Origin of the sequence: Paraburkholderia sp. Ac-20336 (assembly GCF_017105025.1) — a bacterium.
Classification (GTDB): domain Bacteria; phylum Pseudomonadota; class Gammaproteobacteria; order Burkholderiales; family Burkholderiaceae; genus Paraburkholderia.
The window spans coordinates 230,685-287,978 of the sequence record NZ_JAAGPS010000001.1; the positions used below are offsets into that span (position 1 = coordinate 230,685).

The window sequence follows — 57,294 nt, forward strand, 5'->3', positions numbered from 1 at the left end:
GTTTTCGCGAAAGAGAATGCCAACAAGGTGCCGGCCAACGCGCTGTGGCTGACCAACATCGTGGTGCAGCTTCTTGTCATCAGCACGTACTTCTCGCGGGATGCGTTCGCGCTGATGCTCAACCTCACCAGTGCGATGTCGCTGATTCCCTATCTGTTCGTGGCCGCGTACGGGTTCATGATTTCGAATCGCGGCGAAGGCTACGACGTGCGCCCCGAAGAGCGCAAGCGCGACCTCGTGATGGCGGCCATCGCCGTGATCTATACGGTCTTCATGATTTACGCGGGCGGGCTGAAATTCATTCTGCTGTCCGCCGTGCTGTATGCGCCGGGAACGGCGCTCTATATTTGGGCGAGGCGCGAGCAGAGCAAGGCCGTCTTCATTACTTCCGACTGGATCATCTTTATCGTCGTAGTCCTTGGCGCGCTCGTCGGCATCTATGGTCTTGCGAGCGGAACGATCACGATCTGACGGCATTCGATCGAACATGGCGGATCAACACTGGAATTCAGGAGAGCATCATGGCGAATACAGGTGAGTTGGGTGTTCATTCCGAGGTCGGGCAATTGCGCAAGGTGATGGTGTGCGCGCCAGGGCTCGCGCATTCGAGGCTCACGCCGAGCAATTGCGATGAATTGCTGTTCGACGACGTGCTGTGGGTCGAGAACGCGAAACGCGATCACTTCGACTTCGTGACGAAGATGCGCGACCGTGGTGTCGAAGTCGTGGAGATGCACAACCTGCTCGCGGAAACGGTGGCGGTGCCCGAAGGCAAGAAGTGGATTCTCGATAACCAGGTCGTGCCGAATCAGGTCGGCCTCGGCTTTATCGACGAATTGAGAAGCTATCTGGAAGGGCTCGACAATCGCAAGCTCGCCGAAACGCTGATTGGCGGTTTGTCGACGCACGACTTTCCGGAAGCGCACGGCGGCAAGGCACTCGAAGTCGCGAAGGAAGCGGCGGGTGGCACCGAATATCTGTTGCCACCGTTGCCGAACACGCTTTACACGCGCGACACGACCTGCTGGATCTATGGCGGTGTGACGTTGAATCCGCTGTACTGGCCCGCGCGGCATGAAGAGACGATCCTCACGACGTCGATCTACAGGTTCCACCCGGACTTCGCGGGCAAGGTCAACGTGTGGTGGGGCGATCCGACCGAGGACCACGGTCTCGCGACGCTCGAAGGCGGCGACGTGATGCCGATCGGCAAGGGCGTGGTGCTTATCGGCATGAGCGAGCGCACCTCGCGTCAGGCCATCAGCCAACTGGCCGCCACGCTCTTCAAAAAGGGCGCGGCCGAACGCGTGATTGTTGCGGCCATGCCGAAGATTCGCGCGGCCATGCACCTCGACACGGTATTCACGTTCGCCGATCGCGACTGCGTGCTGGTTGCGCCGGACTTCATGGCGAAGACGCGCACATTCTCGTATCGCCCGAGCAGCCATCCGAGCAGCGTCGAACTGCACGCGGAGAACCAGCCGTTCACCGACGTGGTGGCCGAAGCACTGGGTTTGAGGAGGCTGCGCGTTGTCGAGGCGGGCGGCAGCGATTATCAGCGCGAGCGCACGCAGTGGGACAGCGGCGCGAACCTCGTGTGCGCAGCACCCGGTGTCGTCTACGCCTACGACCGCAACACGTACACGAACACGCTGCTGCGCAAGCAGGGCATCGAGGTGATTACGATCGTCGGTGCCGAGCTTGGGCGCGGACGTGGTGGCGGTCACTGCATGACGTGCCCGATCGTTCGCGATGCGGTGGACTATTAACCGCTCCAGCAGATAACCGGAAGGGCATCGTTCGGTTGCCTCGGTTGCCGCGTTTGCGGCAAGCGGCAGCGCATTCACGGCGACCGGATCTTGCCGGGCGGACGCAACTTCGTTGCGGCCGCTGTCCGGTTGCGGCCAAATACGGGGACGAGCTCAAATGAAAAGGCCCGAGTCACCTCAGCCGGTCACGCTGACCGAGGCGATCATTCCGATCGCCAGCCTCGTCGTACTGGTGGGACTGTCCTATTACCTGTTCGGCGACGCGGGCGCGAGCGGCCCGAATCAGGTGGGGCTCGTCGTCGCCACGATGATCTCGGTGTTTATCGGCTGGCGCCGCGGACACACGCTGGCTTCGCTCGGCGAAGCCGCGGTTGCCAGTGTCAGCACCGGCATCGGTGCGATCTTCATCCTGTTCGCGGTGGGTGCGCTGATCGGTACATGGGCGCTGAGCGGCACGCTCGTGGGCATGGTCTATTACGGGCTGAAACTGCTAAGTCCGAACTATTTCTATGTGACGGCGGCGGCGATCTGCGGTTTCGTTTCGATGAGCATCGGCAGTTCATGGACCGTCGCCGGCACGATCGGTATCGGACTGATGGGCATCGCGCAAGGCATGGGACTGAGCCCCGCGATCACGGCGGGTGCAATCATTTCGGGCGCGTATCTGGGCGACAAATCCTCGCCGCTCTCGGACTCTGCCAATCTCGCTGCCGCCGCAGCCGGTGTCGAGTTGTACCGGCATCTTCGCGAGGTTTTCCTAACCTCGGCGGTGGCGATGGTCATCTCGCTCGGCGTGTTCTATTTTTTCGGCCGGCCCGGCGATTTCGACGCGAGCGCCGAGATTCAGGCGATGCGCGGCGCGTTCCATATCTCGCTGTGGCTGTTTCTGCCGCTGATTCTCGTCATCATGCTCGCCGTTTTCAAAATACCGCCATTTACCGCGATCTTTCTCGGCGCGCTGGCGGGCGGCTTGCTCGCGGTTTGCGTGGCGCCCGAACGCGTGATCGCGTTTGCTGCCGCGAGGTCCGACGTGCCCGTGTGGCTCGCACTCGTCAAAGGCGTATGGCTTGCGCTCGCGAGCGGCTACAAGGCGTCGACGGGCAATCCCGCACTCGACATTCTCGTCACACGTGGCGGCATGGAGAGCATGCTCAGCACGATCTGGCTCATCATTACCGCGCTCGCATTTGGCGGTGTGGTCGAAAAGTGCGGTGTACTCGAGCGTCTGATCGAGCCGGTCATCAGGAAAGCGAAGAGCGCGGGTGCGCTGGTGGCCTCGCTGGTGGGTGCGATTCTCGCCACCAATATCGTGACCGCGGATCAGTACATCGCGGTCGTGCTGCCCGCGCGCATGTTCAGGTCGGCTTTCGCACGACGCGGCTTCGAGCCCGTTGTGCTGTCGCGTGCGGTCGGCGATACGGGCACGCCAACCGGGGCACTGATTCCGTGGAATAGCTGCGGCGCTTATATGGCGGCGACGCTCGGCGTGTCCACACTCAGTTACGCGCCATTCGCGGTGTTCTGCTTCGTGAGTCCGCTGCTGACGATTGCGATTGCCTACGCGGGTATCCGCATGCCACGTCTTGCGGCCGGTGCTACAGAGGGGTCTGCATCCGCATCCGCTTCGACGGAGTCCGCGTCATCGTATCCAGACGAATGAAACCTGGTAAGGCGATTGATTCGAACGGAGGCAATTTCGCCATGCTCACGAATCGTTTGAATAGCGTTCTTTTCAGTTCTCGTTGTGATGTATGTCGTGTTGGTTTGCCGGGCCGCTTGAAGTCGAAAAGCTATTTACTATACTTTTAACGACTTCGAGAAAGCCCTGATTTCGTAGTTCATTCCTTTCTTTTCCCGCAGGGAGGTTTGACCATGAACAGACGCATTATCTCGCAGCTCGTTGCCTTCTCTTTTTCCGGTATTTCTCTGATTGCGATTGCGGCGGGACCGCCGCCGGACGCGGGCGGTGGCCCGATGGCCGGACCGGGCCGTCAGCAGGTGATGCCGTCCATTCCGCATCGGGACTGGCACAACGGCCAGCGTGTGCCGAACGAATACCGCCATAACAATTTCGTCATGGACGACTGGCGCGGGCACGGCCTCAAGGCGCCCCCGCGCGGACATAGATGGCTTGGGATCAACGGGGATTATGTGCTCGTATCGACGAACAACTGGGCCATTTCGACGATCGTCAGCGGCACGCAATGACGCAGTGACATTGTGCGCGCGGACATGCGCGCATGTCCGCGCTTCGTTACGTGAGTCGATGCACTGCGCCTGGCGGATCAGGTCAGCGAACACGTGAGCCAGTGATGGATGAGGCTCGCATCGAGCACCATCTCCTGCCGCGTCGGCGCCCCGAGTAATACGATAGTCTCTGGCCTGCCGTGTACGAGTACATGGATCACGACACAGTGGCCGGCCTCGTTTACGAATCCGGTTTTCTGCAACACGATAGGCCAGTTGTCGAAGCGAACCACCGGATTGGAGTTGACGTAGCGGAGTTCGCCATAGCCGGGGTGGGCGACGTAAGTACGGTCCGTCGTGAACCGATGGATGAGCGGATCGCGCGCCGCAACGGCAACGAGACGGGCCAGGTCTGTTGCTGTCGACACGTTATGCGGCGACAGGCCCGTCGGGTCACGGAACTGCGTGCGACGCATCTGGAGTGTGCGAGCCTCGTCGTTCATCGCTGCCACGAATGCGGGCCGCCCACCCGGGAAATCGCGGCTCAAGGCTGCGGCGGCCCGGTTCTCCGAAGACATCAAGGCGACATGGTACATATCGCGGCGCGAAAGCCGCGAGCCGACCGACAGCCGCGACCCCGTGAACTTGATCATGTCGCGATCACTCGCCGTGACCTGCAGAACGCCGTCGAGTGGCCGATGAGTTTTGCGCGCGACCACTGCGGTCATTAATTTGGATATCGAAGCAATGGGCCGGACTTTGTCGGCACGGCGGGCGAGGAGTGCCTTTCCGGTTCGGACGTCGACGACATAGAGCGAGTCCGAATGGAGCCGATGAGCCGCGTGCCTGTCGTAACCGCAGCGGGCGAGCAGGCGTGGCCCCGCAGTGCTGTGGTGTGCAGTGTGTCGTGTGTGCCGCAGGCGTCTGCGCTTGTGCCCGGCGATATGATGCTGCACGCGCAATGGATGCGATGTCACCGCTGGCCGACGCCTGGACGATTTGCCGTTGCTCGTGGATGGCCCCTGCACGGACGCACTCCCTGGATGCGACGCGAATGCGTTGGTCACGAATGCGGATGCAACGGCGAACGCGACAACCATGACACGGCACGTGCAACCACGAATCAAGCGTGCGGCTACCCCAATCAAACAGCCATCTCCCTGTTGCGGCCGCCTTGCGGGGCAGGGCGCACCGGACGAAACGGAATGGCAAAAGCCGCGAGTCCTTCTGCCGAAGGGCAATAGTTTGCGGTACCCGGCTTTATGCCGTCAACCCTGAAATGGACGGAAGCCGCTTGTATTTATTTCGTTATCCAATTTAATTGGAAAAATGATCCGATAATAGGTGTCGATTTTACCGGTATGACGGGGTGCTATATCGGACGCTAATTTTGCAAAGGTAGACGTCACTGCACGAATTGCTTATACTTTTCTGCGTTTCCATCACGTAATGACATATCCAATGGTGTACCGCGCGTCCTGTCCAGAGTGGCAATTCGTGTAGGTTTCACCGCATCAAACAGGGCCTCCGGTCCTTGCGCAGCACCTATCGTGCTGCCGCAATTTCTGCCGCCGTCGGGCGGCATCGTGCTCCAACGCGCTACGCGTTGCTGGGCGGAAAGCGACAACTGTACGAACGCGTGAGCGTTTGTCAGGTCCCCGATCACGCTCAATCGCCATAGGGGGCCTGGCTTGCTGCATGGCCGATGCGCCGGGCAGTCCGCTTCCTCATGTCGTTCGATATAGCGTCTTTCCTGTCCGTATTCATCACACGCTAAATCGACAAGGAGGAGTCTCGTCATGACGCAACGCACCGCCCGGATCATGGGCAGTCTGATTGTGGTCGTCGCCATCGCTGCGGCACTGGCGCTCGGCATCGGTGCCGACACATTCCGCAGCCGGGCTGGCGATCTCGCCTACTACACGGGGCAGCATCTGCTGCTCGTCGGTTATTCGATGGCGCTCGCGATTCTCGTGGGCGTGCCGGCCGGGGTCATCCTCAGCCGGCCGAAATTCAGGCGGCATGCGGAACGCGCGATGCAGATTTTCAACGTCGGTAACACGATTCCCTCGCTGGCCGTGCTGGCCATCGCGCTCGGCGTTTTCGGCATCGGCAGCGTGCCGGCCATCGTCGCGCTGTTTCTCGCCTCGCTTCTGCCGATCACGCGCAATACCTACGAAGGCGTGAAGAACGTGCCCGCCGCGCTGCGCGAATCGGCGCGCGGCATCGGCATGACCGGCTGGCAGTCGCTCACGCGCGTCGAGTTGCCGAATGCAATGCCCATCATCATCGGCGGCGTGCGCACCGCGCTTGCAATCAACGTCGGAACTGCGCCGCTCGCTTACCTGATCGGCGCCGATAGCCTGGGCTCGCTGATCTTTCCCGGCATCTACCTCGACAATCAGCCCTTGCTGCTGATGGGTGCAGCGTTTACCGCCCTGATCGCGCTCGCGCTCGACATGCTCGTCGCGGCGGGCAATCGCCAGTGGCTCATTCGACATGGAGCCGTGGCATGATTTCCCGTTTGACGAAAGGCGGCATACGCCGTGTTCTGCATCTCGCAAGCGCCTGCATGATCGCGCTTCTCGTCGCGGCGCCGTGCGCTTCGGCATTCGCGTCGACCATCCGGCTCGGCGCGAAGAACTTCACCGAACAATACGTTCTCGCGGAAATCACATCGCAATACCTGCGCTCGCGCGGCTACACCGTCGAGGCGCACTCGGGTCTCGGCAGCACGCTGATGCGTAGCGCGCTGGAAAACGGACAGTTCGACGTGGTGTGGGATTACACCGGCACGGCGGCGCTCGTCTACGACAAGATCGAAGAAAAGCTCACACCGCAGCAGATGTACGAGCGCGTCAAGGCGCTCGACGAACCGCGCGGTCTGATCTGGCTCGACGCGTCGCCGGTCAACGATACCTATGCGCTCGGCCTGCCGGGCCGCGTTGCGCAACGCACGGGTATTCGCACGGTTTCGGAACTTGCCGCGTACCTGGCGAAGCATCCGGAATCGAAGCACTTCGTCTTCGGCATGGATGCCGAGTTCGCCAATCGCCCGGACGGTCTGAAGCCGCTGCTCGCGGCCTACGGCATGCATTTCCGGCGCGCGCAGCTCAAGCAGATGGACCCCGGGCTCGTCTATACGGCGCTGCATAACGACCAGTTGACGATCGGGCTCGTGTACACGACCGACGGCCGCGTGAACGGCTTCGGCATTGTGCCGCTCGAAGACGATCTGCACTTCTTTCCGCCCTACAACGCTGTGCCGATCGTGCGCAAGGAAGTGCTGGAACGCAATCCGGAACTCGCGAAGCAGCTCAACGCACTCTCTGCGGTGCTGAACAACGACGTGCTGCAGAAGATGAACAAGGAGGTCGATCTGGACGGCAAACCCGTGCAGGACGTCGCCGCCGGGTTCCTGCGCACGCATACCTTACCGTGAAGGAGTCCGCATGAGCGTAATCGACTATCTGTTATCGAACTGGCAGGACCTGCTGCACCTCACGCTGCAACATATCAATCTCGTGGGCATTGCCGTCGGCTGCGCGATCGTCGCGGGCGTTCCGCTAGGCATCCTGATCAATCGTCACGCGTGGCTCGCCGGGCCGCTGCTCGGTCTTGCGACCGTGATTCTCACGCTGCCCTCGATCGCGCTGTTCGGGCTGATGATTCCGGTGTTCTCGCGCTTCGGGCAGGGCATCGGCGCGCTGCCTGCAATTACGGCCGTGTTTCTCTATTCGCTTCTGCCGATCATGCGCAATACGCACCTGGCGCTTGCCAGCGTGGACGCCGGTATCAAGGAAGCGGGCACGGGCATCGGCATGACGGCCTGGCAGCGGCTGCGGCTCGTCGATTTGCCGCTTTCGGTGCCGGTCATTCTGGCGGGCGTGCGCACGGCGGTCGTGATGAACATCGGCGTGATGACGATCGCCGCCGTCATCGGTGCGGGCGGCCTCGGCACGCTGATCGTGCGGGCCATCGGCCAGAGCAGCATGATGAAGCTCGTGGTAGGGGCGGTGCTCGTCAGCATTCTGGCCATTGTCGCCGACCTGATTCTGCAGGCGCTGCAACGCGCCTTGACACCGAAGGGAGTACAAAAAACATGATCGAACTCGACAAGCTGACCAAGACGTTCCCGCGCAAGGACGGGCAAACCGTGCGCGCCGTCGACTCGGTGAGCCTTTCGGTGCCGGAGGGGGAAATCTGCGTGTTCCTTGGGCCGTCGGGCTGTGGGAAAACGACCACGCTCAAGATGATCAACCGCCTGATTGAGCCGACTTCCGGGCGCGTGCTCATCAACGGCGAAGATACGGCGGGCCTCGACGAAGTGAGCCTGCGCCGGCGTATCGGCTACGTGATCCAGCAGATCGGCCTGTTTCCGAACATGACCATCGAGGAGAACATCACGGTCGTGCCGCGTTTGCTGGGGTGGGACAAGCAGCGCTGCGCCGCGCGCGCGGCCGAACTGATGTCGATGGTGGCACTCGATCCGAAGCTATACCTGAAGCGCTATCCGCGCGAACTGTCCGGCGGCCAGCAACAGCGCATCGGCGTGATCCGCGCGCTCGCGGCCGATCCGCCGGTGCTGCTGATGGACGAACCGTTCGGCGCAGTCGATCCGATTAACCGCGAATCGATCCGCAACGAGTTCTTCCAGATGCAGCGCCAGCTCGGCAAGACGGTGATCATGGTGAGTCACGACATCGACGAGGCGATCCAGCTCGGCGACCGCATCGCGGTGTTCCGTCGCGGCCAGCTGATCCAGTACGACCACCCCGACACGCTGCTCGCGCGGCCTGCCGACGAGTTCGTCGCGCAGTTCGTGGGTCAGGACAGCACGCTCAAGCGCCTGCTGCTCGTGAAGGCCGGCGACGCCGCCACGCAGCCCGAGACCGCGCAGGCCGGCACGTCTCTGGCTCAGGCCTTTGCCACGATGGATGAAAGCGACACGCGCCACCTGACCGTGCTCGATGAAACCGGGCGGGCGCTCGGATACGTGGCCCGCCGGGCGGCGCGCGGCGCCGAGGGGGTATGCGGAGACCGGCTGAGCAACTTTCCCGCGACGGCGTCGATCGACGACAACCTGCGTATCGTGCTGTCGAAGATGTACCAGTTCGCCGCGTCGTGGTTGCCGGTGCTCGACAACGAGGGGAGCTACCTCGGCGAAATTACGCAGGACTCGATTGCACAGTACCTGAGTTCGGGCCGCTCGCGCCAGGCGATGGCCGCCTGAGGGTCAGCGCGATTCGGTGCGCGCGGCATCGAATCGTTAACACGCTTCCCGTTTTGCCAAGCACGTCGCAAAACGGGAAGCGTGCGATGCCGTGAGGCATCTTTCAGGAATGAACCGCACCGGCAGAGAACTGCGCATTCTGTTTGAGCAGTGCGGGAGCCAGGAAAGCGCCGATCGTGAGGCCCATGCTTTCGTGATGGCTCGCGTACCAGCCTTCTTCGTGCGTCAGGTTCATCGTGCCGATGCACACACCGTCGTAGGCAATGGGAATGTTCAGTATCGAGCCGAGGCCCATGCCGGCCATCACCGCGTGGTCGTCGAACGCTTCGCGAATGCCTTGCGAGGTGGCGGCGCGAAACGGCCTGAGATCCTGCAAGATCTGTTTTGCCCAGGCGGTGCCTTGCTTCTTCTTGCGGCCGCCAAGCGGATAAACGTCCGGCATGTTCGTGTAGACGCGTTCGACTTCGTGGTGTTGCGCGTCGTACGACATGATCGTCAACAGCCTGAAGCCTATCGTGCTCGCGGCTACCTCATGAACCGCGCGGAAAATTTCGTGCGGCTGATTTTTCAGGCGGATCGCCATCGCGAGACGTTCGAGGTCGGCAATGGTCAGTGCCTGCGTGTCGCGCAGCACAGGCTCGGTCGGGTTGGCTTGCATCGTTTGCATGGAAGAGTCCGAAAAAGGGCGGTGCGTTCAGCTGTGCAGGCGGGAAGAAGACTTGAGCTGGCCCGCTGCGTCAGGCGCCGGTGCGAACTCGCTGGCCTCGATGTCTTCGAGCGAGCGGTTACGCGTTTCGATACCGAGGAAGAACACGACGCAAGCGCCGACCAACAGCACCGCCGTGGTCATCGCGAACACCCCGAGGAAGCCCGATAGCGGATAAACGAGGCCGACCAGAATCGGCGCGCTCACTGAGCCAATGCGGCCGAACGAGGACGACGATCCGGTGCCGGTCGTACGCACCGCGGTCGGAAACACTTCCGGGGTGTAGGCATAGACGCCGGCGAAAGCGCCGTTCATGAAGAACGACAGCGCGATGCCTGCGGCCATGATCTCGAGGCCGGAGTGAGAGAACGCGAGCGTGATCGCCGCAATTCCGCCAAGCAGCATGTAAGACGCGACCACGCCTTTGCGGCCGATCTTTTCATTGAGCCATGCAGCGGAGAAATAGCCGGGAATCTGCGCGCCGTATATCGCAATTGAATAGCCGAAGCTCTTCGTGATCGTGAGTCCTTCCTTGACGAGCAGGCTCGGAATCCACGAGAAGAACGAGTAATACGCGAAGGCCACCGAGAACCACATGAGCCAGCTCACGGCGGTAGTGCGCGCGAGCCGCGGCGACCACAGCGCGAGCACGTTGTGCAACGCGCCACCGCTCGCGGGCGCGGCCGTGGGCAGCGGGGCCGCGGTGCTTGCCGCGCTCACGGGGGCGAGCGTAATGCCTTTGCCGACGAACCATGCTTCGATTGCGCTGACGATGTCGTTTGCCTCGGTCGCGCGGCCCTGGCTTTCGAGCCAGCGCGGCGATTCGGGCAGCGTTCTGCGCCACCACAGCAGCATGACGACGGGCAGTGCGGTGATGACCGCGAGATAACGCCAGCCGTCGGCGAAGTTGCGCACCACGGCGAAACCGAGAATCGAAGAGCTCAGGTAGCCGAACGACATGAAGCCGACCAGCGCGCCGCAGAACATGCCGCGATAGCGCCGCGGCACGAATTCGGCGAGGAACGGTGCGATGACGACGGTCTCCGCACCCGAGCCGAAACCGGCGACCACGCGTAATGCAAAGAACGTGTGCCAGTCCTGTGCGGTGGCACTCGCGAGCGACGCGACGCAGTAGATCGCGAGCGCGCTCATCATGATGCGGCGGCGGCCGATCACGTCGGCAAGCACGCCCGAGAGGAACGCGCCGAAGAAGTAGCCGATATAGGTGCTACTCGCGACGAGGCCGGTTTGGGCACTCGTCAATTGCCAGAGCTTGCTCACGACCGGCAGCAGGAAGGCGAGCGACGACGAATCGAGGCCGTCGAACATGTATCCCAGTCCGCCGATCAGCAGCAGTCTGCGATGAAAATTCGATATCGGCAGTCTTTCAAGACGGGCGGCGACGGCGGACACGGCAACTTCTCCTGATGATGCTGATGAAAATGGCGCGGCGAGCGCCGCGCGTTCTGTACTTCGGGCTGCTTATCGCCCGATTGCGTAGGCTTGCATCTGACGCGGCGTGGCGGCGCCACGCAGCAAACCGTTTCTGATGCTGACCGCGCACACGCGGCCCAGTGCCCACGGTTCCGCGACGGTCAGGTCGTGACCGCGCGCGCGCAACTCGGCGAGCGTGCTTTCCGGGAAGCGCGACTCGGCGGACATCTTGCCGAGCTGCATCGCACGCGGATAGAACGAGCCGGGGAAGTGCGCGGTCTGGAACGACGGCGCATCGACGGCGGCCTGGAAGTTCATGCCGCCATGCACGTGCTTGAGGAATAGCTGCAGCGACCATTGATCCTGCTGATCGCCGCCCGGCGTGCCGAAGGCCGCGTAGGGCTTGCCGTCGCGCGTGACGAGCGTGGGCGACAGCGTGGTGCGCGGACGGCGGCCCGGACCGAGCGACGAAGGCAGGCCTTCTTCCATCCAGAACATCTGCGCGCGCGTCGTGACGTTGAAGCCGAGGCCGGGCACTGCCGGCGACGCTTGCAGCCAGCCGCCGGAAGGCGTGGCCGAAACCATGTTGCCCCAGCGGTCGACGACGTCGAGATGCACCGTATCGCCGCGCAGTTCAGGCAGCGGCGCGAACGTCGGTTCGCCCTGGCCGAAGCCGCCCGCCTGTTCGCGGCCGGCATTCGCGATGATGCGCGCGGCGCGCTGTTCGCTGTCGCCGAGTTGCCCGGGGCGGAATTCGAACGACGCGCGGCGCGGATCGACGAGCTTGCGACGCTCGTCGTTATAGGCATCGCTGAGCAGCACGTCCATCGGCACATGCGAAAACGCGGGGTCGCCGTAGAACACGTCGCGATCGGCAAATGCGAGCTTCGAACACTCGATGACCGTATGAACGAAGTCCGGCCCGAGCGGGTCCATGGCGCCGAGGTCGAAACCCTTGAGCAGCGCGAGCTGCTGCAGGAACATCGGCCCCTGGCCCCACGGTCCGGTCTTGTGAACGCGTAGGCCCGCGTAGTCGTACGAGACCGGGTCTTCGTAGGTGGGCTCCCAACGCGCCAGATCGCCTGCATCGAGCAGGCCGTAATTGCGCTGGCCCGAGGTGTCGAGCACGGCCGTCGAACGGAAATACTGGTCGATCGCATCGGCGACGAAGCCGCGATAGAACACGTCGCGCGCGCGTTCGCATTGTTCGGCGCGGTCGCTGCGCGTATTCGCTTCGCGCAGGATGCGCTTGTAGGTCTCTGCGATCGCGGGATTGGCGAACAGATGGTTGGGCGTCGGCACTTCGCCGTTGCGCAGCCACTGCTCGGCCGAGGTGGTCCATTCGGTGCGGAAGAAGTCCTTGATCGCAAGGATCGACGCCGCCATGCGCGGCAGCACCGGATAGCCGTTTTCCGCGTAACCGATCGCGTAGCTCAGCACGTCTTCGAGCGGCAACTGGCCGTAATCGCGCAGCATGGCCATCCATGCGCCGAACGCGCCCGGCACCACGGCGGGCAGCAGACCCGTGCCCGGCACGACGTCGAGCCCCAGGTTGCGCATCCGTTCGATGGTCATGCGCTCGGGCGTTACGCCCTGGCCGCACAGTACGCGCACCCGGTCTTCGCGCGCGCTATAGAACACGACCGGCAGTTCGCCGCCCGGACCATTCAGATGCGGCTCGACGATCTGCAGCACGAAGCCGGCTGCCGCGGCGGCATCGAACGCATTGCCGCCTTTTTCGAGGGTGGCCATTGCCGAGGCGCTCGCGAGCCAATGTGTCGAGGACACCATACCGAAGGTGCCGATCAGTTCCGGACGGGTTGTAAACGACATGCGCGACTCCTTTGCGACGGCGGGACCAATGATGGAACCAATTATGAATGGTTCCATTGTAAAAGATAGAAGAGTAAAGCTAATGCAACCCGGTTGCACCCGGTGTTAACCCGATATACACGGCCAGTATAGCGGATAAAAAATACCCTGAAGGACGGCGTGCGGTCTCGCCGGGATTCTGATATCGTTTAAACCAATTAATATTGGTTCGGGAAAAATGGAAAAGCCGGTACTGGATGCGTTGCTCGACTACATTGCCCGGCATCGCCTGAAGGATGGCGATGCGCTGCCGCCCGAACGGACGCTTGCGGAAGAACTGGGCGTGAGCCGCCGCGAGTTGCGCTCGGCGCTGGCGTCGATGGAAGCCTCGGGCCGCGTGTGGCGTGGCGTCGGCCGTGGCACTTATCTCGGCGCCCGGCCGCTAAAGTTCGCGCCTACGCTGCGGGGGCTGCGCGTCGGCACCAGTCCGGCGGACATCGCCGAAATGCGCCTGCTGTTCGAACCGGCGCTTGTCGCACTGGCGGCGACGAAGGCGAGCGGCGACGATCTGCAGGAGCTGGAAAAGTGCGCGCGTAAAAATGCTGCCGCGAAAACCGACGACGAATGGCAGCAATGGGATCACCGCTTTCATCTGCTGATTGGCCAGGCTACGCGAAATCCCGCGCTGATTGCGTTGATGGAAGTCATCAACGGTATGCGTGTGAAACCGGAGGTCCGCGAAAAAACGGCCGCGCAGGAGACGCGGCAGTATTTCGCGCAGCAGCACCAGGAGATCGTCAATGCGCTGAAAGCACGCGACGCGGAAGCGGCGGCGCGCTACATGCGCGAGCATTTGCTGAGTGTTCAGTGGCGCGCGTCGGCGAAGGTGGATGAAGTCGTGGCGCGGCAGATTTGAAGAATGCGTTTTTCCGGCTTTTTCTCTACTGCGCCAGTTTTCTGTTCAACCGGCGCATGCCGTTGAACACCGCATCGGCGACGTCCATCGGAAAGTCGTCGGGCAGTTGCGACGATACTTCATCGATGACCGTATCGGTTCGCGCGGTCAGTTCGTCGATCATCGTTTCGACGGCCGCGGCGGAAAAACCGGTGCGTTGTCCTTCGGCAATCCAGTGTCTTCGCTGGATCTGATTGAGCAGGTAGTGGACGTTTTTGCCGCGAACGGCCATCGCGAGTTTCACTCTTTGCACGGCTAGACGGCTCGGGCCCGAACCGATGATCGGATGCGCGGAGAGCACGTCGTAAAGCGGCGTCGATTCGTAACGATTGCCCGCGAGATGCGCGATGCTGAAGTTCTTCGCATGGCCATCGGTGGCGGCGAGTAGCCAGAAAATCATCTGCGTCGTGAAAAAGTTGCGCCGGTCCGTTGCGGCGCGAGACGAGCCGGCGAGTACTTCCATGATGGTCTCGATACCCGGGCCGCCATCGGATTCGTATTTATGAAGCGCCGATGTGCCGGTTGCCTGGCACATGTCTTCTTGCGGCAGCCGCACGATCCACGTTGCGTCGCTCGATGGTCTGCGATCGAACCGCTCGACGATCAATGCTTTCTCTTCGTCGAAGCGCGCGATTTCGCAGTGGGCAACGGGCAGGCCGTAAGCGGCGACGATGTGCGAACAGAGCCATTCGTTTTCGACCGACGTGCGCATGTCGGCGCGCATGTTGCCGACGAGCCCGAGCGGCAGCTTGAAGATATGCGTGGTCGGCGTGCTGCCTTCGGGCAGCAGCCAGCGATTGCGATGACGAAGCAGCGCGGTTTTCTCCTGCGCCCCGGCGATCGACAGGCGCAGGTCTTCGAGCGGATCGTGCTGGCCGAGCGGTGCCGCCGAGGTCGTGCCGCGCAGCAGGGCGGCGACGTCGCTTTCTCCAAGCGCGCGTCCCTCGATGCTCGTGAGGTCGGTGGGCGCTTCGTCGGGCGGCAGCATCTGCAGCGCGCCGACGCAGTCGCGGCCGAGCGCGGCAAGCAATGGAAACGGCGCGGTGCTGCCGGTCCGGTAACGCGTGGCGATGCGGCGCCGGATCGGTTCGCTGTCGGGCAGCAGATTGTCGAAATAGTCCGCGACGATCTGGCCGCGATATGGCTGATTGCCTGGTGTAAAAGGCAGTGACAGCGAGAGCGGGCGCCCTTGCGGATCGTCGATCCATTCGTCGAGATACGTCAAACGCTCGCCGTTGCGTGTCGTTTCCCAATAGCCGACCTGCAAGCCGTTCATCCACAGATTCAGGCGGCTTTGTGTGCTGCGTGCCATGCTCACCATTCCTCGCGTTTTTTGCCGGTGTTCGCGGATTTCGCGGCGGCGCGTGCCGGTTCGGACGCGCTATTGCCGCGCGTGGTCGTGCTGGCGGGCGGCTTCTTCGCGGCGGTTCGCGGGCGAGCGGACTTCGCCGCCGATGTTGGCTGTTTGCGCGGCGTTGCGGTGGTGCGCTTTTCGCCGATGCCTGCCGTGGTAGTGGTTTTGCCGCCGACGCGCCGGGTGGGCGCACGGCTGGTTGATGGCGGCGCGACACTTGCCTCGGCGGCTTCGCCTGGCGCCGCGCCGGTCTGCGCGAGTTTCAGATCGACCTGCAATATCCGCAAGACCTTGAACAGACGTTCGACGCTGACGGCGGCCGGATTCGCTTCGAGTTGCGCGTAAGTCTGCTGCGTGACGCCGAGGCGGCTGGCCATCGCGGCCTGGGTGAGTGCGGCGGCTTTCCTGAAGCCTTGCAGGATTGGTCTCAACTGGCTCAGCGTCTTGATGGGGTAGTCCACGACAGGTCTCCGGCCGGCTTCGGCGTGACAACAGGCCAAAGCCTGTAAATGACTCGTACAGTCTATACCCTGTATTTTTCAAATACAAGCTAAAGACTGTTAATGCCGAAGATATGGCCGTTCGGATCGGCGTGACGCGGATAGAACATTTAACGCAACTAACGGTCAACAGTTTCAACCCCTTCTTTCGCTGCTTCGCAGCCATTTCAGACTATTGCCATCAGGTCGCGATCGAGCGTAACTGAACCGATCGAATTTGAATAATTGAAACGTCAATCGCTCTTTATTGATTAATGTAAAAACATTGAAAATTGAGAGGAAAAATAGAAGATCATATTTCACAAAAAATTGACGAAACTCATATGTAATGCTTCCGGCATATAAAAGACTCGTTCAATAAAGCGATGAGTGTTTACGCGCATTGCATTCCTTTACCCGTTATTCGATCGTCAATTTATTCAATAGCATTGTTGCGCGAAGGGCACGACAGCAGGCTTGGAAATTACAGAAAACTCTGTAGACTCTATGGCGTGCCTGAGGTGCACGCGCGTTAGCAAACCATTTGAATTCGTCGAGAGAATTTCAGGTCTCGCAATAGCTATTTCTCTATTGAACCTGATTCGATGAACCATGCCGACCCGGTGAACCTGAAAAGGAGATTCGACGAGACCGAGACCGATCATTCTTCCAAATAACTCGATCGATGCCGCAGGTATTTCGGCGGCAGGCCGCTGGAGAACATTATTTCCATGGAGTATGTAATGGCAATCAAACCACAATGGCGAACGCTGTTATCTCTGACTTTCCTGTCGCTGGCCGTGATGAGCAACGTCGCGCGCGCGGACAACATTCCAATTGTCACGGGTCAGCAATGGATGGAGTCGTCGCCGGAAGCGAAGAAAGCCTATCTCGTCGGGATTGCCAATCTGATCGAAGTCGAGCGCGCCTATGCCGGCAATGCGGCGAACGCCAGCGACATCGCGCAGCGCTTTGGTAAAGGCATGCAGGGGCAGACGCTCGACAGCGTGCGCGTGGGGCTCGACAACTATTACGCATCCAATCCGACGATGATCCAGCACCCGGTGATCGAGACCCTCTGGTTCCAGATGGTCGTGCCCGGGCTGAAGAAAAACCAATAAGGAGAACGATCATGAAACGACTTGGATGGATCGTGAGCATCGGAACGCTGGTTGCGATGATCGGCTGCACGGACATGAGCCCGCAGGCGCAGGGAACGATGAGCGGCGCCGCGCTCGGCGCCGGCGCGGGAGCGGGGATTGCGGCGATCTCGGGTGGCGATGCCTGGACCGGCGCGATCATCGGCGGTGCGGCGGGCGGTGTGGCCGGCAATATGCGCGGCCGCTAATGGAACGATGAGCAGGGGTGTACGGGACGCGGCATGTATCGCGTCCCGTACTTTATTCATGAACCGGATGGCTTGATCCGATTGAGCGAGTCATCGGGCGAGTCGATCTTTTCCATGCCGCTGAAAGGTGTTCGTTGCATCGGCTCCTTCACAACTTCCCCACGACCTCCCCACGATGAGTGCGGGAATTCCGTGCAGTTTTCCTCGCGTCGAATTCCGGATAGCGCAGCGCGTCGATCTGATCGGCCTGTTTCATTCGCGCTTGCGGCATCGCCGCGCACCTCAGGTCGTTATGCTAATCATCCGGCAGTGCCTGCCGTGCAACGGCCATAGAGTTTGAACGGATGATTAAAAGACCTTAGGATATCCAGACCGGAACGCCGTCGACACGACGGTCTCAGCGTCCGACGCGGACAGTAGTCTGCGTTGCGGTGCAACCTTCATCAAGAGAACACGAATGCTACGCACGTCGCTGAAGGTCATCAAGATAAGTGCATGGGTTGTGATTCTGTCGGCCGTACTCGCACTCGGTCTGCGCGCATGGTACTCGCAGCGCGGTCCGGCGCTGTCGGTCTGGCATACCTATGTGCCGCGCGAAATGACCGCGGAAGAGATGGACACCGGCGACTGGAACGCCTATATGAAAGCGGAAGCGCGCATTTTCGAGGACGTGCGCGTCAATGTCGTCGAAAAGCTGAAGCCGTCCGAGCGCGTTGCGGCGAACCGGTATTACGAGGGCTCGCCGATCTTTCCGCCGCATTTTGCCTACGACTGGAATCACTCGTACATACTCGAACCGTCGGGGCCGCCCGTTGGCGCGGTGGTGTTGCTGCATGGCATGACGGATTCGCCGTACAGCTTGCGGCATATCGCACGCAACTATCGTGATCGCGGTTTTGTCGCGATCGGCATCCGCTTGCCGGGGCACGGCACCGTGCCGGCCGGGTTGACCGACGTTCACTGGCAGCAATGGGCCGCGGCCACCCGGCTTGCAGTGCGCGAAGCGCGCCGGCGTATCGGCCCGGACAAGCCGCTCGAACTGGTCGGCTTCTCGAATGGCGGCGCGCTGGCGCTGCAATATGCACTGGATGCGATCGAGAACCCGGCGCTTACGCGTCCGACTCGCGTCATTCTGATTTCACCGATGATCGGCGTGACGCGTTATGCGCGCTTTGCCGGTCTCGCGGGACTGCCGGCGATATTGCCCGCATTCGAGCGCGCCGCATGGCTTGGCATCGTGCCGGAGTTCAATCCGTTCAAGTACAACTCGTTCCCGGTGAATGGCGCGCGGCAGTCGTATCTGCTCACGAGCGTCATTCAGGAGCAGATTGCGAGGCTCGAGCGCGAGAACCGGCTTGCTACGTTGCCGCCGATTCTCACGTTCCAGTCGGTGACCGATTTCACGGTCAGCACGCCCGCGGTGATGTCGTTGCTCTATGACAAGCTTCCCGAGAACGGCAGCGAGGTCGTCCTGTTCGACGTCAATCGCAGCGTGCGTTTCAGGACTTTCCTGCGCGTCGCGTCTTATACGGCGCTGTCGCGGCTGCTGCGCATTGGTCCGCAGAACTATCGCACGACGGTCATCGCCAATGCGTCGCCGGACTCGGCACATATGATCGAGCGCAGCGTCTATGCGGGCGAAGTGCAAACGCGCGTGCAGCCTTTGGACATCGATTATCCTCAGGACATCTTCTCGTTGTCGCACGTCGCGATTCCGTTCCCGATCACCGATGCGTTGTACGGCATTGCGCCGGACGACTCGGAAAACTTCAACGAGAACCTCGGCACACTCGCGCCACGTGGTGAACGCGGCACCTTGATTCTGACGCTCGACTCGATGTTTCGCATCGCGTCGAATCCGTTCTTCCCGTATCTGCTGCAACGTATCGACGAAGGCATCGGCAGGTTGCCGCCGGCGGTCGTCAAATCGCCGCCGCGCACGCATGAAACCGCAGCGGGGCAGCCCGAAGATGCTGAGGAAGAACTCAATGCGCTCGAGCAGGCCGGTTCCGGCGAGCCAGAGCCTTGAGCCTTGAAGTGCGGGCGCTTTGAATCGGGCCGGCGGTGAGCGTCGCCAGGTATGATGTGCGTTCCGTGACTTTCGCGTACTCGCCCCGCGCCACACCATGACGTCCAGGCCACCTGTTCCGCCCCGCATGTCCGATGTTGCCCGGCGCGCGGGCGTTTCGAAGATGACCGTCTCGCGTGTGCTCGCGGGACGCAGCGTGTCGCAGACGACTCGCGAGCGGGTCATGAAGGTCATCGACGAACTCGGCTACGTCGCCGATGCGGCGGCGGGCGCGTTGTCGTCGGGACGCTCGGAGTTCGTCGCGGTGCTGGTGCCGTCGCTGTCGAGCTCGAACTTCTCGGACACGGTGCGCGGGCTCAATGCCGCGTTGAGCCCGCACGGTTTGCAGCTCCTGCTCGGCGACACCGACTACCGTCTCGACCAGGAAGAACTGCTCGTGCGTTCGATGCTGCGTCATCAGCCGCGCTGCGTCGCGCTGACGGGCAGCCGGCATACCGAGGCGACGCGCATGCTGTTGCAGCGCGCCGGCATCCCGGTTGTCGAGATGTGGGACTTGCCGGCCGATCCGATCGATACGGCCGTCGGCTTTTCGAACTCGGTGGCGGCGCGCGCAATGCTCCGGCATCTGCATGAACGCGGGTATCGGCGCATCGGTTTTATCGCGGGCGAGAGCGAACGCGACCGACGCGGCCTTGACCGGATGCGCGGTTACGTCGCCGAAATGAAGGCGCTCGGGCTCGGCGCGCCGCGCGTGATCCGGCTCGGCGATTCGCCGATCACCATGAGTCATGGCGCGCCGGCGCTCGGTGCCTTGCTCGAAACGTGGCCCGATACCGAGGCCGTGATGTGCGTGAGCGATATGTCGGCGTTCGGCGCAATCATGGAGTGCCATCGCCGCGGGCTGTCGGTCCCGGACGATATCGCCATCGCCGGTTTCGGCAACTTCGAGGTGTCATGGTGCTGCCAGCCGACGATGACGACCGTGTCAGTGGACGCATACGGAATCGGCTTGCGGGCGGGCGAGACATTGCTCGCCGCGCTGGCCGATCGCGAGGCCGGGCGTGAGCCGCATAGGAAAGCGGTAAAGATCGACTTCACAGTGATTCCGCGTGAAAGCGCCTGAAAATACCTGAGCCGGTACGCAGGCCGCAGGCGTAGCGGCGCCGTACGGCATCGCCGGGGCTCCTGAATCACGAGGCGCTTTGCAGGGCCACATAAGCAGCCAGGGATATCCCTTGGTTGTTCGGATGCCACGCCACGCGTAACATCGACGAACCTATATGTTACCGGTAACTATACACGCCCAGGTAACCCTCAGGACAGAGAGAAGCATCATGTCAGCATCCAACCCACGCCGGCTGCGCAGCCAGGAATGGTTCGACGATCCCGCGTACGCGGATATGACGGCGCTGTACGTCGAGCGTTTCATGAACTACGGTCTGACGCGCGAAGAACTGCAATCGGGCCGGCCGATCATCGGCATCGCGCAGACGGGCAGTGACCTCGCGCCGTGCAACCGGCATCACATCGAGCTCGCGGCACGCACGAAGGCCGGCATTCGCGACGCGGGCGGCATTCCGATGGAATTTCCGGTACATCCGCTCGCCGAGCAGAGCCGTCGGCCGACCGCCGCGCTCGACCGCAATCTCGCGTATCTGGGCCTCGTCGAAATCCTGCATGGTTTCCCGCTCGACGGCGTGGTGCTGACCACCGGCTGCGACAAGACCACGCCCGCCTGCCTGATGGCGGCGGCCACCGTCGACATGCCGGCGATCGTGCTGTCCGGCGGCCCGATGCTCGATGGCTGGCACGACGGCAAGCGCATCGGGTCGGGCACCGTGATCTGGCATGCGCGCAATCTGCTCGCGGCCGGCGAGATCGACTACGAAGGCTTCATGGAGTTGACCACGGCGTCCTCGCCGTCGATCGGCCATTGCAACACGATGGGCACGGCCTTGTCGATGAACAGCCTTGCCGAAGCGCTCGGCATGTCGCTGCCCGGCTGCGCGAGCATTCCGGCCGCGTACCGCGAGCGCGGCCAGATGGCCTACGTGACCGGCAAGCGCATTGTCGATCTGGTGCGCGAGGATGTGCGGCCGTCGCGGATCATGACGAAGCAAGCCTTTGAAAACGCGATCGTGGTCGCGTCGGCGCTCGGTGCGTCGACCAACTGTCCGCCGCACCTGATCGCGATCGCGCGGCACATGGGCGTCGAACTGAGTCTCGACGACTGGCAGCGAGTCGGTGAACAGGTGCAGCTGATCGTCAACTGCATGCCCGCTGGCGAATATCTCGGCGAGAGCTTCCATCGCGCCGGCGGCGTGCCGGCCGTGATGCGCGAGCTTGCGAAGGGCGGCCTCGTGCACGAGCAATGCCTGACCGTGTCGGGCCGCACGATGGGCGAGATCGCAGCGGCCGCGCCCACGCCGGATCGCGAGGTCATCAGGACGACGGACGATCCGCTCAAGCACGGCGCGGGCTTCATGGTGCTGTCGGGCAACTTCTTCGACAGCGCGATCATGAAGATGTCGGTGGTCGGCGAGGCGTTCCGCAAGACCTACCTGAGCGAGCCCGGCGCGGAAAACAGCTTCGAGGCACGCGCGATCGTGTTCGACGGTCCCGAGGACTATCACGCGCGCATCAACGATCCGTCGCTCGCGATCGACGAGCGTTGCATTCTCGTGATTCGCGGTGCGGGCACGGTCGGCTATCCGGGCAGCGCCGAGGTCGTCAACATGGCACCGCCGGCGGCGCTCGTGCGCGAGGGCATCACTTCGCTGCCGACACTCGGCGACGGACGTCAGAGCGGCACGTCCGCGAGTCCGTCGATTCTGAACATGTCGCCGGAAGCGGCGGTGGGCGGCGGCCTCGCGTTGCTGCGCACGAACGACCGCATTCGTGTCGATCTGAATTCGCGCCGCGTCGACGTGCTGGTCGACGAAGCAGAACTCGCGCGACGTCGCGAAACCATGCAGTTCGAGATTCCGCCCGCGCAAACGCCGTGGCAGGAGTTGTATCGCAAGACGGTCGGCCAGCTTTCGACCGGCGGCTGTCTCGAACCGGCAACGCTCTATCTGAAGGTGATTGCCGAGCGTGGCAATCCGCGGCATTCGCATTGACATGCAGGTGACAAGACCGGGCTTCGCAGGCGATGCGACGCCCGGCCTTGCCCGTTCCCCACTTATCCGAAAGAGCCCGTTCCATGTCCGCAACGTCCCCTTCCCGCTTTCTTCCTGGCGACCTGAACGACGCGTTGCTCGTCGGCCGCGTGTGGCGCAAGACCGAACAGCACGAAGGACCCTGCGTGGTCGTCGTGCGCGGCGGCGAGGTGTTCGACATCACCGCGGCGGTGCCGACCACCGCGGATCTGTTCGAGCGCGACGATGCCGCGCAGTTTACGCGCAGCACGCCGGGCATATCGCTCGGGCCGGTCGCGCAGCTGATCGAGGCGAATCTGGCTGGCGCCGGCGTGCCGGCCGTGCGTTTGCTCGCGCCGTGCGACGTGCAGGCGATCAAGGCCTGCGGCGTCACGTTCGCGGTCAGCCTGATCGAGCGTGTGATCGAGGAACAGGCGGGCGGCGATCCGGCGAGGGCAACGGAAGTGCGCGAGACGATCGCGCAGACGATCGGCACGGACCTGTCGAAGATCAAGCCAGGCTCGGAAGCCGCGATGAAGCTGAAGGCCGAACTCGAACGGCGCAATGCGTGGTCGCAATACATGGAAGTCGGAATTGGTCCGGATGCCGAAGTATTTTCCAAGTCGCAGCCGATGTCGGCGGTTGGCTTCGGCGCGGACGTCGGCCTGCTCGCCGCGTCGGTGTGGAACAACCCGGAACCGGAGATCGTGCTCGCGGTGAATAGCCGCGGCGGCATCGTCGGCGCGGCACTCGGCAACGACGTGAACCTGCGCGACATCGAGGGCCGCTCGGCGCTGCTGCTCGGCAAGTGCAAGGACAACAACGGCTCGTGCGCGATCGGCCCGTTCGTGCGTCTGTTCGACGACACGTTCTCGCTCGACTCGGTGCGCAGCGCGAGCGTGTCGCTGCGTGTCGAAGGCGCCGACGACGACTTCGTGCTCGACGGCGTAAGCCATATGAGCGAGATCAGCCGCGACCCGGCCGACCTCGTCACGCAAACCTGCGGCCGCCATCACCAGTATCCGGACGGCTTTATGCTGTTCCTCGGCACGATGTTCTCACCGATCAAGGACCGCGACGCGCCCGGCGGCGGCTTCACGCATCACCTCGGTGATCGCGTGACGATCTCGACGCCGCAACTCGGCGCGCTGATCAACACTGTGCGCCTCTCGACGGAAATCGAACCGTGGACGTTCGGCGTGCGGGCGCTGTATCGCAATCTCGCGGTCCGTGGTCTGCTGGGTGCTGCGTGACGGCGTTGTCGCGAGTTTGAATATCGACGGCGCGAGCCCTTCGCGCCATGAACCCTCGTCGCGGTGCGGCGAGGGACTGCCAGCCTGTCGCCAGACTCACCCGTGCAATCAGCGCCGGTGACGGCCGATGGCGAATCATGACGGCACTCGCCGTCGCTCGCTGTTTCCGCCTGTCTGCAATGTCGAATGCGCCTGTCTGTGCAGACAGGTCGCCGACATCGACTAGGGCGTGGCGCAGATCACGCATGCAGCCGATGCGCCCGCATCGAACCTGCCCGCCGGCGCGGTGGCTGTCGTCAACGGCGTGCCGGTGGCGCGCAGCCAGCTCGACGACGCCGTGCGGATGGTCACGGCAAAGACCGGGCAGCCCGACACACCGCAATTGCGCCAGCTGCTCGGCAGCGGGCTGGTGGCGCGCGAGGTGCTGCGGCAGAACGCCGAGAAGGCGCACTACGATCAGAAGCCGGAAGTGCGGCAGGCGCCGGCGGCGGCGAAGGTCAGCACCGAGATCCGGTTGTACCTGAAGGACAGCATTCACCCCGAGGCGGTCACGGACGCTCAGGTGAGGGCGCGTTACGACGTTATCGTCGCTTCGCTCGGCAAGGACGAGTTCAAGCCGCGCGTCATCACCGTGGGCGACGATGCGACCGCGAAAAAGGTCGTCGATAAATTGAAGGCGGGCCAGCCATTCGAGGCCCTGGCGCAGGAGTACAGCGTGGCGCCGAGCAAGGAGAGCGGCGGCGAGATGCCGTGGGTCAGTTTCCCGGTGCCGGTGACCGAGGGCAGGACGCAGGGTTTGCCGGTGGCGCTTGCGCAGACCATCGCGCAGTTGCCGGTGGGCGGAATGACGCCGCAGCCGTTCCAGGTGGGCAATGTCTGGACGATCGTCAAGCTCGACGCGAAGCGCCCGACACAGATTCCGGCGTTCGACCAGGCGCAGGGGACGCTGCGTCAGCAGTTGGAGACGCTCGCGCTGCAGAAGGCCGCCACCGACTTCACCGCCGCGCAGATCAAGGGCGCCAGCATCCAGCCGTGACAGGACGCAGCCATACAGGGTGCTGCTAATGAGGCGTGCGAGGCATGCGGGTTCAAGGCCGCCCTGAAACGGAACTGGCCCGCCATCGCATTCAACCGCGATGGCGGGCCAGCAGGGGAAACGGTCGAAGCACTACGGCAGAGCGCTCCGACAGGTACGGCTACAGCCATTCTTCTTTCCGGCTACCGGACAGATTACTGATGGCTTACTGGGCTGCGTGGCCTTGCTGCGACGAACCGCTGTTCACACCGCCAACTGCGCTGTTTTGCGCGGCAACGCGAGCTTCGGCAGCCTGGATGTTGCCCGGATATTCATTCGGGTTCGACAGTGCCGGGTTGTAACCTGCCTTTTCGATCTGGATCAGCTCTTCGCGGACTTGTGCGCGGGTCACGGGCTGGTTCGATTGAGCGAAAACAGCGACCGGAGCAGCAAGAGTAGCGGCAATAACCACAGCTTGAATGAGCGATTTCATGACCTACCTCCAAATTTATCTTGTTTGGCTGCGAACTGGTTTGTCTGCAGCGATGAAGGCAGTTTAGGGGAACGGAACACTAGGGTAAATACCTAATTCACAAACTCACTGTTTCGAAAACTGGAATAATTTTGAGATAACTAGGCCTGCAACCGTCAATCTTCGAAGCAACAAACAGGCGATAAGCGGGGTTGCGATCGTCACGTGATGACGGCATGAAGATCACGAGCGCGGCGTGGCCATACCTCCTGACTACGTCCGGGCCCCGGTCAGCCCCGTGCTCGCGAAATAGATCACGAGAAAATAGAGCAGCACGTAAAGCGCGTAAGTCTGTCCGTTACCGGTATAGATGCGGCGTATCCGTGCCGCCGCGGCGAGCGCGAAATGTGCCGCGCCGCGCCAGAACATCTGCGCGAACGGCGGCACCGTGCGGCCCAGCAGCGGCCGATAGAAGTGGTAGAAATCGGGCGCATTGCGCGCGTTGCCGCGCCGGTTGCGATAGAACAGCACGCCGAGTCCGAGCACGATCGCGGACACGATCAGCACGACGATCACGACCGGCGTCGGGTTCCAGAATCCGTAGATGCTTTCGAGCGACATGCCGCCCCACACGAGCGTCGCCGCGAACCGCGGGTCGATTGCGGCGGAGACCGGCTCGATCAGCAGCTTCGGAAAGAACGACAGAACGACAATGCCGACCACCAGCAGGAACTGCGGCACGAGCAGCATGACCGGCGCCTCGCGGACCGCGGGCCGTTGCGGCGAACGCGCACCGAGAAAGATGCCGTTGAGCAGGCGCATCATGTAGAGAAAGCCGGCGCACGTGACGATCAGTCCGCACACGGCGAGCCCGTACCAGCCCTTGTCGGTCATCGCGTTCAGCAGCAGCCATTTGCCGCCGAAGCCCATCAGCGGCGGCAGGCCCGACATCGACACGAGCGCGATCACGACCATCGCGAACGTGAGCGGCATCTCGCGCGCGAGGCCGCCGACGTCGGCGAAGTTGTGGGTGCCGGTGCGCAGGATCACGCCCGCGAGCGCGAGGAACAGGATGCCTTTCACGAGCATGTGATTGGCGACCAGATACAGCGCCGTGACCCAGCCGAGGTGGCTCATCAGGCCGATCGCGGTGACGATATAGCCGATCTGGCTCATGCTCGAGAACGCGAGCAGACGCTTGAAGTCGTTCTGCCGCAACGCCATCAGAGCACCCGCAAGCGTGGTGAGCATGCCGATCCATGTCATCACGTGCGCGAGTTCGAGGCCGACCTCGGAGCGTATCGTCAGATAGGTGCCGATCAGCAGGCCGAACATCGCGAGCTTGCTGACCACGGCCGAGAGCATCGCGGTCACGTCGTCTTCCGCTTCGGTGTAGGCGCCCGGCAACCAGACGTGTACGCCGATCGCGCCGGCCTTGATCAGGAAGCCGGTCGCGAGCAGCACGAACGCGCGGTTCGCTTCCGGTCCCGCGTGGATCAGCGCGGACAGTTCGATGCTGCCGTCGATGGCGGCGACGTCGGCGAAACCCGCAAGCAGGAAAAACGCCGACAGCAGCGAAAACAGCAGGAAGGTCAGCACATGCGGACCCGCGCGCCGGCACTTCGCGATCAGGAAGCACGACGACAGCGTCACGATCTCCCAGCTATAGAAGAATTCGAGCGTCGTCGACGAACGCAGCAGCGCCGGAATCGACAGCAGCAGAACGATCAGCATCGGATAGAAACCCGCGCGCACGTCGTCGCGATAGAGGCTCGCCGCGGCGATCACGAAGCTGCCGGCGAGCAGCAGCCACGCGAACAGCCCCGCGATGCCGCGCGTGCCCTCGGCGAGCAGGCTGCCGATCAGCGCGACGGCGATCAGCGCGAGCACGCCCTTCACGCGTCCCGGCAGACGATCGACCGCATAGAACACCGCGCCCGCTGCGAGCGGCGAAAAGATCCACGCCGAGGCGACGCCGGAGAACGCGGCGGCGGTGTAGCCCGTCACGCCCAGCAGGATCGCCACGCCGAAGAGCGGCAGCAGCGCGACGAGCTCGGGGCCGGGCGTTGCCGCTTCGTCGGACGGGCTCAGCGCGCGCACGAACCAGTGGAACATATAGGCCGCTTCGAGCAGCGAGCCCGTGAGGATCAGCACGATCCAGTAGGGTTTGCCGGCGGCGGTCAGGCGCATGACGAGCTCCCACTTCGCCCAGAAGCCGGGGAACGGCGGCAGCCCCGCGATCGCGACCATGAAGAGCCCGACCAGGCCGATCAGCAGCGGACTGCGCGAGAGGGTCGCCCGCGCGTGGTTGCCGTGCCGGCGCAGCACGCCGATCAGCCAGAACAGGCCCGCCTTCGCCAGCAGATGGTTGACGAAAAGGCCGCCCACGACGAGCGGAATCGATGCATCCGCGCCGACTTGCCGCAGCAGCGCGAGCGAGAGCATCAGGAGCGCCATCTGTCCGATCGACGAATAGCCGAGCACGCGTTGCGGTTTCGTTTGCTTCAACGCGAGCAGGTTCGAGAACAGGAAGGTCACGCTGCCCGACATCGCGAGCAGCGTGAGCTGGCCGTCGAACAGCGGCAGCAGCTTGAACAGCGCGAAGAATACCCCGGCCGATACGCCGACCGACACCATCGCGGCCACGCCGCTCGGCGCGGTCTCGTAGACGTCGAGCCCCCAGCCGTTGGCGGGAAACGGCTTCAGTTCGATCACGAGGCTCGCGAATACGAGCAGCGTCGCGGTCGTGCCGATCGGGCCGCGCAGTTGTGCGCGCATCGCGAGCAGATCGTCGATATTGAGCGTGCCGCTCACGTAGTAGAGCAGCACCGTGCCGAGCAGGAAGAACGTCGAGGCGATCACGGTCGCCATGATGTACTTGAACGCGGCCGCGAGCGCGGCGGGCGTGCGGTCGAGCCCGAAGAGCCCATAGGTGGCGATCGAGACGATCTCGAGAAACACGAACAGGTTGAACAGGTCGCGGGTCATCACCATGCCGTCGATACCCATCACGAGAATCAGATACAGCAGCAGCGCCGCGTAATTGCCGCGCAAGCGGTCCCATAGATGCAGCGCGCCGAGCAGCGCGACCACGTTGACGCTGAAGGTGAAGAAGCCTTCCCACAGGCCGAAGCGCAGGTTGATCGAGACCGGCGGCAGCGCGCCCGCGGTCAGCACGTCGATCGTGTTGCCGCCGTCGAGCAGTCCGAGAAGCGACACGCCGGAGACGAGCACGATGCCGCACAGCGCGAGGAAAAAGCCGAGCGTGAGCCACGGCTTGCCGAGCCGGTACAGCAGCGGAATGACGAAGCCGCCGCCGAGCCCGAGAATGAAGATGTGCAGCGGATGAAAGAGCGCGGCTACCATTTCGACTCGGTGAACGCGTCGATGGACAGCGTCTTTCTGGCGGCGTAAAGACGGATCGCGAAGGCAAGCATGATGGCCGTGACCGAGAGGCCGATCACGATCGCGGTGACGACGAGCGCGGACGGAACCGGATCGATGGCGTGTTGCGCCGCGCTCGTCTTGCTGAGCGCCGCGTCGATGATCGGCGCGGTGCCGCCCGTGATGTAGCCGGTCGCGACCATCACGATGTGCAGGCCCGTATCGATCACCGCGAAGCCGATGATGATGCGCAGAATGTTGCGGTGGGTCAGCATGCCCCAGAGGCCGATCAACGCGAGGCAGAAGCCCGTGATCAGCAGAATGGTCGAAACCGGCACCCCTATGCTCATGCGCTTGACTCCGATCCCATGCAAGGCGGTTCAGCTTCGGAACCGGTCGATGATGACGCTCAGTTCCGCGCCGACCTTGACGCCGAGCAGCGCGGAAATCAGCGGAATCGCGCCGGCGCTGAAGAACGCGCCGAACTCGCCGCGCGGCAGAAAACGTGTGTCGAGAAAGCTGCCCGCGAGCACGAGGCCCAGAATGCCGACGCCTACGTAGATCACGCCCGCGAGCGATTCGACGACGCCCAGCAGCGCGACGTTCAAGGTCGAGCCGGGCCGCGCGAGCAGCATCAGCATCGCGCCTGAGGCGACGATCGCGCCGCCCTGAAAGCCGCCGCCCGCCGACAGGTGACCGTTGACGATCACATAGGCGCCGAAGGTGAGGATCATCGGCAGCAGCACCTGGGTGCCGGTGCGCACGATTTCGCCGGCAGGGCGGCGCGCGGGCGTGGCTGCGCTTGCGGCGGCCGTGGAGGCCGCGTCGCTTTCCTCTTTCAGCAGCACGCCGACGCTCGCCGCGACCATGAACAGCACGGCGACTTCGCCGAGCGTATCGAAGCCGCGATACGCAATCAGAATGCCGGTCACGATGTTCGGCGCGCCGAGTTCGAGCGGCCCGCGCATGACATAGTGCGCGGCGAGCGGGCGCAGTGCCTGCCATTCCGTGTAGCCGCCGACGATGCGCCAGAACACCAGCGCGAACAGCACGACGGTCAGTGCGGCGGCGGCGCGACGCATCATGATTCCGCTTCCCTTGCGGCGCGCCCGGCTTCGTCGGCAAGCGCGTCGGCAAGCTCGTCGATCATCGTGGCCGGAGCCATCGGCGTGCGGATCAGCCATGCCGCGCGCGACAGCGCATGCGAGGACACCGGGTTCGTTACCAGCACGAAGTAAATGACGAGAATCAGGCGGAACGTCCAGTCCGGGTGATAGAACGCGAGACCGATCAGCACGAGCATGTTGCCGAGCGTCGATGCCTTGGTGCCGGCCTGGATGCGCGTATACGAGTCCGGCATGCGCAGCAGGCCGAGACCCGCGGAGAACAGAAAGACGGCGCCCACGAGGATGAACACGCTGCCGACCAGTTCGAACATGCGCTAGCCCTTCTGATAGCCGGTTTTGCGGATCGCGTAGAGAAAGATGAAGGTCGCGAGCCCCGAGCCGATGGCAGCCTCCGCCATTGCGACGTCGGGCGCGGCGAGCAGCAGAAAGGCCAGCGCGGCGAACAGGCTCGCCAGCCCCGAACTCACCATCGCGGCCATGAGGTTTTTCAGGCAGACCGCGAGCAGGCCGCTCGCAAGAATGCTGGCGCATATCAGCAGCAGGAGCAGGTCGAACATGGCTCACAGCCCTCTTTCGAGAAAGCGTGCAATCGCGAGCACGGCGAGAAAGCTCAGGAGACCGTAGACGAGCGCGACGTCGATATAGACGAAACGGCCCGAGGCCTGCGCGTAAAGCGCGATCAGCGAGATCGAGATAACCGTGAGCATGTCGATGGCGACGACCCGGTCGATCAGCGTCTTGCCGAGCACGAGGCGGATCACGCCGAACAGGATCGCGAAGAAGATCAGCACCGAGGCGATCTGCAACATGATCTCAGCCAAAGACTTTCTCCAGATGTCGTTCGAAAGGAGTGACAAGTATTTGAGTGGCTGAGTCGATATCGGTCGTCTTCACGTCGAGCCAATGAACGAACACGATGTCGTCGCGGATGTCCATGACGAGCGAACCGGGCGTCAGGGCAATCGAATTCGCCAGCGCGAGCCGGCCGAGCGGCGACGCCAGACGCGTGCGCACCTTGACGATGCCGGGGTGAATGTCGATACGCGGCGAGTAGACGTACGCCATCATGTTGAGATTCGCGCGCACGAGTTCGACGAGAAACGTCGCGCTATAGGCAACGAAGTGATAGAGCGTGCCGGGCCTGATGCGAAGACGGCGCCATGCTTCGCTCGACGAGGCGAAGACATGGGCGATGACGCATGTAATGGCAAGACCGACGAGCGTGGGCTCGATCGCGAGCGACGCATTGGCGATCATCCAGATCGCGAACAGGACGGCCCAGAGGCCGGGCATCCCCCGAGGAACAAACGACGACACCGGTTTTCCGTTGTGCGAGGCCACGTCATCCGATCCTTGAAAAGGCGCTGCCGAAAATTCTAGGTGACAACGTAGGGCAAAGCAACCGAAGCGGCGCCGCGTGAAGAGTTCACAAGTGTGTATTGCGTGCATGCCGGGAGCTTGGCCGAACGGCAGGAATACGACGTGAATAGCGCAATCGCATGGTTCGACGAGCGACCGCCGGTTGACGCTGATCTGCCTTCAGGCAAGGCAAAAAATGAAGCGGGACGATTTATCCGTACCGCGAATCGGATCGAACAGGCACGCGCTTGCAAGGTGATCTGAACGACATTGCCGTGTCATTGAGTGGGCGACCCGGAGACGACCCGGAGAACGTCAGGCGCTCTGCCGCCACGCATGGGCGAGTCTCGCGGTTCCCTCGACGATCTGCGCTTCCGTCACGTTGCCAAATCCGAAGACCATGATGTCCGATGCGGCTCCCGTCATCGAAAAGCGCTGGCCTTCGTAGACTCCGATACCCGCGTCACGGGCAATCCGGCATAGCGGCGCGGCACCCTGCGGCCCGCGAACGCGTGCCGCCACGTGCATCCCGCAGCGCGAAGCCAGCGGACTGAGCCATGCGCCGAGCGTGCGTTCCAGTTCCCTGAGCAGAACCGCGCGGCGTCGGCCATATTCGGCGCGCATGCGATGCAGATGCGTCGCGAAGTCACCGCTCGCCATGACCGTCAGCAGCGCATTCTGCAGATAGGTGGAGCTTTGCCGATCGGCGATCCAGCGCGCGTGCCGCAGCGGATCGCGCAACCAGCGAGGCGCGACGATGTAGCCGAGCCGCAGTCCCGGCGCCAGGATCTTCGAGAGCGAGCCCACGTAGATCACGCGTTCGTGCGAGTCGAACGATTGCAGGCTCGGCGCGGGCGCGGTGCCTTGATAGTACTCGCAGTCGTAGTCGTCCTCGATCACGAAGAACGGCGCGCGCGCGGCGCGTGCGAGCAGCCGTTCGCGCCGCGCCGGCGACATCGCCACGCCGAGCGGAAACTGATGATTCGGCGTGCAGACGACGCCGGCCACGCCATCCGGAATCGCGTCGACGACAAGGCCGTCGTCGTCGACCGGCACCGGCAGCGCATCGGCGCCCGCGAGCCGCGCGAGATGCACGGCCACCGGATAGCCGGGGTCCTCGACCGCGAGCGTGCGGTCGGGGTCGAGCAGCAACCGGCACAGCAGATCGAGCGACTGATGCGAGCCGCTCGTGATGACGATGTCGTCGGCCGTGCAACGCACCGCTCGCGACTGGCGCAGATAGGCGGCAAGCCGTTCACGCAGACGCGCCTCGCCGGCCGCGTCGCCGTACGCGGCGAGCGGGGCGGCGCGTGCGTCTCCGTCGAGCGCGCCTGGCCGCCGATAGCGAAAGAGCCGCTCCGCCCCCGACGAAACGGCACCGAGCCGGAAGTCGATCGATAGCGCGTGAACCGGCAGCAGCCCTTCCGCGGCGGGCAGCCGTGCGGCCCAGGCGGACAGCGCGGGCGTGGGGCGGGCGGGCGCGGCGGTAGCGGATACGTCGTGCGGCGTGTCCGCGCCGGGTTCGCCATCGCGAACGGACGGCCTTGGCACGTCGCGCACGAAGAGCCCCGTGCCGGTGCGCGCTTCGAGCCAGCCTTCCGCCACGAGCGCCGAGGTGGCTTCGCGGATCGTGTTGCGCGGAACACCCAGTTCGATGGCCCAGATGCGCGAAGCGGGCAGCCGCTGTCCCGGCTGAAGACGCCCGTCGCGCAGCGCCGCATAAATGCCTTCGTAGACGCGCTGCTGCAGCGTGCCGTGCTGACCCAGCTCAATCAGAAAATCGATCACAGTCCCTTCCATGTTGCCTATATGGTGACCGCGCGGTGACCCATGCGGCGACCGTCGCAGCGCCCGTCGCGAGGAAAACAGGCGAGCCGGCGCAGCCGTTGGCCCAATTCGCACCATCCTTTATGGCCCACGCGTGAGCCCGTCCGATCCTATACTCGGCAGGCGGCGCGCAGCGCGTATGACGGTGAATTCTACGTGCGCGCCGTTTGCCGCGCATGGCTCGCCCTGACGGCGGGATTGTCGTTGAAATGGTTTTGCCAGGAGAAAAGAATGGTCAGCAGGAAAGTGTTCGTGGCGGGGGCGACGGGAGCGATTGGCCAGGCATTGGTGCCGATGCTCGTCGAGGCCGGTTACGCCGTGTACGGCAGCACGCGCCAGGCGGCGCGCGCGCCGCTGCTCGAAGCGCTCGGCGCCACGCCGGTCGTGCTCGACGTATTCGACGCGCACGCGCTCGACGAGGCGTTCGCGCGCATCGTGCCCGATAGCGTGATCCACCAGCTCACCGATCTTCCCGCGGGGCTCAACCCGGCACTGATGCGCGAGGCCGTGGGGCGCAACACCCGTGTCCGCGACGAGGGCACGCGCAATCTGGTCGCGGCGGCCGTCGCCGTGAAGGCGGCGCGCCTCGTCGCCCAGAGTATCGCGTGGGCGTATCGCGCCGGCCCGATGCCGTTCGACGAGACCGCTTCGCTCGACGTCGACGCGCAGGGCGACCGTCATGTCACCATCAACGGCGTGGTTTCGCTGGAGTGTCAGGTGCTGGCGGCGCCGCTCGTCGGCACGGTGCTGCGCTACGGGCAACTGTACGGACCCGGCACGGGCGCGGAGCAGGCCACGGGCGTCAGCCCGGTCCACGTCGTCGATGCGGCGCGGGCCGCGTGCCTCGCCCTCAAGCGATCGGAGGGCGGCATCTACAACATCGCCGAAGACAACCCCGCCGTCTCGACCGGCAAGGCGAAACGCGAGTTGGGCTGGCATCCGTCGAAGGATGCGCGGGCCGGGCATCCCGCTCCGACGAACCTTGCATGACGGTGCCGTTCCTGAAGATGCACGCGAACGGCGACGACTTCGTGATCATCGACAGGCGCGGGCAGGACGACCCGATCACGGGCGAGATGGCGCGCCGACTCGGGAGCCGGCAGCGGGGCATCGGCTTCAATCAGCTCGTGGTCGTGCTTGATTGCGACGATGCCGCGGCCCGCCTCGTGTTCTGGAATTCGGATGGCTCCGTGCTCGACACCTGCGGCAGCGCCACGCGCGGCGTCGCCGATCTGCTGATGCGCGAGCGCGGCCTGGCGTCGGTCGTGCTGCGCACGACGCGCGGCCTGCTCGCCTGCGTCCGGCACGCGCAGCGAGGTGTGTCGGTGGAGATGGGCGCACCGCTTCTGGACTGGCGCGACATTCCGCTGGCGTGGGCCGTGGATACGATCCGTTTGCCGCTCGAAGGCGATCCCGTCGCCTGCAGCATGGGCAATCCGCATTGCACTTTTTTCGTCGACGATCTTTCGGTCGTAGACGTCGGCGCGATCGGTCCGCGGATCGAAGCGCATCCGCTTTTCCCCAGGCGGACGAATGTCCACTTCGTTCAGGTGATCGACCGCAACCGCATCCGGCTGCGTATCTGGGAGCGCGGCGGCGGCATTCCGCTCGGCTCGGGCTCGTGCGCGTGCGGCGCGGCGGTATCCGGCGTGGGCTGCTGAACGACACCGTCGAGGTGGAATGCGACGGCGGGCCGGTCACGGTGCAATGGGACGGGCGGGGTGGCGTCGTGCTGACCGGTCCGGTCGAGCCGGTGTTCCACGGTATGCTCTGATTTGCGATGAGGGCGGCGCTCACATGCAGCGCTGCAACGCTTCGACTTCAGAGGAGAACACGATGGCCTACGGTAAGCACACGTATCGCGTGACGGTCGACTGGACCGGCAACAAGGGCAGCGGCACGTCGGGATATCGCGACTATGGCCGTGACCATACGATTCGCGCGGGCGCGAAGCCCGATATCGCAGGCTCGGCCGACGCCGCGTTTCTCGGCGACGCGGCGCGCTGGAATCCCGAGGATCTGCTGGTGGCCGCAGCCTCGGCCTGCCATAAGCTGTGGTATCTGCATCTGTGCGCGGATGCGGGTGTCTGTGTGCTGGCGTATGCGGACGAGGCGGAAGGCACGATGATGGACGACCCCGAACAGGGGCGTTTCACGCAGATCGTCCTGCGCCCGCGCGTGACGATTCGAGCCGGCGACGACGGCAGCCTCGCGGAGGCATTGCATCATGTTGCGCATCAGAAGTGCTATATCGCGAACTCGGTCAATTTTCCGATTCGATGCGAGCCGGTGATCGAGCAGGCGGCGTCCTGAGCTTCGCGCACGTTTTTCCGCTTCAGAGGCTTCGGTAGCCTCTCCTCATACTCCCCTCAACCCGACACCCGGTCATGGCGCGAAGAAGCGCTTCGTGGCACGCTGGCGTGTCGGGATCGATGCCCCACCTCCGCACGTCGGCACCCTCTGCCAGATCCGCTGACGCCTGTCCCGGACGTTCTTCCCGATCCCCATCTTTTCCTGCTCCGGCGGGACGTTGCAGCCCCCGGCGGCGAGCCGGACCTTCTCCTTTCATCCCCACGAAACCCGCGTCGCCCATCCCCCAACGTCTCCTGTCAGGGAATGCGTTTGCTTGACACTCGAGACATTTATTTTAAAATATAGAATAAATAATTCCGAAATATGGAATAAATTGTCGGGGAGAGTGATCCGTATAACGGTCATGACGAAGTGTGCTCGCACCGTGCATCCCGCGCGACGGGGCATTTTTTTGGAGAAGGCAATGCTGAAAGGATTAACGCAAGCGCAGGTCGACAAATACAACGACAACGGTTTTCTGTATCCGCTGGACGTGTTCAGCAAGGAGCAGGCGAAGGGTTATCTGGATCAGCTGGAAGCATTCGAGGCCAGCCAGAACCAGCAGAACAAGGCGCAGGGTTTCACGCCGCGCAAAGGTAAGGGTTTCAACTTCAAGCCGCATCTGCTGTTTCGCTGGGTCGACGAAATTGTTCATAACCCGATCATTCTCGATTACGTGGAAGATCTGATCGGGCCTGATATCCGGCTCTTCAATATGGCGGTGTGGCCCAAGGATGCTCATGATCCGGCCTACGTCAGCTGGCACCAGGACGCGACCTACTTCGGGCTGGACCCTTCCACGCAGGTTGCGGTCTGGATCGCACTGGCCGATGCGCCGATCGAGTCCGGCTGCATGGAGGTCGTGCCGGGCTCGCATAAGCTGGGACAGCTGCATCATGCGGAGGTCAAGTCCGACAATATTCTGCTGTCGCGCGGTCAGACCATCGACGTGCCGTACGACAAGTCTCGTACTGAATTCATGCCGGTCAAGGCGGGCCAGTGCTCCCTGCACGATACGTTTCTGATTCACGCATCGGGTCCGAACGAGTCGGATTTTCGGCGTGTCGGCATGGCGCTGAGCTACATCCCGGCTTCGTCGCGATGCAAGAGCGATGTCAGGCTGAGCGCCATGCTGATGCGTGGCGAAGACAGGTACGGCAATTTCGACGACGAGCCGCGTCCGAAAGTCGACTATGGCGAAGCGGAACAGGCGGCGCATCAGTTCTCGCTGGGCCGCTTCCAGGAACTGAACGCCGAGCAGGCGAAGCGCTATTGAGCTTGTACCGGGACCAGCCTCTCTTGCTCCCCAGAGGCTGGGCACCCGCTTACACGGTTGCGCCGGACGACCTCTTCTCGTGCTATGCCAGCGCTTGCTGACGATCCGCTGCCTGCTGCCGGCGATGGATCGCCGAGAAGCACCAGCACAGGAATACGGCAAAAGCGAAAATCCCCGACAGGATATAAAGCATCAGCGCAAAACCACCCGATACGTCGCGTGTCCAGCCGATAAACCCGGGCAGCACGATACCGCTGATATTGCCGAAGGAATTGACGAACGCGATCGCTGCTGCGGCGGCGAGGCCGGTCATGAAGGTCTGGGGCACCGTGAAGAAAACCGGGAACGTCGCGAAGATGCCCATGCACGCCATGCTGAGACCGATCACGGCAACAAACGGCGTCTGCAAGAAAGTCGCCGCGATCAGGAAGCCGACGGCGCTGAAGGCCGCAGGAATCGCCACATAGCGTATGCCCCCATGATGACGGTCCGCCTGGCGCGACCACCAGACTGTCGCGATCGCGGCCAGCAGATAGGGAATGGCCGTCACGACGCCTACCTGAACCGTACCGAGGCCGAAATCCTTGATGACCTGGGGAAGGAAGAACCCGGACCCGGACGAGCCGCAGATCAGGCAAAACAGCAGTAATGCGAGGATCAGCACGCGCGGGGTCATGAAGCCTTCCATCAGCGAAAACTTATGCACGGCCTCGGTTTCCTTGCGCTCGGCTTCGAGCACCGCTTCGAGGGCGGATCGCTCGGCGGCGCTCAGCCATTTTGCGTCCGCGGGCCGCGAGGGCAGCAGCCACAGGCAGGCAATGCCAAGCAGTACCGAGGGTAAGCCTTCGAGCAGGAACAGCCATTTCCAGCCCTGCATGCCCAGCACATGATCGGTGTAGTTCAGGATCACGGCGGAAATGGGCGAGCCCACGACGCCGGCCAATGGCATGGCCACCGCAAACATGCCCAGGGCTCCGGCCCGGGTCGACCTCGGGAACCATTGCGTCAGATAAACGACGATGCCGGGGAAAAAGCCCGCCTCGGCCACACCGAGCAGAAATCGCAGAACCGCCATGCTGGTCTCACCCTGCACGAGGACCATGGCGGACGACAGCACGCCCCACGAAATCATGATGCGGGCGATCCAGTAACGCGCGCCGACTTTGCCTAGAACGATGTTGCTCGGAACCTCGAAAAGGATATAGCCCACGAAGAACATGGAAGCGGCAAATCCATAGGCCGCCATGGATAAACCCAGATCCTTGTTCATCGTGAGCGAAGCGATGCCCACATTGAAGCGGTCGAGATAGGCAAAGAAATACAGAACCAGCAGGAACGGAACCAGCTTGCGGGCGACCTTCGAGGTGGTCGCGCTGACCAGCCGGTTCGAGGCAGTCGTAGATGCGGCTTGCGAAAATGACTGTGACATTGTCCCTACTCCTTTCCTGGTGAGTTTTCTTGCACAGCATTTAACGGCGACGATGCCCGATCGCCGCGGGAGCGCGATACACGAACTCCCGCGCGCTAACGCTTCAATACTTGGCGGCCTGCTCGTCGAGTCCTCGCTGGAAGCGGGCAACCGCTTCCTGATGAAAGGCCTGCTCCGCTTCGCCGTTGTTCACGCGCGGACGCGGTTCGTCGTCGTAATAGCCGAATGTGTCCTCGCCGCGCACGAGCATGGCCGTCAGACGCGTCGAGCCGACATTGCGCGCGTGCGTCGGGATGTAGCTGAAGCCGAGCCCCACTCGCCGGTGATCCGACTGGTTCGGACCGGATGCGTGGATCAGATAGGTGTCGTGTATCGAGAATTGTCCCGGTTTGACCGGCATGAAGGCGGTCTTGCTGCGATCGTAGTCGACGTCGATCGTCTGGCCTTTCGACAACAGAATGTCTTTGGACGGCACTTCGCCGTGATGCAACTGGCCGAGCTTGTGCGATCCGGGCACGACTTCCATGCAGCCCGCTTCGATCGACGCATCGGTCAGCGCGACCCAGATCGTGACCTGCGTGCTGGGCTCCAGCCCGAAGTAGGTCGAATCCTGATGCCAGGACACATAAGCCGGGTCATGCGCTTTCTTGGGCCACACGGCGAGATTGAATAGCAGGATGTCCGGGCCGATCAGGTCTTCCACGGCGTCGAGCACGGCCGGGTGACGGCCGATTTCGTCCACCCACGGAAAGAGCAGATGCGGTTTGAAATTGAAGCCCTTGCCCATCTGCTGGTTGCGGGTTGCCTCGAATGCTTCGAGTTGCTGAAGATAGTTCGCGGCCTGATCGGCCGGAAAGGCGTCGACCGGGCTGACGTAGCCGAAGTCGCGATAGTGCTGGATCTGTGCGTCGCTAAGTTTCTTGCCCATGATGCGAAGTGTCCTTCAATGATTGTTGATGTTGCGCAATGCGCGGGCCGGATACGGCCCGCGTGCGCTCAGGTGGCGGACCAGCCGCCGTCCACGAAAAGCCAGCTGCCGGTGGTGAACGAGGAATCGTCGCTGGCGAGAAAGAGGGCCGCGCGCGAGGTTTCTTCCACGCGCCCGAAGCGCTTCATCGCATGGCGGTTCTGCCAGCGCGTGCGGGTCGCGTCCGGATCGGCGCTGCGTCCGATCGAGGTACGCGACATCGGCGTGTCGATCACGCCGGGCATCAGCGCGTTCACGCGGATACCCTGCGATGCGTAGTCCACCGCCATCGTCTTCGCGAGTGTGGCGACCGCGCCCTTGCTCGCGACATACGAGGCGTTGCCGCCGCCGCTCGACGCCACCAGTTGCGAGCCGACGAAGACGATCGAGCCGCGCTGCCGCGCGAGCATCGTCGGCAGGACGGCGCGGGCCCATAGAAAGCAGCCCTTTACGTTGATGTCGAACACGCGATCCCACGTCGCCTCGTCCAGTTCGTCGACGCGTCCGCCCGGCGAGATCGCCGAACAGGTCAGCAATACGTCGACGTGCTGCCAGCACGACAGCACGCGTGCGACGCCGGCTTGCACCGCTTCGGCATCGGCGACATTCGCGCAGATCGCGAGCGCTTCTCCGCCTGCTTCGGTAATCTCGCGCTCGACGCTCGCGAGCGCATCGCCGTTCAGATCGACGAGCGCGACCTTCGCGCCTTCGCGCGCGAAGGTGCGGGCCGCATCCGCGCCGATGCCGGACGCCGCGCCGGTGACGATGGCGACCTTGTCGGCGAGTTTCATCGCGTCCCCTCTCTTGCGCCCTCGCGCCACGGGTAGTCGTCGCCGGGAATCGTGCCTTGCGGCAGCGAACAGCAGTGGTCGTAGATTGCGCCGGGGCGCGTGAGCCACACGCGGTCGAACAGGGGATGCGAGACGATGTGCTGCAACGCGCGGCGCAACGCACGCAAACGGAACGGCTGACCGACCACCATGGTGTGCAGCGCGATGCCGCAGACGAGCGGCTGCTTTTCGGATTGCTCGATCATTTCGTCAAACTGATCGATGATCGACTGGGCGAACGCTTCGCCGGTCTGCTTCTGCACGACGACCTGCGGCGAGTCGTTGATTTCGAGCGGATAGGGCAGCGACATCAGGCGGCCGTTGCGCGTGCGCATCCAGATCGGCTGGTCGTCGAACGGCCAGTCCATCGCGAAACGGAAGCCGGTTTCGTCGAGAAGATCGGCCGTGACGTGAGATTGCGACATCCACGGCGCCATCCAGCCGCGCGGCGCGGTGCCGCTGTCGGTGCGGATCTTGTCGTGGATATAGGCGAGAAAACGCGCCTCGTCTTCTTCCCACATGTCGCCCTGCTTCTCGGCGTTGGTGCGCCCGTGGCCGATGATTTCATCGCCGCGCGCCTTGATGGCTTCGAGAATGTCCGGCGCGTAATCGAACACGGTCGTGTTGATCAGATGGCACGCGGGCAGCTTCATCTCGTCGAAGAGATCGAAGAGCCGCCACACGCCGACGCGGTTGCCGTAGTCGAGCCAGCTGAACGTGCGCGGATCGGGCGGCACCTGCTGCGTCGAAATCGCATGGCGCATGCCGTGGCCGAACGAGAAGTGTTCGATGTTGATGCCGAAGTAGAGCGCAAGACGCTTGCCGCCCGGCCAGCTGTAGTCCTTGCGGTTGTTGATCGCGCTGTATTCGTAACGGTTGTGATGGGGCAGTTTCAGCATGAGTTCTCCTTTCATGTTGGGGCGACGGATAGTCTTCTCAGTGCGTGGCGAACAGTTCGCGCAATCCGCCGGTGTCGTAGCCGAGCGCGATGCCGAGCATCAGCAGAATCCGGCATTTCTGAGGCGTGAGATCGCTGCCGGCGACGATGCCGTGTTCGGCGAGCCAGCGTCGCGCGGGAATCATTCCGCTGTGTGCGCGGCTTGTCTGCACGACGGCGACGCCGCGCTCGCGTGCGCGCAGCAGCGCCTTGCGTTCGGCCGGCGAGGGCAGGCCCGGCGCGAGACCGGCGCACACGATGCCGCGTGCTCCCGCGTCGCACGACGCGTCGATCAGCGCGCCGTCGTTGCCCGCGACCGAGTACACGACGTCCACGCGCGGCAGCGGCGCGTCGGCCGTCCATGCGGCGGGTGCGCTATCCGGCGCGTGACGGCGCAGCGAGCGGCGCGCGAAATACGCGCCGTCTCCTTCGACGTAGCCGAGCGGACCATAAAGCGGCGACGCGAACGTCTGCAGCCGGTAGTTCGACGTCTTGACGACATCGCGCGCGCTGTGGATTTCGTCGTTGAGCACGACCAGCACGCCATGACCGCGCGCATCGGCCGAGCCGGCCACACGCAGCGCGGCCAGCAGGTTCATGGCGGCGTCGCTGGACAGCACGTTCAGCGGACGCTGCGAGCCCACCAGCACGACCGGTGTCGCGGTGCGCAGCGTCATGTGCAGGAAGAACGCGGTTTCTTCGATCGTGGCCGTGCCATGCAGCACGACGACGCCCTGTACGGTCGGTGCGACCGCCTCGATGGCGGCGCGCAAATCCTGCCATTCCGCGGGACCGAATGCGGACGAGCCGGTTGCGCGGAACGGCACGGCGCGGATGCGCGCAAAGCGCTGCGCGAGCGGGACGCGTTCGAGTACCGCGGCCACGTCGAGCCGTTCGCCTGTTTCCGGATAGTCGATCGTGTCGAGCGGATCGGTGGCGAGCGTCGAGATCGTGCCGCCGCAGCCGATCAACGCGATTTCGGGTAAGCCTTGCATGCGAGTCGTCTCCGGAAAATCAGCGGTTCGGATGAGGTTGCGCGAGATGGGGTTCGCTGCGCGCGTTCATGCGGGCGAACACCGAGGAAAGCGCGGCGGCGATTGCCATCAATACCGCGAGGATGCCCAGCATGAGCGTGAAGCCGCCGGATACGTCGCGCGTCCAGCCGATCACGCCCGGCCCGACGATGCCGCTGACGTTACCGAGCGAGTTGATGAAGGCGATCGACGCGGCGGCCGTCGTGCCGGTCAGAAACGACGGCGGCAAGGTCCAGAACACCGGAAAGCTCGCGAAGATGCCGACACAGCCCATGCTCAGGCCGATCACGGCGACGACGGGCGTCTTCAGCGTGAACGCGGCGAGCAGAAAACCCGCGGCCGCGAAAATCGCCGCGAGCGCGACGTACTCGATGCGCTTGCCCTTGATGTCCGAGCGGCGTGACCACCACACCATGCCGATCACGGCAAGCAGATAGGGAATCGCGGTGACCACGCCGATCTGTACGGTCGACAGCCCGAAGTCCTTGACGATCAGTGGCAGGAAAAAGCCGACGCCGGTCGAGCCGCACACGAGACAGAAGAACAGCAGCGCCAGCACCAGCACGCGCGGATTGGTGAAGCCCTCGCGCAGCGAGAAGACGCGCACGGCTTCGGTCTGCTGGCGCTCGGCGTCGAGCACGCGTTCGAGTTCGATGCGTTCGCGATTGCCGAGCCATTTCGCTTCCGAGGGGCGCGACGGCAACAGCCACAGGCACGAGATGCCGAGCAGCACCGACGGCAGACCCTGGGTGAGAAAGAGCCATTTCCATCCCGCGAGACCGGCCACGCCATGCATATGCGCGAGGATCAGCGACGAGACCGGTGCGCCGAGCACGCCGGAGAGCGGCATCGCGATCTGGAACAGGCCGATCATGCGGGCGCGGTCGGCGCGTGGAAACCACTCGGTCAGATACACGAGAATGCCGGGCAGAAATCCCGCCTCGGCGGCACCGAGCAGAAAGCGCAGCGTCGACAGGCTCGTGCTGCCCGTCACGAAGATGGTGGCCGCCGAAATCAGACCCCACGTAATCATGATCCGCGAAATCCAGAAGCGCGCGCCGATCTTGCCGAGCACGAGATTGCTTGGGACTTCGAAGAGGATGTAGCCCCAGAAAAACATCGATGCCGCGAAGCCGTAGGTGGCGACCGACAACCCGAGATCCTGGTTCATCGTCAGCGCGGCAAAGCCGACGTTGAAGCGATCCAGATAGGCGAAGAAATAGAGGATGCACAGGAACGGGATGAGCCGCCGCGCCACCCTCCCGACCGTGGCGGACAACGCGGCTTCCGATGCTGGCGCGTTCGAGGCGATATCGGCCGTCGATTCGAGATTCATGTTGGTCTACCTTACAGATGCATTCGGCCTGTGCCGTCAAAGGGTGGTCTGTGTTTATTCCATAAAACGGAATAAACAATTCCGATATTAGAGATTTTTTCGGGGGTTCGTCAATCGATTTCAAAATTGCGATGCAGCAGGGACCGGTTCCAGCCGATCGTGCGCAGGGGCGAACGGCTGCGTCGAAAACCTTGCCGAACCGCGCCCCGCAAGGCGCGTGGAGCATCGCTGGAAATACTCCAGGCTAAAATGCCGGGTGCCGTCCGCGAGGGCGAATTCTTTAACCCGCTTCGAATACGTACATGCCCATGACGCCGTCCAACGACCAGCCCATCGATCGCATCTTTGCCGTGATCGGCGCGATCGTGCGAGCGCGCCGCGCGCTGAGCCTTGCCGAGATCGGTGCCGCGGCGGGGCTGCCGGCGCCGACGGTGCATCGGATGGTCGGGAACCTCGAGGAGCGCGGCTTGCTCAAGCGCGCGATCGGGTCGAAGAAACTCGTGCTGCCGGGGCCGAAGCTGATCGAGCTCAGTAGTCAGGTGCTGGAAGCGGCGGTTGTCGCCGATGAACCGCATGCGATCCTCGAACGGCTCGCTGCCCAGATTCAGGAACACTGCCAGATCGGTACGATCGCCAACGGCGAGGTGCTGTACATCGACGCGGTGCAGGTGCGGCGCGCGAGTGGGCTGCAACTGGAGCAGGGACGCAGCGCGCCGTTGCACTGCACGTCGATTGGCAAGCTCTATCTGGCGTCGCTCGGCGACGAGGCGCTCGATGCGTGGCTCGACGCGCATCCGCTGGTTGAACTCGCGCCGAACACCATCACGGAGCGCGACGCATTCGCCGCGCACATACGCGAAGTGCGCAAGCACGGTTGGGCCTTCAGCAACGAGGAGTACGGCCAGGGTGTGATCGGTTGCGCGGTGGTGATTCCGTTGTCGACGCAGCGCGATTTTCTGTGTATCGGCATGTCGGGCCCCAGCGCGCGCGTGCCGTTCGAGCAACTGCCCGATCTCGTCGAACCGTTGCGTACCGCCGCCGCGCAGATTGCCGCGGCGCTTGGCGACACGGGCGGCTAACGGTGTTCGTTAGCGGGCCCCATTAGCTGACGGCGTATTTTTTCGCCTCCCGGCGGCGGGCGCTCATTTGTTTCCTCTGATATTTCCCCTCATTCGCCGATCCCACACGGCGAGGGAAACTCGCGCGCTGGTGTCGTGTTTCTGAACGGATCTTCGCGCCTGAGCGGTCGGTTGCGATGAGAGAGGGCAAGAATGATTGGCCTATCCCTCTCTTGCTGATTTTCCCGGGGCGCGGTGGCTGCCCGATGACGATCAGCGATGCTCAGAAGGCTGCTGAACTGTGCGCGCCGAAATAAACAATGGCGCAGCAGATGCACTCTCTCCAGTTGCAAGTGTTGACTTCAGTTGACATCTCATACGGGTAACCTATTTCACCGTGAAAACCTCCAGATCGAACTCCCTCAATGCTTCATCGTATGCCGGACCTTCTTCCGGGAAATCGAGCGCTGACGCTTCCTGGCATGACGAGCTGGAGTCCCGGAGAAAGAAACAGGCAGGCGAGGAGGGCCATGGTGTCCTGCGCGCCAGGCCCGCAGTGCCTGGCCTGTTGAAGGATCTCGGGAGTCGGGAATCGGCGCTCGGACGGCCACCATTGAACGTTGCCGCTCCACAGTCTGGGGCCACCAGGCCGACTGGCAAGGACGGTTACCGAGCCTCCGCCAGGCAGACCGAGCAGCATGCCTTGGCCCAGTTCAGGACCCTGATCAAAGCCCCGGTGCCCTCGCCACTCGGTTCTGCTGAATCATCGGCATTGACTCGTTCCGCCGCGACGCCGGTGCCAACGGATCGCTTCAATGGACCGTTACCCGAGAATCCCGCTTCTGTTCTAGGCAAACGCAAAACGGGTGGCAGTTTGTCGAAAGCAATCCTGGAAGGAGCGATAGATCGTAGACTGGCGAACGAAGGGTTTGCTGGGACGGAGGCCATGAGCAAGCGTCGAAGGAACCGCGGCCTGGTTCGCGTGGAGTCGGAAAATAGACGCAACGAACAGGAGGTGGGGAAGCAAATACGGATTGCGTGGTCCAAACTGTCTCCGACCGGCCGCATGGAGTTTTTCAGCAAGATGCGCGAGAACTTTCTCGAGCACATATTAGACGGAGAGCGCGCGGGCGCTATGAAAGAGCTGACGCAGCTCGCAGGGCCATTCGTTGCCAATTCGCCTTTGCCCCCCAGGCAAAAACAGAAAGAGGTCGCGAGGCTGCTCAATACAATGGCTAAACAGAATGCCTATCTGGATGACAAAGACGCACTCGACGTGTCGCTTGCTCTGGCGGAGATAGGTGCGCAACACCTTGAACCGGACAATCTCCAGGCGCTGCACGATGCAATATTCGCCGAGTGGCCGCGTGAAGCTAACGTTGCGCCGCTTGTAGAGCGGATGATTGACGACTTGCCCTTGACGACGGTGCCTATCAGCAATTTCGATGAGCTCGTCCGCAACGCGGACGATATCGCTCAACCTGAGCGGGGCAAGCTGTACAGCAAGCTTTACGGCGCCATGCGTCACATACCGGAGGAAGATCTCGACGATGCTTACGAGGTGTACCTCAATCACACAAGCGATTTACCGCACGGTGAGCTTCGGCAACTGGTCGCTGACATGCGGACACAAGCCGGACAGTGGTCTCATGAGGAGTCGCAGTCTGACGCCCTTAACCTTTTGAGTGATCTTGAAGGCGTGCTGAAGAAAGCGAGTAATCCGCGGTGAGGAAGCCGGCCGTTCCCCGAACGACAGCTTCAGCATACCCACACGAAAATACTCCCGGCACGGCATCCAACCGTCGCCGGGAGAAAGACCAATCACGATCCCTTCGCCGCCGAGACAAACTCGTTCGTATAAGTCCGGTTGAGATCGATATGCTTGCCTTTGATCGCCGGATTGATCGTCGACAGAATCTTGAGAACATTTTCCGGCCCGCCCGCAGGCATCTTTCCATCGGGCGTGTACATCGCCATGGTCGACTTCAGGGCCTGCACGTAGAGCGCCTTATCGCCGCCGTAGTAATCCTTCGGCATTTTGTCGGCGATTTCTTCGGGCGAGTGCGTATGGATATAGACCATGGTTCGGGCGATCGCGCGCGCGAGACCCGCCGCCTGTTGCTTGTGCGATGCCAGCCAGTCGGCGTTAACGTATAGCCCCGTAAAGGGGTAGATGCCGCCGAGCGCCTTCTGCGTTCCCTCGACGGTTCGCATGTCGACCATGACCGACGCATCGCCCTTCTGAAGCAGTCTCGACACGGTCGGCTCGGTCGTCATGCCCGCATCGATACGCCGCTGTTGAATGGCGGCGATGAACGAATTGTCCGCGCCAACCGGCAGCGTCGAATACTCCTTCGACGTAATGCCGTATTTGAGCGCCATGTACTGCGTAAGAAAGTCGGTCGACGAGCCCAGGCCCGTCACGCCCAGGGTCTTGCCTTTCGCGTCGGCCATGCTTTTCATCGGCGACGCCTTCGATACGACTTCGACTTCTCCCGGCACCTGAAGGAACGTTGCGATGGATCGCACTTCCTTGCCCTTGCTCTGCAGGTCGATCGTATGGTCGTAGGCGCTGGCGACGGCCTGAACGGAGCCTGACAGCAGTTCGTTTTCGGCATCGACGCCGGCCGGTTGCGACAGCAGTTCGACGTTCAGTTTCTCGTCCTTGAAGTAGCCGAGCTGATCGGCGAGCTTCGCGGGCAGGTAGATGAACTTCGAGATGCCGCCGACCATGATCGAGATGGTCGGGCTATCGTCGGCCCGTGCGGGCGATATGGCGACGAGGCTCGCAAATGCGACGGCGGTGCAGAAAAGACGTGCTTTCGGTGCGTTATTCATGATTTATTTCTCGCAAGGGTCTTCGGGTCAAAAATAGCCGGGAACCAGACGCGCTGGTTTGCCGAGGGAAACTCAATGGCTGTGATTCGGGACCGCGCCGGTCGCGTCGTCGGTGCCGGGTTCGTCGATGCGAATGAAATACGCCATCAGGAACGACGCGACCAGCAGCGCCGAGAGAAACAGCAGGCCCGGCGTTGCACTCTTTCCTGTGCCCTTGATGAATCCAATGGCGAAGGGGCCAACGAAGCCGCCCAGATTGCCCACCGAATTGATGACGGCAATGGAGACCGCCGCCGTGGACCGGCTGAGGAACAGCGTGGGGAGGGCCCAGAACGGCGATTTGAACGCGTAGAGTCCCGCGAGACTCAGGCTGATCATCACGATCGATACATAGGGATTCGTCGCGAGGCCCGCACCCAGCAGGGCGAGCGCCGCAACGCCGAGCGGGATCGCCGAATGCAGGCGTCGTTCGTTGCGGCGATCCGAGCTTCTGGACCACAGCACCATGGCGATCGTCGCCGCAAGGTACGGAATCATGGCGATGAGGCCGATCTGCGTGTGGCTCAGCGTTCTGGAGAATCCCTTGATGATCTGGGGCATCCAGTAGCCGACGCCGAGGCTGCCGCATTGATAGACGAAGTAGATGAACGACAGGTAAAGCACCTTCGGATTGGTCATCGCCTTGAGCGAGCCGAAATGCTTCGCGTGGGGGCGGGCCTTTCGATCGTTGGCGAGTTCGCCCTGCAGCCATTCGCGCTCGTGAGGCTTGAGCCACTTCGCGTCGGCGGGCCGGTCGGTCAGATAGAAGAAGCACAGAACGCCGCCGATCAGCGCGGGCGCGCCTTCGAGCACGAGCATCCAGCGCCAGCCGCTCCAGTTCAGCCACTGCGCGTGGTCCATCACCCATGTGCTGAGCGGTGCGCCGATGATGTACGAGACCGGAATGGCGGCCGTGAAGAGCGCGACCGTCGTCGCGAGCTCCCTGGCCCGGAACCAGTACGTGAGATAGACGATGATGCCGGGGAAAAATCCGGCCTCGGCCACGCCGAGCAGAAAGCGCAGCACATAAAGCTGCGTGGCGTTCTGCACGAAGGCGGAACCCACGGACACCATGCCCCAGGTCACGAGGATGCGGGCAATCCAGACACGCGCGCCGAACCGGTTGAGCATGACGTTGCTCGGCACCTCGAACAGGAAGTAACCGATGAAGAAGATGCCCGAGGCGAAGCCGAATGCCTCGCCCGTCAGCGCCAGCTCGTGATTCATCTGCAACGCCGCGTAGCCGATGTTCGCGCGGTCGATGTAGGAAATGATGTAGAGGATGAAAACGAACGGGATGATGCGCCACGTGATCTTGCGTACGAGTGCGTGTTCGTCGATTGCGGGGCTGGCTGTCATGGCTTTCTCCGCTGGCGGCCGAGTCCGCCAGGCTTCGCGTGAATCGGAAAGGTGTGTCAGGTGTGGTGCGGCGAGAACACCAGGCAGACCGGGCTGCCCGACGAGGCAACGAAGCCGGTCGGCGCGAGGCCGCCTGAGTGCGCATCGACGGAGAACACGACGATGGTGTCGCTGTCCTCGTTGAGCACGTACATGAAGCGGCCATCGGGTGTGACCGTCATGAAGCGGGGCGTCTTGCCTTGCGTGGGGACGGCATGCAGAAAGCGCAGCCGGCCATTCGACGCATCGATGCCGAACACGGCAATGCTGTCGTCACCGCGGTTCGACGCATAGACGAAGCGGCCCGTGGGATCGACTTCGATTTCCGCCGCGCGGCTATTGCCCGTGCAGGTATCCGGCAGACTCGACAGCACCTGCCGCGGCGTGAGCGAGCCGTTGGCCGCATCGTAGCCATACGCCGTAACCGTCGAATCGAGTTCGTTGACGACCCACGCATGGCGGCCATCCGGATGGAACGCGATATGGCGCGGCCCCGCGCCCTCGCGAGCCGCGACGAAGGGTGTCGCGGCGGGCGTGAGCCGGCCGTTTTCGAAGCGGAACGAGAACGTGCGGTCGAGTCCCTTGTCCGGAACGATCACGAAGCGCCCGTCCGGCGCGAACGGATTGAAGTGCGGTTTCGCCTGCTTCTGTTCGATCCGATGCGGACCGATGGGGCCGTCCAGCTGCACGAGCTGTGTGAGCGGTTCGAGCGAGCCGTCGGCGGCGATGGGCAGCACCGCGAGGCTCGCGCCGATGTGATTGGACACGACCACGTAGCGGCCGCCCGGATCGATTGCGAGATGCACGGGATTGTTGCCTTCGGTGCTCTGGCGATTGAGGAACGTGAGCTTGCCGCTCGCCTTGTCCACGCTGAACGCGCTGATGTCGCTCATGTCGCCATGCACGCTGTAGAGATGCTCGCCGTTCCGGCTCAGCGCAAGGAACGACGGGTTCACCAGGTCCTTGACGAGCTGCACGAGCGTCAGCGCGCCGGTCTGCGTCTCGACCTGATAGACGCTGATGCCGTCGCCGCGGGCGTTGCGCTCGCGCGTCGTGCGCGAACCGACATAAGCAAACAGGGGGGTCTTTTGTTTCAAAACGGTGTGCCTCGTATTGCGGGTTTCCACTGGATTGCATTTTGACTATATGAAGTGCAAAAATACAGTTATGGAAAACACCGACACCCCCCTCATCTCCCATCTCGACGCGGGCGGCGCGAGCTTGCGTTTCGTCGATCTGCCCGGCATGTTCGGCGCGCAGCTGCGCGAACTGCCCGTCGTGCTGCGCCTGCTGCTCGAAAACGTGATTCGTAATACGGATGGCGAAGAGCGCGCTCAGGCGGTCGCCGCGATCCTCGCGTGGCGCGAGCGCGCCACCAGCGAGCACGAAATCGCGTTTCAGCCCAACCGCGTGCTGATGCACGACACGACGAGCACGCCCGCGCTGGTCGACATCGCGGCGATGCGCGATGCGCTGGCCGAGGCGGGCGCGGACCCTGCCGCGCTCAATCCCGTGTTGCCGGTCGATTCGTCGGTCGATCATTCGCTCGCGGTCGAGTACTTCGGCAAGCCCGATGCCGCGCCGCGGAATCTCGCGCTCGAACTGCGCCGCAACGCGGAGCGTTACCGCTTTCTGCGCTGGGCTTCGCAGGCCTTGACGGGCGTGCGCATCCATCCGCCGGGCACGGGGATCATGCATACGATCAACCTGGAGCAGCTCGCGACGGTGGTGACGCGCGTCACGCGCGACGGCGAGCCGTGGGCCGTGCCCGACACGCTGATCGGCACGGACAGCCATACGCCGATGATCAACGGCATCGGCGTGCTCGGCTGGGGCGTGGGCGGCCTCGAAGCGCAGACGGTGATGTTCGGCATGCCGGTAATGCAGCGCATTCCCGATGTGATCGGCGTGCGTCTCACGGGCGCGCTGCGGCCGGGCGTGCTCGCCACCGATCTCGCGCTGACGGTCACGCAGCGGCTGCGCGCGATCGGCGTCTCGGGCGAGTTCGTCGAGTTCTTCGGGCCGGGCGTGTCGACGCTCAGCGCGGGCGAACGCTCGGTCGTGGCGAACATGGCGCCGGAGTACGGCGCATCGACGGGCTTTTTCCCCGTGGACGCACGTACGCTCGACTACCTGCACGCGACGCATCGCACAGCGCAAGCCGTGCAACTGGTCGAGGCGTTCACGCGCGCGGCCGGCCTGTGGTTCGATCCCGAGGCCGCGCCGCGCTACACACGCGCGATCGACATCGATCTCGCCAGCATCGGCATGCACGTGGCCGGCCCGCGCCGCCCGCAGGATCTGCTCGATTACTCGGCATTGCCCGCCGCGCTCGCGAAGCTCGGCTTCAAGCCGGAAGGCGGATCGAAAGCGCCGCACGAGCCGATGCCGCGTCACCCCGTGGCGATCGCGGCGATCACGAGTTGCACGAACACGTCCGATCCCGCCTTGCTGATCGCCGCTGGGCTCGTGGCGCGCAAGGCACGCGCGAAAGGCCTTGCGGTGCCGGCGTGGATCAAGACCTCATTGGCACCCGGATCGCCGGCCGCCGCTGCGTATCTGGAACGTGCCGGTCTGATCGACGATCTTTCCGCCGTGGGCTTCGACATCGTCGGCTATGGCTGCACGACCTGCATCGGCAACTCGGGGCCGCTCACCGAAAGCGTGCGCGCGTCGCAGGCCGAAGGCTGCATCTATCCCGTTGCCGTGCTCTCGGGCAACCGCAATTTCGCGGGACGCATTCACCCCGATCTCGATCTCGGCTTCATCATGTCGCCGCCGCTCGTGGTCGCGTTCGCCTTTGCGGGCAATGCCGAAACCGACCTGAGCCGCGAGCCCGTGCAATGCGCGGCCGACGGTACGCCGGTCCTGCTGCGCGATCTGTGGCCGACGCGCGAGGAAGTGGCCGCGCTCGTCGAGCAGGCGGCCGACCCCGAGGACTACCCCCGCGCGTTTGCCGCGGCGAGCCGCAATCCGGCATGGCACGAACTCGACGCGCCATCGGGCGCGCGCTTTCCGTGGAATCCGGCGTCGACGGCTTTACGCCGGCCGCCGTTCGCGGCCATCGATCAGGGCAGCCAGCTCGGCCACTATCGCGCGTATCCGTTGCTCGTGCTCGGCGACGACATCACGACCGACCACATCTCGCCGGCGAGCGCGATTCCGAAAGACAGCTTCGTCGCCGATTTTCTCGTCTCGCGCGGCGACGACCGCAACGACCTGAACGTGTTCGCCTCGCGCCGCGGCAACTGGGAAGTGATGATGCGTGCGGCGTTCTACAGCAAGACGCTGGTGAACCGGCTCAAGCCCGGCATGCCGGTTGCTCACACGCTGCACGTGCCGAGCGGCGAAGTGCTGCCGATTCATGAGGCCGCCAGGCGCTATGCGGACGCGGGCGATGCCGTCGTGCTCGTCGCGGGTGAACGCTACGGCACGGGCTCGTCGCGCGACTGGGCCGCGAAGGGGCAGCGGCTCCTGGGTATTCGCGCGGTGCTGGCCGCGAGCTTCGAGCGCATCCATCGCTCGAATCTGATCGGCATGGGCATCCTGCCGCTGCGTTTCGCGCCCGGCATCCATCCGGACACCCTCGCGCTCGGGCCGGGTGATATGCTCGAAGTCGCAGCGGACGCCGCCACGATCACGCCGCGCTGCACGGTGCCCGTGCGTATCGTGCGTGCCGACGGCCGCGTCGAGGCGATCGACGTGCGCGCGGCCGTGGAGACGCGCCTCGAATGCAGGCTGCTGCGTTCGGGCGGCGTAATTCCGCTGATCCTGCAGAACAACCTCGCGCGCGGCGGGGGCGCAGACTGAGCTCCCGCGCGGCGAACCTGACCGACTGAGATGATCGACCGCTCCATTGCCACCCAGATACTCGAACTGATCAGCAACGAAGGGCTCGAAGCCGGCGCGCATCTGCCCGCGCAGATGCTGGCCGACCGGCTTCGCGTGTCGCGCTCGCCCGTGAACGAAGCGCTCGCGCTGCTGCACGAGAAGGGCGTGCTGACGCGCGAGAAAAATCGCGGCTTCTTCGTGGCGCGGCCGCTCGTCGATCCCTTGGCCGACGTGGTCAGCGAACTGGGTCTCGCCGGGACCGGCATCGTGACGAGCGTCTATTTCCAGATCGCCGACGATCGCCTCAAAGGGGAACTGCCGGACGTTGTATCCGAGCAGATGATCCGCACGCGCTACGGTCTCACGGGCGCGCAATTGAGCGCGCTATTGAACCGGATTGCGCAGGAGGGCTGGGCAGAGCGCAAGCCCGGTTACGGCTGGGAATTCTCGCCCATGCTCACGACGCCCGACAGCCTGCTCAAGTCTTACCGGCTGCGTCTCGCGCTGGAGCCGGCGGCGCTGCTCGAACCCGGCTACCGGCTCGAGCGCAAGGTGCTCGAACGTTGCCGCGAGGTCGAAAAGCATCTGCTCGCGGGCGGCATCGAAACCGATACCGCCGATCAGTTGCACGAGCGCGGCGTGCGCTTTCACGAATCGCTCGTCGAGGCGTCGGGCAACAGTTTTTTTATCGACACCATTCGCCGTGTCAACCGGGTGCGCCGGCTGATCTCGTACCGTTCGATGCAGCATCGCAAGCGCTATGTGGAGCATGCCAGGCAGCATCTGCACGTGCTCGAACTGCTGGAGCGCGAGCGCAACGAAGAGGCATCCGAAGCATTACGCCAGCACCTTTTGCATACGCTGGAGGCTCTGGCGAGCATCCAGGAAATCCTCGGCTCGGCGCAGGAGGATCAACACACGGTTCAATCCGCCACGACCTTATGAATATCGATTCCGCCATCGTCAAGGCATTCGCGCCCACCGGAACGCTGCGTGCGTCCATCAATCTCGGCAATCCGATTCTCGCCAACCTGAGTCCGCAGTCGGGCGAGCCGGCCGGCGTATCGGTCGATCTCGCGCGCGCGTTCGCGCAACGCCTCGGTGTGCCGCTCGAACTCGTCGTGTTCGACGCGGCGGGCAAGTCCGTGGAGGCCGTCAGCGACGAGCGCGCGGACTTCGGCTTTTTCGCCGTGGACCCGAAGCGCGGCGAAACCATTGCGTTTACCGCGCCGTACGTGCTGATTGAAGGGTTCTATCTCGTACGCGAGGCTTCGCCGATCCGCTCCAATGCCGATGTCGATTATCCGCATAACCGGGTGGCGGTCGGCAAGGGCAGCGCCTACGACCTGTTCCTCACGCGGGAACTGAAAGCCGCGCAGATCGTGCGTGCGCCGACTTCGCCCACGGTGGTCCAAACCTTCCTCGAACAAACGCTTGAAGTGGCCGCCGGCGTCAGGCAGCAACTCGAAGCCGATGCCGCGAAAACCAGCGGACTGCGCTTGCTCGACGAGCGTTTCATGGTGATCCGGCAGGCAATGGGCGTCGCAAAGAGCCGGGGAGAACGGGCGGCCGAGGAATTACGCGAGTTTGTCGAAGAGATGAAACGCAGCGGGTTCGTCGCGCAGGCACTGGAACGCCATCGCATTGCAGGCGCTTCGGTTGCGCCGCTCGAATAAACGACGGCTTCCGGGGAAGAGGAGGGAATTGCCTCTGAAAAATCGGCCCTGAAACATGGCTGTTTTAAGGCAGATTCGAAATGTCGCTATGACAACGGGTTATTAAGCGACCGCCAGAAATGGCGTCGATTCTCGCCAGGCCCCGTGCAGCAAGCTTCTCAGGCTCATGGGGCGGCGCGCGCGGTTGCGCCGTCGAGGAACGCGGCGCCGTGGCGGGCGCCGGCCGCAACGTGACATTTCGGTATACTCACGGACTTCTTCTAAAACGATTTGTCGCGGCTTTTCGCCCGCGCAGCGACCGCCCGGTTGACCCGCCAGCGGTGTGCTGTGCGCACGCGATGGGCGCGTCCGTCTCCGCTCATCATGTCCGATCTATCCACGCCGTTCGGCGGCGCGCCCCGCCGTCTCGTCAACATCAATCCGAAGCCGCTCGTCGTCGCGCTCGCGCTCGTCGTGATCGGTGCCGTCTATCTCGCGCAGACCGTCAGCGTGACGCAGGCCGCGCTGTACGTCCTCGGCGCGCTGCTTGGCGTCACGCTCTATCACGCCGCGTTCGGCTTTACGTCCGCATGGCGGGTCTTCATCGCCGACGGCCGCGGCGCCGGCCTGCGCGCGCAGATGCTGATGCTCGCAATCGGCGTGCTGCTGTTCTTCCCCGCGCTGTCTGCCGGCACGCTGTTCGGTCATCCGGTTGTCGGCGAAGTGTCGCCCCCCGGCACCTCGGTCGTGATAGGCGCGTTCATTTTCGGCGTTGGCATGCAGCTCGGCGGCGGCTGTGCGTCCGGCACGCTGTACACCGTCGGCGGCGGCAGCACGCGGATGGTGGTCACGCTGATCGCGTTTATCGTCGGCTCGGTGGTCGGCACCGCGCACATGCCGTTCTGGTCCGCGCTGCCGCATCTCCAGCCGATCTCGCTCGTGAAGACGCTCGGCGTCGGTCCGGCGATCGCGCTGAATCTCGTGGTGTTCGCGGCGATCGCCGCGCTGACCGTGCTGATCGAGAAGCGCCGTCACGGCCATCTCGTGAGCGACGTGGATCGCGCGCCGAACGCGTCGCCGTGGCTGCATGGCCCGTGGCCGCTGCTCGCCGGTGGTGTCGTGCTGGCGATCCTCAACTTCGTGACGCTCGCGTTGTCGGGCCACCCCTGGGGCATCACGTCGGCGTTCGCGCTGTGGGGCGCCAAGGCGTTCTCCGCGCTGGGCATCGACGTCGCAAGCTGGCCGGTGTGGAGCACCGGCCCGAACGCGGCCGCCCTGGCCGCGCCGATCAGCCACGACGTGAAGTCCGTGATGGACATCGGCATCGTAATCGGCGCGATGGTTGCCGCTTCGCTCGCCGGCCGCTACGCGCCGGTATGGCGTCTGCCTTTGCGCTCGCTGATCGCCGCCATCGTCGGCGGGCTGCTGCTCGGCTATGGCGCGCGCCTCGCGTATGGCTGCAATATCGGCGCGTATTTCAGCGGTATCGTGTCGGGCAGCCTGCATGGCTGGCTCTGGCTCGTCGCGGCATTTTTCGGCAACGTGGTCGGCACGAAGCTGCGTCCGGCCTTCGGGCTCGCGGTCGAGCGCGTGAAGCAGACGGGTTGTTGAGCGGGCGGCTGCGACCTCTATTTGCCGGTGTAATCAGGAAGGCAACGCGTGACGCGTTGCCTTTTTTTATGCCTCGGCCGTGAACGCAAAGGCGTCATGCCGTTCGGCTCGTATTGCCGTTCGCAATGACGTCATTGATTCCATTGCATTGCGTGCATGACGCGGGAATCGTATCGTGGTCTCACTATCACGGAGACCCGCATGAAGATCGCATTTCTGGGAGCCGGTGCGTTAGGTTGCGCCATCGGCTCCGCACTCACCGAAGGCGGCCACGAGACGTGGCTGGTCGACCGCTTTGCGGCGCACGTCGAGGCCATGTGCCGCGACGGCCTGCAAGTCGACGACGCCAATGGCTCGCGCCGCGTCAAGGTCCGCGCCACGATGAACCCCGCCGAAGTCGGACCGGTGGACCTCGTTATCGTACTGGTCAAGTCCTTCCATACCGATTCGGCGATGCGCGGCGCGCTCGCCCTCGTCGGTCCCGACACGCTCGTCCTGTCGTTGCAGAACGGCCTCGGCCATGAGGACGTGCTGAGCGAGATCGTCGGCCGCGAGCGTGTGCTGGCGGGCAAGACCTATGTCGGCGGCGTACTGAAGGCACCCGGACATATCGAGTCGGGCGTGAGCGGAAAACTGACGATCATCGGCGAACTCGACGGCCAGGTGACGGAGCGGGTCCGCGCCATCGCCGATGCGTTCAACAGCGCCGGCCTGACGACCATGGTCAGCGACAACATCCTCGGCACGATGTGGGACAAGCTGTTGATTAACGTCGCGACCGGCGCGATCACCGGCGTTACCGGTCTGACGTATGGGCAACTCTACGAAGAGCCGGTTCTGAAAGCGACCGCGCTGGCCGCGATCGAAGAGGCCATGGCCGCGGCGAAGGCCGCCGGCATTCGTCTTTCGATGATCCGGGCGGAAGAGGCGTGGACGCTCGCCGCCGAAGGTTTGCCGCTTGCCTTCAAGACCTCGATGCTGCAAAGCCTGGAAAAAGGTTCGGTTACCGAAATCGACTTCATCAACGGCGTGGTCGTGCGCTGGGGCCAACGTCTCGGCGTGCCGACTCCTGTTAATTCGACGCTCGTGGCATGCATCAAGGGCATCGAACGGGCCATGACCGATCGCCAGAAAGCAGGAGCGGCGGCATGAGCGGCACGAAAGCGTATCTGGAGCACGTCGCGATCTGGGTGAAGGATATCCAGTGGCATATCCGCTTCTTCGAGGAAGTCCTCGGCATGACGATGCGCGAGGTGGACGGCACGCGCGAGGCGCCGCGTCAGTACTGGACGCTCGGCGGCTTGCAGTTCATTCACGAGCCGCGCTTCGACGGGCCCGAGGGCCGGCTCGGCCATCTCGGCGTGATGTGCGAGGACCTCGAGGCCGCGCTCGCCGCGGCGCAGGCGTTCGGTGTCGGCGAAATGCCGCAGGGACGCAACTGGCTGCGCTTGCCGGACGGGCTCGCGGTCGAACTCATTCAGGCCAAACCTGCCGCGTGCGTTGCGCAGGCGCTGGCGATCAATCCACGCGCGGAGGCGTAAAGCATGAGCACGATCATCGAAAAGTACTGGGACGACGCGAAGGACGGCGACGAGTGCGTGAGCCCGACCTATACGGTCACGAAAGAACGCATTCTCGCCTACGCCGATCTGACCGGCGATCACACGCCGGTGCATGTGGACGAGGCCTACGCGAACGCGAGCCACTTCGGTTCGATCGTCGCGCACGGGCTGTTCGGGCTGTCGATTGCGGACGGCCTGAAGACGCAGAGCGACTACCGGTTCCTGCCGGGCATGTCGCTCGGCTGGACCTGGGATTTCCTG

General features: G+C 63.5%; 53 protein-coding genes and 1 pseudogene (2 of these 54 running past the window's edge). 30 read left to right on the top strand and 24 right to left on the bottom strand.

The annotated features are described in order from the left end of the window. The 4 genes from GXB81_RS00995 to GXB81_RS01010 all read left to right on the top strand — a co-directional run. A protein-coding gene (locus GXB81_RS00995) for a basic amino acid/polyamine antiporter (protein ID WP_167037626.1) crosses the window boundary here: on the top strand, window positions 1-471 show its end. It extends 951 nt beyond the left edge of the window; only the last 471 of its 1,422 coding nucleotides appear in the window; its start codon lies off the left edge, out of view; its stop codon occupies window positions 469-471. Between the two features lie 50 nt (window positions 472-521). Further along, window positions 522-1,769 (top strand): arginine deiminase, encoded by a 1,248-nt coding sequence (gene arcA, locus GXB81_RS01000; RefSeq protein ID WP_205988064.1) that lies wholly within the window; start codon window positions 522-524, stop codon window positions 1,767-1,769. 157 nt (window positions 1,770-1,926) lie between these two features. Then, entirely contained in the window at window positions 1,927-3,429 is a 1,503-nt protein-coding gene (gene nhaC / locus GXB81_RS01005; RefSeq protein ID WP_205988065.1) for a Na+/H+ antiporter NhaC, read from the top strand. 212 nt (window positions 3,430-3,641) lie between these two features. Continuing rightward, window positions 3,642-3,977, top strand: a complete 336-nt coding sequence (locus tag GXB81_RS01010; protein ID WP_167281430.1) for an RcnB family protein — start codon at window positions 3,642-3,644, stop codon at window positions 3,975-3,977. A 77-nt stretch (window positions 3,978-4,054) separates the two neighbouring features. On the opposite strand, the gene GXB81_RS01015 is transcribed toward GXB81_RS01010, so the two are convergent. Beyond that, entirely contained in the window at window positions 4,055-5,104 is a 1,050-nt protein-coding gene (locus GXB81_RS01015) for a serine hydrolase (protein ID WP_241016175.1), read from the bottom strand. Between the two features lie 651 nt (window positions 5,105-5,755). Between GXB81_RS01015 and GXB81_RS01020 the strand changes: the two genes are divergently transcribed. Genes GXB81_RS01020 through GXB81_RS01035 form a run of 4 tightly spaced genes read left to right on the top strand, consistent with a single transcriptional unit; the run spans window position 5,756 to window position 9,189 of the window. Continuing rightward, window positions 5,756-6,472 (top strand): ABC transporter permease, encoded by a 717-nt coding sequence (locus tag GXB81_RS01020; protein WP_167037611.1) that lies wholly within the window; start codon window positions 5,756-5,758, stop codon window positions 6,470-6,472. A gap of 56 nt (window positions 6,473-6,528) precedes the next feature. Continuing rightward, window positions 6,529-7,398 carry a glycine betaine ABC transporter substrate-binding protein gene (locus GXB81_RS01025; RefSeq protein WP_205988157.1) on the top strand — a complete coding sequence of 290 codons (870 nt, stop codon included), beginning with the start codon at window positions 6,529-6,531 and terminating at the stop codon, window positions 7,396-7,398. 10 nt (window positions 7,399-7,408) lie between these two features. Further along, a complete protein-coding gene (locus tag GXB81_RS01030; protein ID WP_167037605.1) occupies window positions 7,409-8,062 on the top strand; it encodes an ABC transporter permease in 654 nt (217 codons plus the stop codon). Further along, window positions 8,059-9,189: a betaine/proline/choline family ABC transporter ATP-binding protein gene (locus tag GXB81_RS01035; RefSeq protein ID WP_167281425.1), complete on the top strand. Its 1,131-nt coding sequence runs from the start codon at window positions 8,059-8,061 to the stop codon at window positions 9,187-9,189. The genes GXB81_RS01030 and GXB81_RS01035 overlap by 4 nt, the downstream gene beginning before the upstream one ends. A 103-nt stretch (window positions 9,190-9,292) precedes the next feature. Here the strand turns inward: GXB81_RS01035 and GXB81_RS01040 are convergent, their stop codons facing one another. The 3 genes from GXB81_RS01040 to GXB81_RS01050 form a co-directional block, all read right to left on the bottom strand. Continuing rightward, window positions 9,293-9,856, bottom strand: coding sequence for a GAF domain-containing protein (locus GXB81_RS01040; RefSeq protein WP_205988066.1), 564 nt, complete (start codon window positions 9,854-9,856; stop codon window positions 9,293-9,295). 27 nt (window positions 9,857-9,883) lie between these two features. Continuing rightward, a complete protein-coding gene (locus tag GXB81_RS01045; RefSeq protein ID WP_205988067.1) occupies window positions 9,884-11,308 on the bottom strand; it encodes an MFS transporter in 1,425 nt (474 codons plus the stop codon). 69 nt (window positions 11,309-11,377) lie between these two features. Further along, window positions 11,378-13,162, bottom strand: coding sequence for a gamma-glutamyltransferase family protein (locus tag GXB81_RS01050; protein ID WP_167281420.1), 1,785 nt, complete (start codon window positions 13,160-13,162; stop codon window positions 11,378-11,380). A gap of 217 nt (window positions 13,163-13,379) precedes the next feature. On the opposite strand from GXB81_RS01050, the gene GXB81_RS01055 reads away from it, so the two are divergent. Beyond that, a complete protein-coding gene (locus GXB81_RS01055) occupies window positions 13,380-14,057 on the top strand; it encodes an FCD domain-containing protein (RefSeq protein WP_205988068.1) in 678 nt (225 codons plus the stop codon). 25 nt (window positions 14,058-14,082) lie between these two features. On the opposite strand, the gene GXB81_RS01060 is transcribed toward GXB81_RS01055, so the two are convergent. Both GXB81_RS01060 and GXB81_RS01065 read right to left on the bottom strand, forming a co-directional pair. Beyond that, a complete protein-coding gene (locus tag GXB81_RS01060) occupies window positions 14,083-15,414 on the bottom strand; it encodes a type II toxin-antitoxin system HipA family toxin (protein WP_205988158.1) in 1,332 nt (443 codons plus the stop codon). Beyond that, entirely contained in the window at window positions 15,411-15,911 is a 501-nt protein-coding gene (locus GXB81_RS01065) for a helix-turn-helix transcriptional regulator (RefSeq protein ID WP_205988069.1), read from the bottom strand. Before GXB81_RS01065 ends, GXB81_RS01060 begins: the two co-directional genes overlap by 4 nt. A gap of 761 nt (window positions 15,912-16,672) precedes the next feature. Here GXB81_RS01065 and GXB81_RS01070 point away from each other — a divergent pair. The 7 genes from GXB81_RS01070 (at window position 16,673) to GXB81_RS01100 (ending at window position 24,732) form a co-directional block, all read left to right on the top strand. Then, a complete protein-coding gene (locus GXB81_RS01070; RefSeq protein ID WP_167037580.1) occupies window positions 16,673-17,050 on the top strand; it encodes a hypothetical protein in 378 nt (125 codons plus the stop codon). Window positions 17,051-17,061: 11 nt separating this feature from the next. Next, entirely contained in the window at window positions 17,062-17,277 is a 216-nt protein-coding gene (locus GXB81_RS01075) for a YMGG-like glycine zipper-containing protein (RefSeq protein ID WP_167281415.1), read from the top strand. A gap of 457 nt (window positions 17,278-17,734) precedes the next feature. Further along, window positions 17,735-19,306 (top strand): alpha/beta hydrolase, encoded by a 1,572-nt coding sequence (locus GXB81_RS01080; protein WP_167037574.1) that lies wholly within the window; start codon window positions 17,735-17,737, stop codon window positions 19,304-19,306. Between the two features lie 127 nt (window positions 19,307-19,433). After that, complete coding sequence (locus GXB81_RS01085) at window positions 19,434-20,429, top strand: LacI family DNA-binding transcriptional regulator (RefSeq protein WP_205988070.1); 996 nt, start codon at window positions 19,434-19,436, stop codon at window positions 20,427-20,429. Between the two features lie 211 nt (window positions 20,430-20,640). Then, entirely contained in the window at window positions 20,641-22,425 is a 1,785-nt protein-coding gene (locus tag GXB81_RS01090) for an IlvD/Edd family dehydratase (protein WP_205988071.1), read from the top strand. 83 nt (window positions 22,426-22,508) lie between these two features. Beyond that, window positions 22,509-23,696, top strand: coding sequence for a fumarylacetoacetate hydrolase family protein (locus GXB81_RS01095; protein ID WP_205988072.1), 1,188 nt, complete (start codon window positions 22,509-22,511; stop codon window positions 23,694-23,696). Window positions 23,697-23,925: 229 nt separating this feature from the next. After that, a complete protein-coding gene (locus GXB81_RS01100; RefSeq protein ID WP_205988073.1) occupies window positions 23,926-24,732 on the top strand; it encodes a peptidyl-prolyl cis-trans isomerase in 807 nt (268 codons plus the stop codon). 205 nt (window positions 24,733-24,937) lie between these two features. Here the strand turns inward: GXB81_RS01100 and GXB81_RS01105 are convergent, their stop codons facing one another. From GXB81_RS01105 to GXB81_RS01140, 8 genes are all read right to left on the bottom strand, one after another. Then, window positions 24,938-25,204 (bottom strand): DUF4148 domain-containing protein, encoded by a 267-nt coding sequence (locus GXB81_RS01105; protein ID WP_167037559.1) that lies wholly within the window; start codon window positions 25,202-25,204, stop codon window positions 24,938-24,940. Window positions 25,205-25,456: 252 nt separating this feature from the next. Continuing rightward, window positions 25,457-28,549, bottom strand: coding sequence for a proton-conducting transporter membrane subunit (locus GXB81_RS01110; protein ID WP_205988074.1), 3,093 nt, complete (start codon window positions 28,547-28,549; stop codon window positions 25,457-25,459). After that, window positions 28,543-28,917 carry a cation:proton antiporter subunit C gene (locus tag GXB81_RS01115; RefSeq protein ID WP_167037553.1) on the bottom strand — a complete coding sequence of 125 codons (375 nt, stop codon included), beginning with the start codon at window positions 28,915-28,917 and terminating at the stop codon, window positions 28,543-28,545. The genes GXB81_RS01110 and GXB81_RS01115 overlap by 7 nt, the downstream gene beginning before the upstream one ends. Before the next feature lie 30 nt (window positions 28,918-28,947). Further along, window positions 28,948-29,652 carry a hydrogen gas-evolving membrane-bound hydrogenase subunit E gene (gene mbhE / locus GXB81_RS01120; RefSeq protein WP_205988075.1) on the bottom strand — a complete coding sequence of 235 codons (705 nt, stop codon included), beginning with the start codon at window positions 29,650-29,652 and terminating at the stop codon, window positions 28,948-28,950. Beyond that, entirely contained in the window at window positions 29,649-30,005 is a 357-nt protein-coding gene (gene mnhG / locus GXB81_RS01125) for a monovalent cation/H(+) antiporter subunit G (protein ID WP_205988076.1), read from the bottom strand. The genes mbhE and mnhG overlap by 4 nt, the downstream gene beginning before the upstream one ends. Window positions 30,006-30,008: 3 nt before the next feature. Then, complete coding sequence (locus GXB81_RS01130; protein WP_167037545.1) at window positions 30,009-30,251, bottom strand: hydrogenase subunit MbhD domain-containing protein; 243 nt, start codon at window positions 30,249-30,251, stop codon at window positions 30,009-30,011. Between the two features lie 3 nt (window positions 30,252-30,254). Next, window positions 30,255-30,515, bottom strand: coding sequence for a monovalent cation/H+ antiporter complex subunit F (locus tag GXB81_RS01135; protein WP_205988077.1), 261 nt, complete (start codon window positions 30,513-30,515; stop codon window positions 30,255-30,257). Next, window positions 30,508-31,035 carry a Na+/H+ antiporter subunit E gene (locus tag GXB81_RS01140; protein ID WP_167281410.1) on the bottom strand — a complete coding sequence of 176 codons (528 nt, stop codon included), beginning with the start codon at window positions 31,033-31,035 and terminating at the stop codon, window positions 30,508-30,510. Before GXB81_RS01140 ends, GXB81_RS01135 begins: the two co-directional genes overlap by 8 nt. A 141-nt stretch (window positions 31,036-31,176) precedes the next feature. Here GXB81_RS01140 and GXB81_RS01145 point away from each other — a divergent pair, with 141 nt between their 5' ends. Then, a complete protein-coding gene (locus GXB81_RS01145; RefSeq protein ID WP_167281408.1) occupies window positions 31,177-31,317 on the top strand; it encodes a hypothetical protein in 141 nt (46 codons plus the stop codon). A 51-nt stretch (window positions 31,318-31,368) separates the two neighbouring features. Here GXB81_RS01145 and GXB81_RS01150 read toward each other — a convergent pair whose 3' ends face one another. Beyond that, window positions 31,369-32,841: a PLP-dependent aminotransferase family protein gene (locus GXB81_RS01150; protein WP_167281407.1), complete on the bottom strand. Its 1,473-nt coding sequence runs from the start codon at window positions 32,839-32,841 to the stop codon at window positions 31,369-31,371. A 270-nt stretch (window positions 32,842-33,111) separates the two neighbouring features. On the opposite strand from GXB81_RS01150, the gene GXB81_RS01155 reads away from it, so the two are divergent. The 4 genes and pseudogenes from GXB81_RS01155 (at window position 33,112) to GXB81_RS01170 (ending at window position 36,508) form a co-directional block, all read left to right on the top strand. After that, complete coding sequence (locus tag GXB81_RS01155; RefSeq protein ID WP_205988078.1) at window positions 33,112-33,870, top strand: NAD(P)-dependent oxidoreductase; 759 nt, start codon at window positions 33,112-33,114, stop codon at window positions 33,868-33,870. Further along, window positions 33,867-34,654 (top strand): annotated as a pseudogene (gene dapF, locus GXB81_RS01160) (diaminopimelate epimerase). The gene GXB81_RS01155 and the pseudogene dapF overlap by 4 nt, the downstream one beginning before the upstream one ends. Window positions 34,655-34,716: 62 nt before the next feature. Beyond that, window positions 34,717-35,193, top strand: coding sequence for an OsmC family protein (locus GXB81_RS01165; RefSeq protein WP_205988079.1), 477 nt, complete (start codon window positions 34,717-34,719; stop codon window positions 35,191-35,193). 463 nt (window positions 35,194-35,656) lie between these two features. Beyond that, window positions 35,657-36,508 (top strand): phytanoyl-CoA dioxygenase family protein, encoded by an 852-nt coding sequence (locus tag GXB81_RS01170; protein ID WP_167037524.1) that lies wholly within the window; start codon window positions 35,657-35,659, stop codon window positions 36,506-36,508. 82 nt (window positions 36,509-36,590) lie between these two features. Here GXB81_RS01170 and GXB81_RS01175 read toward each other — a convergent pair whose 3' ends face one another. From GXB81_RS01175 to GXB81_RS01200, 6 genes are all read right to left on the bottom strand, one after another. Continuing rightward, complete coding sequence (locus GXB81_RS01175) at window positions 36,591-37,937, bottom strand: MFS transporter (RefSeq protein ID WP_167281402.1); 1,347 nt, start codon at window positions 37,935-37,937, stop codon at window positions 36,591-36,593. Between the two features lie 103 nt (window positions 37,938-38,040). Beyond that, window positions 38,041-38,865: a phytanoyl-CoA dioxygenase family protein gene (locus GXB81_RS01180; RefSeq protein WP_167037518.1), complete on the bottom strand. Its 825-nt coding sequence runs from the start codon at window positions 38,863-38,865 to the stop codon at window positions 38,041-38,043. A 68-nt stretch (window positions 38,866-38,933) separates the two neighbouring features. Continuing rightward, entirely contained in the window at window positions 38,934-39,695 is a 762-nt protein-coding gene (locus GXB81_RS01185) for a glucose 1-dehydrogenase (RefSeq protein ID WP_167281401.1), read from the bottom strand. Continuing rightward, window positions 39,692-40,633 (bottom strand): polysaccharide deacetylase family protein, encoded by a 942-nt coding sequence (locus GXB81_RS01190; protein ID WP_167037512.1) that lies wholly within the window; start codon window positions 40,631-40,633, stop codon window positions 39,692-39,694. Before GXB81_RS01190 ends, GXB81_RS01185 begins: the two co-directional genes overlap by 4 nt. Window positions 40,634-40,670: 37 nt before the next feature. Next, complete coding sequence (locus GXB81_RS01195) at window positions 40,671-41,666, bottom strand: asparaginase (protein ID WP_167281398.1); 996 nt, start codon at window positions 41,664-41,666, stop codon at window positions 40,671-40,673. 19 nt (window positions 41,667-41,685) lie between these two features. Next, window positions 41,686-43,041, bottom strand: coding sequence for an MFS transporter (locus tag GXB81_RS01200; RefSeq protein WP_167281396.1), 1,356 nt, complete (start codon window positions 43,039-43,041; stop codon window positions 41,686-41,688). A 308-nt stretch (window positions 43,042-43,349) separates the two neighbouring features. On the opposite strand from GXB81_RS01200, the gene GXB81_RS01205 reads away from it, so the two are divergent. Further along, window positions 43,350-44,120: an IclR family transcriptional regulator gene (locus GXB81_RS01205; RefSeq protein ID WP_205988080.1), complete on the top strand. Its 771-nt coding sequence runs from the start codon at window positions 43,350-43,352 to the stop codon at window positions 44,118-44,120. A 682-nt stretch (window positions 44,121-44,802) separates the two neighbouring features. Next, the gene (locus GXB81_RS01210; RefSeq protein ID WP_205988081.1) at window positions 44,803-45,828 is read left to right on the top strand and encodes a hypothetical protein; all 1,026 of its coding nucleotides are present in this window, start codon (window positions 44,803-44,805) and stop codon (window positions 45,826-45,828) included. Window positions 45,829-45,920: 92 nt separating this feature from the next. Here GXB81_RS01210 and GXB81_RS01215 read toward each other — a convergent pair whose 3' ends face one another. From GXB81_RS01215 to GXB81_RS01225, 3 genes are all read right to left on the bottom strand, one after another. Continuing rightward, a complete protein-coding gene (locus GXB81_RS01215) occupies window positions 45,921-46,937 on the bottom strand; it encodes an ABC transporter substrate-binding protein (protein WP_167281391.1) in 1,017 nt (338 codons plus the stop codon). Window positions 46,938-47,009: 72 nt separating this feature from the next. Further along, complete coding sequence (locus tag GXB81_RS01220) at window positions 47,010-48,335, bottom strand: MFS transporter (protein ID WP_167037467.1); 1,326 nt, start codon at window positions 48,333-48,335, stop codon at window positions 47,010-47,012. Window positions 48,336-48,391: 56 nt separating this feature from the next. Then, window positions 48,392-49,501, bottom strand: a complete 1,110-nt coding sequence (locus tag GXB81_RS01225; RefSeq protein ID WP_346777763.1) for a lactonase family protein — start codon at window positions 49,499-49,501, stop codon at window positions 48,392-48,394. 40 nt (window positions 49,502-49,541) lie between these two features. Here GXB81_RS01225 and acnA point away from each other — a divergent pair, with 40 nt between their 5' ends. The 7 genes from acnA to GXB81_RS01260 all read left to right on the top strand — a co-directional run. Then, window positions 49,542-52,184 carry an aconitate hydratase AcnA gene (acnA, locus tag GXB81_RS01230; protein WP_205988082.1) on the top strand — a complete coding sequence of 881 codons (2,643 nt, stop codon included), beginning with the start codon at window positions 49,542-49,544 and terminating at the stop codon, window positions 52,182-52,184. Between the two features lie 30 nt (window positions 52,185-52,214). Continuing rightward, complete coding sequence (locus GXB81_RS01235; RefSeq protein WP_167281388.1) at window positions 52,215-53,150, top strand: GntR family transcriptional regulator; 936 nt, start codon at window positions 52,215-52,217, stop codon at window positions 53,148-53,150. After that, window positions 53,147-53,881 (top strand): ABC transporter substrate-binding protein, encoded by a 735-nt coding sequence (locus GXB81_RS01240; protein WP_167281386.1) that lies wholly within the window; start codon window positions 53,147-53,149, stop codon window positions 53,879-53,881. Before GXB81_RS01235 ends, GXB81_RS01240 begins: the two co-directional genes overlap by 4 nt. A gap of 363 nt (window positions 53,882-54,244) precedes the next feature. Then, window positions 54,245-55,471: a YeeE/YedE family protein gene (locus tag GXB81_RS01245; protein ID WP_205988083.1), complete on the top strand. Its 1,227-nt coding sequence runs from the start codon at window positions 54,245-54,247 to the stop codon at window positions 55,469-55,471. A gap of 201 nt (window positions 55,472-55,672) precedes the next feature. Beyond that, a complete protein-coding gene (locus GXB81_RS01250) occupies window positions 55,673-56,623 on the top strand; it encodes a ketopantoate reductase family protein (protein ID WP_205988084.1) in 951 nt (316 codons plus the stop codon). After that, entirely contained in the window at window positions 56,620-57,012 is a 393-nt protein-coding gene (locus GXB81_RS01255) for a VOC family protein (RefSeq protein WP_167037450.1), read from the top strand. Before GXB81_RS01250 ends, GXB81_RS01255 begins: the two co-directional genes overlap by 4 nt. A gap of 3 nt (window positions 57,013-57,015) precedes the next feature. After that, window positions 57,016-57,294 carry the 5' portion of a MaoC family dehydratase gene (locus GXB81_RS01260; protein WP_167281381.1) on the top strand. It continues 183 nt past the right edge of the window, so only the first 279 of its 462 coding nucleotides appear in the window; the start codon lies at window positions 57,016-57,018; its stop codon lies beyond the right edge, outside the window.

Excerpts from the sequence above, each read along its gene's own strand:
- GXB81_RS01050 (WP_167281420.1), bottom strand. The coding sequence starts at position 13,162 with ATGTCGTTTACAACCCGTCCGGAACTGATCGGCACCTTCGGTATGGTG.
- GXB81_RS01010 (WP_167281430.1), top strand. The coding sequence starts at position 3,642 with ATGAACAGACGCATTATCTCGCAGCTCGTTGCCTTCTCTTTTTCCGGT.
- GXB81_RS01070 (WP_167037580.1), top strand. The coding sequence starts at position 16,673 with ATGGCAATCAAACCACAATGGCGAACGCTGTTATCTCTGACTTTCCTG.
- GXB81_RS01165 (WP_205988079.1), top strand. The coding sequence starts at position 34,717 with ATGGCCTACGGTAAGCACACGTATCGCGTGACGGTCGACTGGACCGGC.
- GXB81_RS01115 (WP_167037553.1), bottom strand. The coding sequence starts at position 28,917 with ATGAGCATAGGGGTGCCGGTTTCGACCATTCTGCTGATCACGGGCTTC.
- GXB81_RS01235 (WP_167281388.1), top strand. The coding sequence starts at position 52,215 with ATGATCGACCGCTCCATTGCCACCCAGATACTCGAACTGATCAGCAAC.
- GXB81_RS01085 (WP_205988070.1), top strand. The coding sequence starts at position 19,434 with ATGTCCGATGTTGCCCGGCGCGCGGGCGTTTCGAAGATGACCGTCTCG.
- GXB81_RS01110 (WP_205988074.1), bottom strand. The coding sequence starts at position 28,549 with ATGGTAGCCGCGCTCTTTCATCCGCTGCACATCTTCATTCTCGGGCTC.
- GXB81_RS01090 (WP_205988071.1), top strand. The coding sequence starts at position 20,641 with ATGTCAGCATCCAACCCACGCCGGCTGCGCAGCCAGGAATGGTTCGAC.
- GXB81_RS01055 (WP_205988068.1), top strand. The coding sequence starts at position 13,380 with ATGGAAAAGCCGGTACTGGATGCGTTGCTCGACTACATTGCCCGGCAT.
- GXB81_RS01075 (WP_167281415.1), top strand. The coding sequence starts at position 17,062 with ATGAAACGACTTGGATGGATCGTGAGCATCGGAACGCTGGTTGCGATG.
- GXB81_RS01175 (WP_167281402.1), bottom strand. The coding sequence starts at position 37,937 with ATGTCACAGTCATTTTCGCAAGCCGCATCTACGACTGCCTCGAACCGG.
- GXB81_RS01250 (WP_205988084.1), top strand. The coding sequence starts at position 55,673 with ATGAAGATCGCATTTCTGGGAGCCGGTGCGTTAGGTTGCGCCATCGGC.
- acnA (WP_205988082.1), top strand. The coding sequence starts at position 49,542 with ATGGAAAACACCGACACCCCCCTCATCTCCCATCTCGACGCGGGCGGC.
- GXB81_RS01215 (WP_167281391.1), bottom strand. The coding sequence starts at position 46,937 with ATGAATAACGCACCGAAAGCACGTCTTTTCTGCACCGCCGTCGCATTT.
- GXB81_RS01180 (WP_167037518.1), bottom strand. The coding sequence starts at position 38,865 with ATGGGCAAGAAACTTAGCGACGCACAGATCCAGCACTATCGCGACTTC.
- GXB81_RS01035 (WP_167281425.1), top strand. The coding sequence starts at position 8,059 with ATGATCGAACTCGACAAGCTGACCAAGACGTTCCCGCGCAAGGACGGG.
- GXB81_RS01195 (WP_167281398.1), bottom strand. The coding sequence starts at position 41,666 with ATGCAAGGCTTACCCGAAATCGCGTTGATCGGCTGCGGCGGCACGATC.
- GXB81_RS01105 (WP_167037559.1), bottom strand. The coding sequence starts at position 25,204 with ATGAAATCGCTCATTCAAGCTGTGGTTATTGCCGCTACTCTTGCTGCT.
- nhaC (WP_205988065.1), top strand. The coding sequence starts at position 1,927 with ATGAAAAGGCCCGAGTCACCTCAGCCGGTCACGCTGACCGAGGCGATC.
- GXB81_RS01255 (WP_167037450.1), top strand. The coding sequence starts at position 56,620 with ATGAGCGGCACGAAAGCGTATCTGGAGCACGTCGCGATCTGGGTGAAG.
- GXB81_RS01245 (WP_205988083.1), top strand. The coding sequence starts at position 54,245 with ATGTCCGATCTATCCACGCCGTTCGGCGGCGCGCCCCGCCGTCTCGTC.
- GXB81_RS01155 (WP_205988078.1), top strand. The coding sequence starts at position 33,112 with ATGGTCAGCAGGAAAGTGTTCGTGGCGGGGGCGACGGGAGCGATTGGC.
- mnhG (WP_205988076.1), bottom strand. The coding sequence starts at position 30,005 with ATGTTCGAACTGGTCGGCAGCGTGTTCATCCTCGTGGGCGCCGTCTTT.
- GXB81_RS01030 (WP_167037605.1), top strand. The coding sequence starts at position 7,409 with ATGAGCGTAATCGACTATCTGTTATCGAACTGGCAGGACCTGCTGCAC.
- GXB81_RS01080 (WP_167037574.1), top strand. The coding sequence starts at position 17,735 with ATGCTACGCACGTCGCTGAAGGTCATCAAGATAAGTGCATGGGTTGTG.
- GXB81_RS01095 (WP_205988072.1), top strand. The coding sequence starts at position 22,509 with ATGTCCGCAACGTCCCCTTCCCGCTTTCTTCCTGGCGACCTGAACGAC.
- GXB81_RS01025 (WP_205988157.1), top strand. The coding sequence starts at position 6,529 with ATGATCGCGCTTCTCGTCGCGGCGCCGTGCGCTTCGGCATTCGCGTCG.
- GXB81_RS01190 (WP_167037512.1), bottom strand. The coding sequence starts at position 40,633 with ATGCTGAAACTGCCCCATCACAACCGTTACGAATACAGCGCGATCAAC.
- GXB81_RS01040 (WP_205988066.1), bottom strand. The coding sequence starts at position 9,856 with ATGCAAACGATGCAAGCCAACCCGACCGAGCCTGTGCTGCGCGACACG.
- GXB81_RS01220 (WP_167037467.1), bottom strand. The coding sequence starts at position 48,335 with ATGACAGCCAGCCCCGCAATCGACGAACACGCACTCGTACGCAAGATC.
- GXB81_RS01020 (WP_167037611.1), top strand. The coding sequence starts at position 5,756 with ATGACGCAACGCACCGCCCGGATCATGGGCAGTCTGATTGTGGTCGTC.
- GXB81_RS01205 (WP_205988080.1), top strand. The coding sequence starts at position 43,350 with ATGACGCCGTCCAACGACCAGCCCATCGATCGCATCTTTGCCGTGATC.
- GXB81_RS01170 (WP_167037524.1), top strand. The coding sequence starts at position 35,657 with ATGCTGAAAGGATTAACGCAAGCGCAGGTCGACAAATACAACGACAAC.
- mbhE (WP_205988075.1), bottom strand. The coding sequence starts at position 29,652 with ATGATGCGTCGCGCCGCCGCCGCACTGACCGTCGTGCTGTTCGCGCTG.
- GXB81_RS01200 (WP_167281396.1), bottom strand. The coding sequence starts at position 43,041 with ATGAATCTCGAATCGACGGCCGATATCGCCTCGAACGCGCCAGCATCG.
- GXB81_RS01185 (WP_167281401.1), bottom strand. The coding sequence starts at position 39,695 with ATGAAACTCGCCGACAAGGTCGCCATCGTCACCGGCGCGGCGTCCGGC.
- GXB81_RS01130 (WP_167037545.1), bottom strand. The coding sequence starts at position 30,251 with ATGTTCGACCTGCTCCTGCTGCTGATATGCGCCAGCATTCTTGCGAGC.
- arcA (WP_205988064.1), top strand. The coding sequence starts at position 522 with ATGGCGAATACAGGTGAGTTGGGTGTTCATTCCGAGGTCGGGCAATTG.
- GXB81_RS01240 (WP_167281386.1), top strand. The coding sequence starts at position 53,147 with ATGAATATCGATTCCGCCATCGTCAAGGCATTCGCGCCCACCGGAACG.